This window comes from Streptomyces sp. TRM68367, from assembly GCF_014495685.1.
In the GTDB taxonomy this organism is placed as follows: Bacteria; Actinomycetota; Actinomycetes; order Streptomycetales; family Streptomycetaceae; genus Streptomyces.
This window is the reverse complement of sequence record NZ_JACTVI010000012.1, coordinates 57,672-114,710: the sequence shown is the minus strand read 5'-3', so window position 1 is coordinate 114,710 and position 57,039 is coordinate 57,672. Positions and strand designations below refer to the sequence as shown.

General features: G+C 71.1%; 47 protein-coding genes, 1 other RNA gene and 4 pseudogenes (2 of these 52 running past the window's edge). 13 read left to right on the top strand and 39 right to left on the bottom strand.

The window, feature by feature from the left end:
* Together H8R17_RS11610 and H8R17_RS11605 are read left to right on the top strand one after the other, a co-directional pair.
* Positions 1-85: the end of a nicotinate phosphoribosyltransferase gene (locus H8R17_RS11610; protein ID WP_187823069.1), read on the top strand. 1,262 nt of this gene lie to the left of the window's left edge; only the last 85 of its 1,347 coding nucleotides appear in the window; its start codon lies beyond the left edge, outside the window; it ends in the stop codon at positions 83-85.
* A 126-nt stretch (positions 86-211) separates the two neighbouring features.
* Positions 212-799 (top strand): isochorismatase family protein, encoded by a 588-nt coding sequence (locus H8R17_RS11605; RefSeq protein WP_187823068.1) that lies wholly within the window; start codon positions 212-214, stop codon positions 797-799.
* Between the two features lie 228 nt (positions 800-1,027).
* Here the strand turns inward: H8R17_RS11605 and H8R17_RS11600 are convergent, their stop codons facing one another.
* Together H8R17_RS11600 and H8R17_RS11595 are read right to left on the bottom strand one after the other, a co-directional pair.
* Positions 1,028-1,369: a hypothetical protein gene (locus H8R17_RS11600; protein WP_187823067.1), complete on the bottom strand. Its 342-nt coding sequence runs from the start codon at positions 1,367-1,369 to the stop codon at positions 1,028-1,030.
* A gap of 123 nt (positions 1,370-1,492) precedes the next feature.
* The gene (locus tag H8R17_RS11595) at positions 1,493-3,847 is read right to left on the bottom strand and encodes an immune inhibitor A domain-containing protein (RefSeq protein ID WP_187823066.1); all 2,355 of its coding nucleotides are present in this window, start codon (positions 3,845-3,847) and stop codon (positions 1,493-1,495) included.
* Positions 3,848-4,146: 299 nt separating this feature from the next.
* Between H8R17_RS11595 and H8R17_RS11590 the strand changes: the two genes are divergently transcribed.
* Complete coding sequence (locus tag H8R17_RS11590; RefSeq protein ID WP_187823065.1) at positions 4,147-4,428, top strand: hypothetical protein; 282 nt, start codon at positions 4,147-4,149, stop codon at positions 4,426-4,428.
* An 86-nt stretch (positions 4,429-4,514) separates the two neighbouring features.
* On the opposite strand, the gene H8R17_RS11585 is transcribed toward H8R17_RS11590, so the two are convergent.
* The 3 genes from H8R17_RS11585 to H8R17_RS11575 form a co-directional block, all read right to left on the bottom strand.
* The gene (locus H8R17_RS11585; RefSeq protein WP_187823064.1) at positions 4,515-5,138 is read right to left on the bottom strand and encodes an RDD family protein; all 624 of its coding nucleotides are present in this window, start codon (positions 5,136-5,138) and stop codon (positions 4,515-4,517) included.
* A 143-nt stretch (positions 5,139-5,281) separates the two neighbouring features.
* Positions 5,282-7,063, bottom strand: coding sequence for an RDD family protein (locus H8R17_RS11580; RefSeq protein WP_187823063.1), 1,782 nt, complete (start codon positions 7,061-7,063; stop codon positions 5,282-5,284).
* A 199-nt stretch (positions 7,064-7,262) separates the two neighbouring features.
* Positions 7,263-8,669, bottom strand: coding sequence for an FAD-binding oxidoreductase (locus tag H8R17_RS11575; RefSeq protein WP_187823062.1), 1,407 nt, complete (start codon positions 8,667-8,669; stop codon positions 7,263-7,265).
* Positions 8,670-8,761: 92 nt separating this feature from the next.
* Here H8R17_RS11575 and H8R17_RS11570 point away from each other — a divergent pair, with 92 nt between their 5' ends.
* On the top strand, positions 8,762-10,177 hold the full coding sequence (locus tag H8R17_RS11570) for a lipopolysaccharide assembly protein LapB (protein ID WP_187823061.1): 1,416 nt from the start codon (positions 8,762-8,764) through the stop codon (positions 10,175-10,177).
* 34 nt (positions 10,178-10,211) lie between these two features.
* Here H8R17_RS11570 and hppD read toward each other — a convergent pair whose 3' ends face one another.
* Positions 10,212-11,360, bottom strand: coding sequence for a 4-hydroxyphenylpyruvate dioxygenase (gene hppD / locus H8R17_RS11565; RefSeq protein ID WP_187823060.1), 1,149 nt, complete (start codon positions 11,358-11,360; stop codon positions 10,212-10,214).
* 138 nt (positions 11,361-11,498) lie between these two features.
* Between hppD and H8R17_RS11560 the strand changes: the two genes are divergently transcribed.
* The 3 genes from H8R17_RS11560 to H8R17_RS46605 are packed head-to-tail and all read left to right on the top strand — an operon-like array spanning position 11,499 to position 12,811.
* Entirely contained in the window at positions 11,499-11,975 is a 477-nt protein-coding gene (locus H8R17_RS11560; RefSeq protein WP_187823059.1) for an Lrp/AsnC family transcriptional regulator, read from the top strand.
* Between the two features lie 56 nt (positions 11,976-12,031).
* Positions 12,032-12,604: a helix-turn-helix domain-containing protein gene (locus H8R17_RS11555; protein WP_187823058.1), complete on the top strand. Its 573-nt coding sequence runs from the start codon at positions 12,032-12,034 to the stop codon at positions 12,602-12,604.
* A 12-nt stretch (positions 12,605-12,616) separates the two neighbouring features.
* Positions 12,617-12,811 carry a hypothetical protein gene (locus H8R17_RS46605; protein ID WP_262505194.1) on the top strand — a complete coding sequence of 65 codons (195 nt, stop codon included), beginning with the start codon at positions 12,617-12,619 and terminating at the stop codon, positions 12,809-12,811.
* Here H8R17_RS46605 and H8R17_RS11550 read toward each other — a convergent pair.
* The 12 genes and pseudogenes from H8R17_RS11550 to H8R17_RS11495 form a co-directional block, all read right to left on the bottom strand.
* Entirely contained in the window at positions 12,801-13,592 is a 792-nt protein-coding gene (locus tag H8R17_RS11550; protein WP_187823057.1) for a S16 family serine protease, read from the bottom strand. The two genes, H8R17_RS46605 and H8R17_RS11550, sit on opposite strands and share 11 nt — an antisense overlap.
* A 334-nt stretch (positions 13,593-13,926) precedes the next feature.
* Positions 13,927-14,568, bottom strand: a complete 642-nt coding sequence (locus H8R17_RS11545; protein WP_187823056.1) for an IclR family transcriptional regulator — start codon at positions 14,566-14,568, stop codon at positions 13,927-13,929.
* Between the two features lie 315 nt (positions 14,569-14,883).
* On the bottom strand, positions 14,884-16,692 hold the full coding sequence (locus H8R17_RS11540; RefSeq protein WP_187823055.1) for a DEAD/DEAH box helicase: 1,809 nt from the start codon (positions 16,690-16,692) through the stop codon (positions 14,884-14,886).
* 116 nt (positions 16,693-16,808) lie between these two features.
* A pseudogene (locus H8R17_RS11535) lies at positions 16,809-17,134 on the bottom strand (type II toxin-antitoxin system death-on-curing family toxin); the annotation flags it as partial.
* Positions 17,135-17,150: 16 nt separating this feature from the next.
* Complete coding sequence (locus H8R17_RS11530) at positions 17,151-18,620, bottom strand: MFS transporter (protein WP_187823054.1); 1,470 nt, start codon at positions 18,618-18,620, stop codon at positions 17,151-17,153.
* Positions 18,574-19,188: an SUKH-4 family immunity protein gene (locus tag H8R17_RS11525; protein WP_187823053.1), complete on the bottom strand. Its 615-nt coding sequence runs from the start codon at positions 19,186-19,188 to the stop codon at positions 18,574-18,576. The genes H8R17_RS11530 and H8R17_RS11525 overlap by 47 nt, the downstream gene beginning before the upstream one ends.
* A gap of 110 nt (positions 19,189-19,298) precedes the next feature.
* On the bottom strand, positions 19,299-19,436 hold the full coding sequence (locus H8R17_RS11520) for a hypothetical protein (RefSeq protein ID WP_187823052.1): 138 nt from the start codon (positions 19,434-19,436) through the stop codon (positions 19,299-19,301).
* The gene (locus H8R17_RS11515) at positions 19,433-21,742 is read right to left on the bottom strand and encodes a molybdopterin cofactor-binding domain-containing protein (RefSeq protein ID WP_187823051.1); all 2,310 of its coding nucleotides are present in this window, start codon (positions 21,740-21,742) and stop codon (positions 19,433-19,435) included. Before H8R17_RS11515 ends, H8R17_RS11520 begins: the two co-directional genes overlap by 4 nt.
* A complete protein-coding gene (locus tag H8R17_RS11510) occupies positions 21,739-24,243 on the bottom strand; it encodes a 2Fe-2S iron-sulfur cluster-binding protein (RefSeq protein ID WP_187823050.1) in 2,505 nt (834 codons plus the stop codon). The genes H8R17_RS11515 and H8R17_RS11510 overlap by 4 nt, the downstream gene beginning before the upstream one ends.
* On the bottom strand, positions 24,240-25,133 hold the full coding sequence (locus H8R17_RS11505; protein WP_187823049.1) for a xanthine dehydrogenase family protein subunit M: 894 nt from the start codon (positions 25,131-25,133) through the stop codon (positions 24,240-24,242). Before H8R17_RS11505 ends, H8R17_RS11510 begins: the two co-directional genes overlap by 4 nt.
* A 318-nt stretch (positions 25,134-25,451) precedes the next feature.
* Positions 25,452-26,470: pseudogene (locus H8R17_RS11500) on the bottom strand (family 20 glycosylhydrolase).
* A 33-nt stretch (positions 26,471-26,503) separates the two neighbouring features.
* Positions 26,504-26,751, bottom strand: a pseudogene (locus H8R17_RS11495) (carbohydrate ABC transporter permease); the annotation flags it as partial.
* A gap of 17 nt (positions 26,752-26,768) precedes the next feature.
* Here H8R17_RS11495 and H8R17_RS11490 point away from each other — a divergent pair.
* A complete protein-coding gene (locus H8R17_RS11490) occupies positions 26,769-27,278 on the top strand; it encodes a histidine phosphatase family protein (protein WP_187823048.1) in 510 nt (169 codons plus the stop codon).
* A gap of 130 nt (positions 27,279-27,408) precedes the next feature.
* Here the strand turns inward: H8R17_RS11490 and H8R17_RS11485 are convergent, their stop codons facing one another.
* Together H8R17_RS11485 and H8R17_RS11480 are read right to left on the bottom strand one after the other, a co-directional pair.
* Positions 27,409-27,690, bottom strand: a complete 282-nt coding sequence (locus H8R17_RS11485) for a DUF3039 domain-containing protein (RefSeq protein WP_187823047.1) — start codon at positions 27,688-27,690, stop codon at positions 27,409-27,411.
* 64 nt (positions 27,691-27,754) lie between these two features.
* Entirely contained in the window at positions 27,755-28,327 is a 573-nt protein-coding gene (locus tag H8R17_RS11480; RefSeq protein WP_187823046.1) for a YqgE/AlgH family protein, read from the bottom strand.
* A gap of 253 nt (positions 28,328-28,580) precedes the next feature.
* Here H8R17_RS11480 and murA point away from each other — a divergent pair, with 253 nt between their 5' ends.
* Positions 28,581-29,921 carry a UDP-N-acetylglucosamine 1-carboxyvinyltransferase gene (gene murA, locus H8R17_RS11475; RefSeq protein ID WP_187823045.1) on the top strand — a complete coding sequence of 447 codons (1,341 nt, stop codon included), beginning with the start codon at positions 28,581-28,583 and terminating at the stop codon, positions 29,919-29,921.
* A gap of 119 nt (positions 29,922-30,040) precedes the next feature.
* On the opposite strand, the gene H8R17_RS11470 is transcribed toward murA, so the two are convergent.
* The 9 genes from H8R17_RS11470 to H8R17_RS11430 all read right to left on the bottom strand — a co-directional run bounded on the left by H8R17_RS11470 (position 30,041) and on the right by H8R17_RS11430 (position 41,294).
* Positions 30,041-30,322 (bottom strand): HU family DNA-binding protein, encoded by a 282-nt coding sequence (locus H8R17_RS11470; protein ID WP_187823044.1) that lies wholly within the window; start codon positions 30,320-30,322, stop codon positions 30,041-30,043.
* 395 nt (positions 30,323-30,717) lie between these two features.
* A complete protein-coding gene (locus H8R17_RS11465) occupies positions 30,718-32,151 on the bottom strand; it encodes an NAD-dependent malic enzyme (protein WP_187823043.1) in 1,434 nt (477 codons plus the stop codon).
* 343 nt (positions 32,152-32,494) lie between these two features.
* The gene (locus H8R17_RS11460) at positions 32,495-34,855 is read right to left on the bottom strand and encodes a UvrD-helicase domain-containing protein (protein WP_187823042.1); all 2,361 of its coding nucleotides are present in this window, start codon (positions 34,853-34,855) and stop codon (positions 32,495-32,497) included.
* Positions 34,856-34,935: 80 nt separating this feature from the next.
* The gene (locus H8R17_RS11455; RefSeq protein ID WP_223124901.1) at positions 34,936-35,769 is read right to left on the bottom strand and encodes an anti-sigma factor; all 834 of its coding nucleotides are present in this window, start codon (positions 35,767-35,769) and stop codon (positions 34,936-34,938) included.
* Positions 35,769-36,290, bottom strand: coding sequence for a sigma-70 family RNA polymerase sigma factor (locus tag H8R17_RS11450; RefSeq protein ID WP_010039908.1), 522 nt, complete (start codon positions 36,288-36,290; stop codon positions 35,769-35,771). The genes H8R17_RS11455 and H8R17_RS11450 overlap by 1 nt, the downstream gene beginning before the upstream one ends.
* 337 nt (positions 36,291-36,627) lie before the next feature.
* Positions 36,628-37,221 (bottom strand): ABATE domain-containing protein, encoded by a 594-nt coding sequence (locus H8R17_RS11445; RefSeq protein ID WP_187823041.1) that lies wholly within the window; start codon positions 37,219-37,221, stop codon positions 36,628-36,630.
* Positions 37,222-37,418: 197 nt separating this feature from the next.
* Positions 37,419-38,570, bottom strand: coding sequence for a uroporphyrinogen-III synthase (locus H8R17_RS11440; protein ID WP_187823040.1), 1,152 nt, complete (start codon positions 38,568-38,570; stop codon positions 37,419-37,421).
* Between the two features lie 118 nt (positions 38,571-38,688).
* Positions 38,689-40,074 carry a NarK/NasA family nitrate transporter gene (locus H8R17_RS11435; RefSeq protein WP_187823039.1) on the bottom strand — a complete coding sequence of 462 codons (1,386 nt, stop codon included), beginning with the start codon at positions 40,072-40,074 and terminating at the stop codon, positions 38,689-38,691.
* A gap of 164 nt (positions 40,075-40,238) precedes the next feature.
* A complete protein-coding gene (locus tag H8R17_RS11430) occupies positions 40,239-41,294 on the bottom strand; it encodes a hypothetical protein (RefSeq protein WP_187823038.1) in 1,056 nt (351 codons plus the stop codon).
* Between the two features lie 244 nt (positions 41,295-41,538).
* Here H8R17_RS11430 and H8R17_RS11425 point away from each other — a divergent pair.
* Positions 41,539-41,703 (top strand): annotated as a pseudogene (locus H8R17_RS11425) (MFS transporter); the annotation flags it as partial.
* A gap of 60 nt (positions 41,704-41,763) precedes the next feature.
* Here H8R17_RS11425 and H8R17_RS11420 read toward each other — a convergent pair.
* Positions 41,764-43,143: a cytochrome P450 gene (locus tag H8R17_RS11420; RefSeq protein WP_187823037.1), complete on the bottom strand. Its 1,380-nt coding sequence runs from the start codon at positions 43,141-43,143 to the stop codon at positions 41,764-41,766.
* Positions 43,144-43,446: 303 nt separating this feature from the next.
* On the opposite strand from H8R17_RS11420, the gene yicI reads away from it, so the two are divergent.
* Together yicI and H8R17_RS11410 are read left to right on the top strand one after the other, a co-directional pair.
* Positions 43,447-45,696: an alpha-xylosidase gene (gene yicI, locus H8R17_RS11415; RefSeq protein ID WP_187823036.1), complete on the top strand. Its 2,250-nt coding sequence runs from the start codon at positions 43,447-43,449 to the stop codon at positions 45,694-45,696.
* Positions 45,696-46,706, top strand: coding sequence for a LacI family DNA-binding transcriptional regulator (locus H8R17_RS11410; protein ID WP_187823035.1), 1,011 nt, complete (start codon positions 45,696-45,698; stop codon positions 46,704-46,706). Before yicI ends, H8R17_RS11410 begins: the two co-directional genes overlap by 1 nt.
* Before the next feature lie 638 nt (positions 46,707-47,344).
* Here the strand turns inward: H8R17_RS11410 and ssrA are convergent.
* The 5 genes from ssrA to ftsE form a co-directional block, all read right to left on the bottom strand.
* Positions 47,345-47,743: a transfer-messenger RNA gene (ssrA, locus tag H8R17_RS11405) on the bottom strand.
* 98 nt (positions 47,744-47,841) lie between these two features.
* Positions 47,842-48,321, bottom strand: a complete 480-nt coding sequence (gene smpB / locus H8R17_RS11400) for an SsrA-binding protein SmpB (protein ID WP_187823034.1) — start codon at positions 48,319-48,321, stop codon at positions 47,842-47,844.
* A 63-nt stretch (positions 48,322-48,384) separates the two neighbouring features.
* Entirely contained in the window at positions 48,385-49,557 is a 1,173-nt protein-coding gene (locus H8R17_RS11395) for a S41 family peptidase (protein WP_187823033.1), read from the bottom strand.
* A gap of 68 nt (positions 49,558-49,625) precedes the next feature.
* Complete coding sequence (ftsX, locus tag H8R17_RS11390) at positions 49,626-50,543, bottom strand: permease-like cell division protein FtsX (RefSeq protein WP_187823032.1); 918 nt, start codon at positions 50,541-50,543, stop codon at positions 49,626-49,628.
* 38 nt (positions 50,544-50,581) lie between these two features.
* Positions 50,582-51,271, bottom strand: coding sequence for a cell division ATP-binding protein FtsE (gene ftsE / locus H8R17_RS11385; protein ID WP_187823031.1), 690 nt, complete (start codon positions 51,269-51,271; stop codon positions 50,582-50,584).
* 330 nt (positions 51,272-51,601) lie between these two features.
* Here ftsE and H8R17_RS11380 point away from each other — a divergent pair, with 330 nt between their 5' ends.
* The gene (locus H8R17_RS11380; RefSeq protein ID WP_187823030.1) at positions 51,602-51,793 is read left to right on the top strand and encodes a hypothetical protein; all 192 of its coding nucleotides are present in this window, start codon (positions 51,602-51,604) and stop codon (positions 51,791-51,793) included.
* Positions 51,794-51,917: 124 nt separating this feature from the next.
* Here the strand turns inward: H8R17_RS11380 and H8R17_RS11375 are convergent, their stop codons facing one another.
* From H8R17_RS11375 to H8R17_RS11360, 4 genes are all read right to left on the bottom strand, one after another.
* Complete coding sequence (locus H8R17_RS11375) at positions 51,918-52,784, bottom strand: hypothetical protein (protein ID WP_187823029.1); 867 nt, start codon at positions 52,782-52,784, stop codon at positions 51,918-51,920.
* Positions 52,785-53,063: 279 nt separating this feature from the next.
* Positions 53,064-54,170, bottom strand: coding sequence for a peptide chain release factor 2 (gene prfB / locus H8R17_RS11370; RefSeq protein ID WP_187823028.1), 1,107 nt, complete (start codon positions 54,168-54,170; stop codon positions 53,064-53,066).
* A 78-nt stretch (positions 54,171-54,248) separates the two neighbouring features.
* Positions 54,249-55,493 (bottom strand): serine/threonine-protein kinase, encoded by a 1,245-nt coding sequence (locus tag H8R17_RS11365; RefSeq protein ID WP_187823027.1) that lies wholly within the window; start codon positions 55,491-55,493, stop codon positions 54,249-54,251.
* A 155-nt stretch (positions 55,494-55,648) separates the two neighbouring features.
* On the bottom strand, positions 55,649-57,039 hold the 3' portion of the coding sequence (locus H8R17_RS11360) for a serine/threonine-protein kinase (RefSeq protein ID WP_187823026.1). Its footprint extends 283 nt past the window's final position; only the last 1,391 of its 1,674 coding nucleotides appear in the window; the start codon falls outside the window, past its right edge; the stop codon is at positions 55,649-55,651.

Below are 57,039 nucleotides of genomic sequence, written 5' to 3'. Positions count from 1 at the left end.
GAACCTGCCGCTGTCCGCTACGCAGCTCTCGCGCGGGGAACCCGTGATTCCAACGGAGTATGCCGTGGGGAGCTCGGGTAGCTAATGCGGGTGCCTTGTGTGATACAGCTCGCACCGACCACTCCCCCGGCGCTGCCGAAGTCAATAGGCTCGGAGGTTCACCGGCCGGGCCCCGCACCAACCCCGACCCCATAGCCGAAGGACACCGACCATGCGCCGCGCGTTGATCGTCGTAGATGTGCAGAACGACTTCTGCGAGGGGGGCAGCCTCGCGGTGGCCGGGGGTGCCGATGTGGCTGCCGCCATCACCGAACTGGTCGGCCAGGCGACCGCCGGGTATCGCCATGTGGTGGCCACGCGCGACCACCACATCGCGCCGGGCGGTCACTTCGCCGACAACCCCGACTACGTCCGCTCCTGGCCCGCGCACTGTGTCGCCGGCACGGAGGGCGTCGGCTTCCATCCGAACTTCGCCCCCGCCGTCGCCTCCGGGGCGATCGACGCCGTGTTCGACAAGGGGGCGTACGCGGCGGCGTACAGCGGGTTCGAGGGGGCTGACGAGAACGGGGTGAAGCTGGCGGACTGGCTGAAGGCGCGGGAGGTCGAGGAGGTGGACGTGGTGGGGATCGCCACGGACCACTGCGTGCGCGCGACCGCGCTGGACGCGGTGCAGGAGGGCTTCCGTACGCACGTCCTGCTGGACCTCACCGCCGGGGTGGCCCCGGAAACGACGGAGAAGGCGATCGAGCAACTCCGCGAGGCCGGGGTGGAGCTCTCGGGAAAGCCGGTCGTGCAGTGACGGGCTGAGCGCTGCGTCAGCGGGTATCGGCCGGTTCGGCACCGCCGGGCTACGCCGTCGTGGATGCTCGCCGATGCGGCGGGGCCTGGCGGGAGGAAGAAGGGCCTGGCCGGGGAGAAGATCCGCCTCGCCCCGGCCTGCAGAAGAGGCCCCTCGCCCAGGAGAGGCCCCCCGCCCAGGAGAGGCCCCGTGTGGGGAGCCCGGTGGGAAAGGCCCGGCTGCCTCCGGCTACGCCTGGGCTGCCGGGCGTCTGAGGAGGGCTCTGATGGGGTGCCAGAGTTCCTGGGCCAGTTCGGGGCCGCCCGCGACATTGTCGGGGGCCGTGCGCCATATCAGGCCGTCGGGATGGTGGAGGACGGCTGTGATCTCGTCGGGGGTCGGGGGGGCGGCGTTGCCCCGGAGGTAGACCGCGCGCAGGCCCAGGTTGCGGAGTCTGGTCAGGGCTCGGGCGCGGTTCTGGGCGTGGACGAGTACGCGGACGAGGCCGACGCCGTCGGCGGCGGGGCGGGGCAGGTTCAGCGCCACCACCACCGTGCCGTTCGGCAGCTTGCAGAAACCTCCTGCGGCCATGCGGTCACACCCCCGTGATCATCGGTGTCAATAAGAGAGCCACAGGACGCACCTAAACACGGATCGGCGGCAACCCGCCAGGGGGGTCACCGCCGATCACCTTCTGACCTGCGAAAACGTCGACTAGTTCACCGCAGGACCGACCTCGACCATGATCGTCGAACCGCTCCATGCCTCCTTGGCGATCTTGATCTTCGTGTTGGTGTCAGTGATCTTGACGCCGCCGAGCGGGTTCGAGGAGTCGTAGTACGTGCTCGTGTGGTCGTTGAACACCGGCACCCCCCTGGACGACTTGATCTTCGTCGCGACGTCCGCGTTGTGCAGCGTCATGCCGTCCGTGCGGTACAGGCTGAACGGAGAGTCGTAGGACTGGATGCGGTTGCGCATCAGCGTGCCGTCGGACCACCGCAGCGCGGTCGGGTGCGAGTCGACCGGCAGGAGCAGGCCCCTGCCCGGGTGCTCGCTGGTGTTGTTGTCCGGCTGCGAGGTGTCCCACTTCCAGATCAACAGGCCGTTCTGGTACGGGTAGTGCTCCACCCACGCCGGACGGGTCGTCGCGAAGCCGAAGTTGTACGGCCCGTTCTTCAGGGTCTTGTCGTACGACACGTACTGACGGTTCTCGGCGATGTAGTACTGCGCGTAGTCCTTGGTGAACGACGCGCCCACCCGGGAGAAGCCCCTGGCCGTCCAGGCGGCGTCCGCGCTCTCGGCGTTGTCGGAGAACAGCGGCGTGCCGTCGGCGGTCACGGTGATCCGGTCGGCCGCGAAGCCCTTCAACGCCACACCGCCGTCGGACTGATAGCGGAAGCGGAGGTCGAACTTCTTTCCGGCGTAGGCGTCGAGGGGGTACGACAGCTCCTTGTACGCGTCGGCCGAACCGGTCAGCGCCGGCTTGCCGCTGGCGTCGCGCGGGACCGGCTGGCCGTCCACCGTGCCGTCCAGGGCCGCCCAGTTGGCGCCGCCGTCGGTGGAGACCTCGGTGTAGAGGTAGTCGTAGCCGGACTCGATGTCGTACCAGCCGTCCAGGGTGAGGGCGGCCGACGCCTTGCCGGTGAGGTCGACGGAGCGGGTCAGCGTGTTCTTGAGGTCGTTGCCCTGGCCGCTCCACCACTGCCGGGTGCCCTCGGCCGGGGTGACGACCTCGGTGGTGACCGCCTTCTTCGGCAACTCGACGACGAGAGCCTGCTTGTTGCGGGTGTTGTACTCGGCGACTCCCAGCTTGTGCTTCGACTTGGTCGCCGCCTTGGCGGTGTCGTAGTCGAGCCAGCCGAGCTGGAGCTTGTCCCAGGCCGTCATGTCGCCGGGCAGGTCACCGATGGTGTCCTTGCCGGTGCCGAGCCAGGAACCGGAGGACATCAGCGTCCAGAAGCCGGTGGAGTTCTCGCCGGCGTTGGTGGTGTCGTAGTGGTCCGGCAGGCCCAGGTCGTGGCCGTACTCGTGGGCGAAGACGCCGAGTCCGCCGTTCTCCGGCTGGATGGTGTAGTCGCCGACCCAGACGCCCGTGTCGCCGATCTGCGCGCCGCCCATCTTGTTGTTCGCCGGACCGGTCGCGCCCGCGTCGGTGCCGAACGCGTACCAGCGGTGGGCCCAGATGGCGTCCTCGCCCTGGGCGCCGCCGCCCGCGGACTCGTCCTCGCCGGCGTGTACGACCTGGAAGTGGTCGATGTAGCCGTCGGCCTCGTTGAAGTCGCCGTCGCCGTCGAAGTCGCCTCGGTCCCACTGGTCGTACTCGGCGGCCTTGGCCTTGATCTCGGCCTCTGTCTTCCCGGCCGCCTTCTGCTGGGAGACCCACGCGTTGACGCCGTCGGCCACCGCGTTCCAGGCGCAGGTGTCGCACTTGTTGGAGCCGTAACGGGCCTCGTTGTAGGGGACCTTGACCCAGTCGGAGACCTCGCCCTCGATAGAGTAGCGGCCCGAGGACTGCTTCTCGTAGTACGTCTTCATCGAGGCGGTGCCGTCGCCGAAGTAGAGGTCCTGGTAGTGCGCGCGGTTGTAGTCCGCCTGCCAGGCCGTCGAGTTGTCCTTGGTGCGGTCCGGCTGGGCGATCTTGTTGTGCAGCGGGCCCGGGGTGCCGCCGTACCGGCTGTCGATCTGGTCGCCGAACTCGACGAGGATCGTGAAGATCTTGTCGGTCTTCTCCCGGCCGAGTTCGACGTACTTGCTGCCGCCCTTGCCGCTCCCCAGCTGGACGACGTTGGAGCCCTCGCGCTTCTGGACCGTGGCCTTGCCGGATATGACCTGGTTCAGCGCCTCCTGACGCTGCGCCTCCATGGTCTTGGTCATCGGACCGTCGAGGTCGTGGTCGTGCTCGTGGTGGCGCTCGGCCGGATCGCGGCGGTCCACGGCGGCGGACTTGGTGCCGGCCTTGGTGCCGGCGTCGGCGGCCTGAGCCACCGTGAGCGTGGAGACGGTGGCGGCGGCCGTGGCGAGCGCGACACTGATCGCGGTCGCTCTGAACATCCAGGGTCTACTGGTCACTTGAGTTCCTCCCCCGCACGCGTATGAGCAACCCGTGCAGTCAAGTGACGACATTTGACTAGAGGTTTGCGGAAAAAGACAGACCTTGACTTGAACAAGTCAAGTGCACTATGCGGAGACCACGTTCGCTTTACGGACACCGGCGGGCGCGTGGCGCCGTCCACTTACTGGACGGCATGACTCTGTGCGCCCCCCGTGCACCGGCCCTGTCGGTTAGGCCACGCTTACCGTCCGGTTCGCTCGGGCATGCAGGCGAAGAGGAAGTCGAGATCGCCCCCGCAACCGAGGACACGATTGCCATGCCTCGTCCGACCGTCGCACAGATCGCCTACGGCTCGTGCACCGTGATCTTCTCGACGCTCGCCATGCTGCTGCTGTCACAGACGACTTCCGGCCCGGGCATCGCGCTCATCACCGCATCGGCGCTGCTGCTCGGGCTGCTCGTCGCCATGACCCTGCCGTTGCCGAAGCCGGCGAAGGCCGTGGAGCAGCCTCCGGTCAAGGAACCCGTGGTGGCCTCGGTGGCACCGGCCACGGCACCGGCCACCGTCGAACCGGTGGGCGAGCGGGCGGCGTCCTGACGCCCACCCCGCACGTCGACGGCGGGTCCGCAGCACGCGGACCCGCCGAGTTCTGTGCCTCGTCTTCCTTCGCTCCTGTCCCGCCGTCAAGTGGTGCTGACCACCACCGTTTTGGCCGCCTTGTCGTGCAGGCCCTGTTTGTACGGCCGGTCGAAGTAGCTCCATCCGCCGGAGATCGCGGTCCAGATACAGGCGCAGCAGAAGGCGAACGGGATCCACAGCACCGCCGAGCGGGTCAGCGCGCTCTGCACGGACGGGGTGGCGCCGTTGTCGAGGTTGGCCACCCGCATGCCGAGCCACTTCTTGCCGAGGGTCTGCCCGGTCTTGGTGATCAGGTAGGTGTCGTAGGCCATGTAGAGGACGACGGCGACGAAGGACTGTCCGACGGTGTCGGCGTACTCGATCCGGTCGGTGTCCATGTCGTAGTCGTTGAACCCGAAGCCCCAGGAGAGCAGCCATACGACGGCGCCCACCAGGATCATGTCGATGATCCGGGCGAGCGTGCGTTTGCCGCTGTCGGCGAGCGGGGGCATGCCGGCGAGCGGATCGGTGGGGGACGAGCCGCCGCCGTAGGGGCCGCCCTGCGGGGTACCTCCGTACGGGCTGCCCTGGTACGGCGGGGGCTGGCCCTCGGCCGGCGGGGGCTGTTTCCTGAACGGGTCGTCTTCCGGTGGCTGCCGATCGGAGCCGGGGGGCGGTTCGCTGCTCATGGCCCGAGTCGACCGCGAACCCCGCGGCTCCGCATCCGGCGGAGGGCCGTCCGGAGTACGGAATCGGGTGGTGCGTTCACGGTGGGCGGCGGGCCGGCGTCGAACGTACCTCTGTCTGCGTCCGGTTCGCGGTCCGTCCGCGCTCAGCCCGCCACGAACGTGTGCGCGGCCTTGTCGTGCCAGCACTGGCGCCAGGGACGGTCGATCAGGCACCACAGGACGCCGATGACGCCGACGACGAGCAGGCCGGGCACGGTGTAGACCAGCCAGCGGCGCAGGGCGGCGCCGAGGGCCGGGGGCTCGTGGCCCTCGATGTCGCGCACGTCGAGACCGAGCAGCTTCTTGCCGAGGGTGCGGCCCCACTTGGCGGTGGGCAGCACCTCATAGACGCCGCCGGCCAGCAGCAGGACGGCCAGGATGATGCCGAGGTACACCGATGTCGTGCCGTCGAGCAGCCAGACGGTGACGGTCTCGCCGGAGAGCTTGGCGGCGTCGATCTTGTCGCTGACGTGGTCGAGCGCCTTCGTGCCGAGCGGCACGGCGGCCACGGCGGTGAGGCCGGCCACCACGACGGTGTCCAGCAGCCGGGCGGCGAGCCGCTTGCCGAGCGCCGCGGGGCGGGCCGCCGCCTGCTGCCGTGCGGCCGCCTGGAACACGTCCTCGACCGGCGGCTTCCAGGGTGCGACGGGCTGGCCGTCCCCGGCGCCCGCGAGGCGGTGCACCTGCTGGGCCCAGGAGGACTGGCCGCCGCCGGGGCCGCTGGTCAGGGGCGCGCCGGAGACGGCGGGAGGCGCGGCGGGGCCGGGTGCGGCGGGCGCGGACGCGGCGGGCTGGGGTGCGCCGGACTGCGAGCCGGGCTGCGGAGGGACGGTCGGGGACGCCTGCTGGGGGCCGGAGGGGGCGGTGGGGGTCGCCGGGGCGGTAGCCGCCTGGCCACCGCCGGGCTGCGCGGCGGCACGGGCGGCGGCGTCCTTTCCGGCGCCGAAGCCGGGGGTGCCGGAAGCGCCGGACGCGCCCGCGTTCTGGCCCTGCGGGCCCTTGCGCGGGGAGATGGCGCGGAAGGCCATGGTGCCCTCGTCGGCCGCGGGGACGCGGGAGGCCGGGACGCCGGGCGCAGCCGCAGGACCACCGGACGCCGGGACGCCGGGCGCAGCCGCACCCGCCGGACCGCCCGAGGCCCGGGCCCCGGGAACCCCCGCGCCCCCAGGACCGCCCGAAGTCCGGCCCCCGGGAACCCCCGCACCCCCAGGACCACCGGAAACCGGGGAGCCAGGAGCACCCGCGCCCGCGGACCCACCTGCGCCGGAACCGGACGTGCCGTGAGAGACGGACGGGTCGGCGCTCCTCGCAGCACCGCTCGCCGTACCGCCACCGGCCGCACCCGAACCCCCCGCTCCCCCCGCCCCGCCCGTCGGCCGGCGGAACACGAACGTGTTGTCGGCCTCGGGTGAGTCGGCGGGCGGGATGGTCGCCGTGCCGTCCGCATGGGAGGAGTCGCCGTCCGGCTGGGACGGGCCGTCGGCGGGGCGGGACGCGTGCGGGACCCTCGGGTCGGCGCCCTGGGCGGCGGCGCCCCAGGAGACCCGGCGGTCCTGGTCGTCGCCGAAGCCGGACTGCTGGGAGCGGTCGGCGCCCCAGGCCGACGCGGGCTCGGGGCGGCTGCCGTGCTGGGACGGCGGGGCGGATGCCGGCTCGTCGACCGGGTCCTCGTCGAAGAAGTGCGGGCCGGTCTCCTCGACGGAGGGCTGCGCCGGGCCCGCGCCGGGCGGCGGGGCGAGCGGCTCACCGTCCTGTGGCGCCGGGCGGCTGGTGCCCGGTACCCAGGCGGCACCGTTCCAGTACCGGACATATCCAGGAATGGACGGGTCCGGGTAATACCCTTCGCGGGGCCTGTCGTCACCGGGGGCCGGGGTTGGGGCGCTCATGTCCGTCGTCCGGTATCTGCTCGGGGGTGGTACGGGGGCCTCCACATCTATCAGACGAGCGCAAGCCCCACCGCCAGTCCCGCCGGACCCGCCCCTTTCCGGGCAACCCCGTGCACGCCTCTTCACCGCTTCGGAGAAATATTCTCCGAACCCGCGTAATGCTTCCGCCACTGAGCCGTGGTCGTACGCCGGGGACCGGTCAGAACAGCTTGCCGGGGTTGAGGATGCCCAGCGGGTCGAAGACCTGTTTGACGGCCCGCTGCATCTCCACGCCCACGGGACCGATCTCGCGCGCCAGCCACTCCTTCTTCAGGACGCCCACGCCGTGCTCACCGGTGATGGTGCCGCCGAGTTCCAGGCCGAGGGCCATGATCTCGTCGAAGGACTCGCGGGCGCGCCGGCGCTCGTCGGGGTCCTGTGCGTCGAAGCAGACCGTCGGGTGCGTGTTGCCGTCGCCTGCGTGGGCGACGACGCCGATGGTCAGGCCGTGCTTGTCCGCGATCTTCTGGACGCCGTCGAACAGGTCGCCGAGCCGGGAGCGCGGCACGCACACGTCGTCGATCATCGTCGTCCCCTTCACGGCCTCCAGCGCGACGAGGGACGACCGCCGGGCCTGGAGGAGCATCTCGGACTCGGCCGCGTCGTCGGCGGGGACGACCTCGGTGGCGCCGGCCGCCTCGCACAGGGCGCCGAGGGCGGCGAGATCCGCGGCGGGGTCCGTGGTGTCGAAGGCGGCGAGCAGGAGGCCTTCGGTGCTCTCCGGCAGGCCCATGTTGCCGAGGTCGTTGACGGCCTTGACGGTCGTACGGTCCATCAGTTCGAGGAGGGACGGGACGTGTCCGGCCGCCATGATCCGGCACACGGCGTCGCAGGCCGCCGCGGTGGACGCGAACTCGGCGGCCAGCACCAGCTGCTCGGGCGGTTTGGGCCTGAGGCCGAGGGTCGCCCGTACGACGATGCCGAGGGAGCCCTCGGAGCCGACGAACAGGCGGGTCAGGTCGTACCCGGCGACGCCCTTGGCGGTGCGGCGCCCGGTGGACATCAGCCGGCCGTCGGCGAGGACGACGTCCAGACCGAGGACGTACTCGGCCGTCACCCCGTACTTCACGCAGCACAGCCCGCCGGAGGCGGTGCCGATGTTGCCGCCGATCGTGCACATCTCCCAGCTGGAGGGGTCGGGCGGGTAGTACAGGCCGTGTTCGCCGACCGCGCGGGAGAGGGCGGCGTTGATGACGCCCGGTTCGACGACGGCGACGCGGTCGACCGGGTTGATCTCCAGGATCCGGTCCATCTTCGTCAGGGACAGCACGATGCAGCCGTCGGAGGCGTTGGCCGCGCCGGACAGGCCGGTGCGGGCGCCCTGCGGGACGACCGGGACGCGCAGGTCGGTGGCGGTGCGCATGATGTGCTGGACGTGTTCGACGGTGCGCGGCAGGACGACCACGGCGGGGGTGCCGGCCGGGCAGAAGCTCGCCATGTCGTTGGCATAGGAGGCCGTGACATCGGGGTCGGTGAGGACGGCGTCGGCGGGCAGGCCGCTGAGCAGGCGGTCGACGAGGTTCCCGGTCACTTCGTCGCGGGGCGCTTCGATACGGCTCATGATCACAGCGTGACACCGGGGGCCCATCGGTGTGAACCCCGTGTACGCAGGCGCCGTACGCCCGGGTGCGGTCGTCGTACTGACGCACAGTGAGCGCCATGGACAAGCAGAAGGAGGCCCCCGAACGCGGGTCGCGTGTGCGTCGGCGAGTGCTGCTCGGGTCAGCCGCGGGGTGTGCCGTGCTGGGCGGGGTGCTGATGCTGCTGCCGTGGGAGGAGACGGCGTCGCGGCCGTCGGCTCCGGCGCCGGGGGCGCGGGCTGCGGTGGCCGCGGGGGTGCCGGCCGCGCTGCCCGGTCTGGCGGCGCTCATCGGGGACCGGGAGGCGCATCTGCGGGACCATCCGCGCGATGCCCGGGCGTGGGCGGTGCTGGGGTCGGCGTATCTGGAGCAGGGCCGGCGGACGGCCGACGCCGGGTACTACCCGAAGGCCGAGAAGGCGCTGCGTACGTCCCTGAAGGTGCGGGCGAAGGGGAACGCGGCGGCGCTGGAGGGCATGGCCGCGCTGGCGAACGCGCGCCGGGACTTCCGCGCGGCGCGGTCCTGGGGGCAGGCCGCGCGGAAGGCGGCGCCGAAGCGGTGGACCACGTACGCCGTGCTGATCGACGCCCACACCGGGCTCGGCGACCACACGGCCGCCGACCGGGCCCTGGACCGGCTGACGAAGCTGCGCGACGGGCCGGCCGTCATGGCGCGGGCGGCCGCCGTGTTCCGGGACCAGGGCCGGCCGGAGGACTCGGCGGCCGCGCTGTCGGATGCGGCGGCGCGGGCCACGGCGCCGGCCGAGCGGGCGGCGTATCTGGAGCAGGGCGGGCAGCTGGCCTGGGAGCGCGGGGACCGCGAGGACGCGTTGCGGCACTTCCGGGCGGCGCTGCGGCTCGACCCCGACCAGCGGGCCGCGCAGGCCGGGCAGGGGCGGGCGCTGGCGGCGCTGGGCCGGACCACGGAGGCGCTGACCGCGTACCGGGCGGCGCTCGCCCGGCAGCCGCGCCCCGAGTACGCCCTGGAACTGGGCGAGTTGTACGAGTCGCTGGGGCTCGCGCAGGCGGCACATGAGCAGTACGACGAGGTGCGGGCGCGGGTCCGGAGCGCTGGCGCGGGCGGGGTCGACGAGGAGCTGGTGCTGGGCCGCTTCGAGGCGGACCACGGCGATGCGGGGGCCGCGGTACGGCGGCTGCGGGCCGAGTGGCGCCGGCAGCCGGGGGTCGCGGTGGCCGACGCACTGGGCTGGGCCCTGCACCGGGCCGGGCGGCACGAGGAGGCACTGCGGTTCGCGGTGCGGGCGACGGACGAGGAGCGCGGGGGCGGGGTGCGCAGTGCGCTGTACGCGTATCACCGGGGCATGACCGAGCGCGCGTTGGAACGGTACGGCCCCGCACGCCGGCATCTTCGGGAGGCGCTGCGGATCAATCCGCACTTCTCGCCGCTGGGGGCGCCGCAGGCTCGAGCGGCGTTGCGGGAGCTGGGCGAGCCGTCGGTGGCGGACGTACCGGAGTGGGACGCGGAGAGCGGGTGACGGACCGAGGTACAGGTACCTCGATCCCCGTGGTTCACAGGTTGCCGCGGCGCTCCTGTTCCCGTTCGATCGCCTCGAACAGGGCCTTGAAGTTGCCCTTGCCGAAGCCCATGGAGCCGTGGCGTTCGATGATCTCGAAGAAGACCGTCGGGCGGTCCTGGACCGGCTTGGTGAAGATCTGCAGCAGATAGCCGTCCTCGTCGCGGTCGGCGAGGATCTTCAGTTCGCGGAGGGTGTCGACGGGGACGCGGGTCTCGCCGACCCACTCCCCCAGCGTGTCGTAGTAGGAGTCGGGCGTTTCCAGGAACCGGACCCCGGCCGCGCGCATCGTACGGACGGTCTGCACGATGTCGTTGGTGTTCAGCGCGATGTGCTGGACGCCGGCGCCGCCGTAGAACTCCAGGTACTCGTCGATCTGGGACTTCTTCTTGGCGATGGCGGGCTCGTTGATCGGGAACTTGACCTTCAGCGTGCCGTCGGCCACGACCTTCGACATCAGCGCGCTGTACTCGGTGGCGATGTCGTCGCCCACGAACTCCTTCATGTTCGTGAAGCCCATGACCTTGTTGTAGAAGCCGACCCACTCGTTCATGCGGCCGAGTTCGACGTTGCCGACGCAGTGGTCGATGGCCTGGAAGTTCCGCTGGGCGGGCGGTTCGACGATCGGGTCGGCGGCGACGTAACCGGGGAGGTACGGGCCGTCGTAGCCCGCGCGTTCGACGAGCGTGTGGCGCGTCTCGCCGTACGTGGCGATCGCGGCCAGCACCACCGTGCCGTGCTCGTCCTTCATCTCGTACGGCTCGGCGACCGGGCGCGCGCCGTGTTCGACAGCGTAGGCGTACGCGCGGCGCGCGTCCGGGACCTCGATGGCGAGGTCGATGACGCCGTCGCCGTGCTCGGCCACGTGCTGGGCGAGGAAGTGGCCCCAGGTGGTGGCGGGCTTGATGGCGGACGTGAGGACGAAGCGGGCGGAGCCGTTCTCCAGGACGTAGCTCGCGGTCTCGCGGCTGCCGTTCTCCGGCCCGGAGTAGGCCACCAGGCGCATGCCGAAGGCGATGGAGTAGTAGTGCGCCGCCTGCTTGGCGTTGCCGACGGCGAAGACGACCGCGTCCATTCCCTTGACCGGGAAGGGGTCGTCCTGCCGGGCGGTCGTGTCGGGAGTGTGGTGTGTGGTCTGCGTCATACCGGCAGCGTGACCCCGCATCGGCAAGGTGCGCAATAGTTTGCGGTTTTGTTGGGCAATATGTTCAGCGGTACGGCCGTATCGGCGGCCCTTCTGTACAGGATGACTATCCCGGATCTGTTCCGGAGGGGGCTGGGCATGGCGATCGATCATCTGGACGGGCGGATCATCCTGCTGCTGGCGCGGGAGCCGCGGATCGGGGTGCTGGAGATGTCCCGGCGGCTGGGCGTCGCCCGGGGCACCGTGCAGGCGCGGCTGGACCGGCTTCAGTCGAACGGGGTCATCCGCGGCTTCGGGCCGCAGGTGGACCCGGCGGCGCTCGGCTACCCGGTCACCGCGTTCGCGACGCTGCAGATCCGGCAGGGCCAAGGGGCCGACGTACGAGCACACTTGGCGACCGTGCCGGAGGTGCTGGAACTGCACACCACGACCGGCAGCGGGGACATGCTGTGCCGTCTTGTGGCCCGCTCGAACGCCGATCTCCAGCGGGTGATCGACCGGGTCGTCGGTTTCGACGGCATCGTCCGGGCCTCGACCGCGATCGTGATGGAAAACCCCGTTCCGCTGCGGATCATCCCGCTGGTGGAGCAGGCGGCGGAGGATCGGGAGGACTGAGGGTTCGCTACAAAGAAGTCCTTGCAACGTTCCCTTTGCAAGGATAGCTTTGCATCATGCCCGAAGAACACTCCGTACACAAGCTCGACGCCCGTTCGCTGCGGGGGCTGGCTCATCCCCTGCGGATGCAGTTGCTGCGCACGCTGAAACACCACGGCCCGGCCACGGCGTCGATGCTCGCCGAGCGGCTGGGCGAGTCCAGCGGAGCGACCAGCTACCACCTGCGGCAACTCGCCGAATACGGCTTCGTCGAGGACGTGCCGGAGCGCGGCAAGGGGCGAGAACGCTGGTGGCAGGCAGCCGTCCAGGGGCTCACCTTCGACGAGAACCTGCTCCACGCGACCGACCCGGCCACCCGCGGTGCAGTGGACACCTACATGCACGAGGTCGCCACGAACCACGCCCGCGAGCTGTCTACCTGGGTGGCCACCCGTGAGGAGTGGTTGCCGGCGTGGTCCCACTCGACCGACCTGAGCGACTGGACGCTACGGCTGACCCCCGAGCGCGCGCTCGGCCTCATCGAGAAGATGCAGGCCCTGCTGGCGAGCTACCAGAACGAGCCGGACACGACCCCCGGAGCGGAGACCGTCCGCGTCCACACGCACCTCTTCCCCTTCGCGACGGACTGAGAGAGGCTCCCGATGCTCGACCCCAGGACGCACCTCGCCCTGCACCACATACGCGCCGCCGAACTCCGCGCCGCAGCGGCTGCGTACCGTCGGACCGCCGAGATCAGGCGCCCCCGCGAGCTGCGTGCCCGCCTCGGCTGGACGCTCGTGGAAGTGGGTTTACGCCTGGCCACGCCGAGGCGAGCCGCCCCGGCGCCTAGCAGCTAGGCACCGACCCCGTCCCCTTCTCCAGCGCAACCAGCGACTTGACCGCCCCCTTCAAAGTGGTGACCGGAATGAGCCGCAGCCCCTTCGGCAGCTCCGCCTTCGCGTCGCCGCACTCCGCCTTCGGTACGAGGAAGACGGTGGCGCCGTCGCGTCGGGCGGCCTGGGTCTTGAGGGGTACGCCGCCGACGGGGCCGACCGTGCCGTCGGCGGTGATCGTGCCCGTACCGGCGATGGTGCGGCCGCCCGTGAGGTCGCCGCCGCTGCCGTCGCCGTCCAGCTTGTCGATGATGCCGAGGGAGAACAGCAGGCCCGCGCTGGGGCCACCGACGTCGGCGAGCTTCAGGTCGACCTTGATGTCCTGGTCGCTGCGGTCGAGGTGGTTCAGGGCGGCGCGGGTCGCCGCGTCCTGGGACTGCCTCATCTGCTCCTTGTTGTACTGCTCGATCTCCTTGACGCTGTCACCGCTCGGGTAGACCGCGTCGCGCGGCATGACCGCCTGGTCGGTGCGGAACCAGCTGTCGAGCACGTCCGGGAGGGACACGTGCGCGTCCGGCGAGGTCGCCTCGATGGTCGTCATCCGCAGCTGCCCGCGCGTCTCCCGGGTCGCCGCGCCCGAGATCGTGATCACCGGTGTCCCCCGGTTCTCCCCCAGCACATTCGCCGTCATCCCCGGCTGCGCCACCGAGAACGGCAACGGCGCGAACACCGCGGTGGCCAGCAGACCGACAACGGGCAGAGCACAGACAGCAACGGCCTGGGGGCGCGTGAGGCGAGAGAGCACGCAATCAATCTAACGCGGGGGCACCATCCGGCCGGATCCCGGTCACCACGATGCCTCCACCCACGCGCCACCGCCCCCCGACGACGCCACACAAGGCACTCGCAAGCCGCAGGCCGCAGGCAGTCGCGCCGACGTAGCTGCGGGCAGTCGTGCCGCTGGGACGGCACGGGTGGGCGCAGCGGCACCCCGCAAGCGCGGGCAAGCGACACCCACCCCCGCCCAGCCACAACGCCGGCCACCTCGCAAACACCACCGCCCCCGGCCCACATCAGCCAACCGTCACCCAGCCAACGCCGGGCAACTCGTCAACACCGTACCCGCACCGCAGGTGCCGTCACCGCAACGCCTCCGCCACCTCCCGCGCCGCCTCCACCACCCGCGGCCCCACCCGCTCCGGCACCACATCCGCCAGCATCACCACCCCCACACTCCCCTCAACCCCCGTCACCCCGAGCAGCGGCGCAGCCGCCCCGCACGCCCCGGCCTCCAGCTCCCCATGCGTCAGGGTGTACCCGGGATCCACCATCGGAGACTGCCGCGCCGAGAGAATCGCCTTACCCGCGGCCCCCCGGTCCAGCCGATGCCGGAACCCGGCCCTGTACGCCACGTGATAGTCCGTCCACGTCGGCTCCACCACCGCAACGGCCAACGCCTCCGCCCCATCGACCAACGTCAGATGCGCCGTCGCCCCGATGTCCTCGGCCAACGACCTGAGCGCCGGCATCGCCGCCTCCCGCACCAGCGGATGCACCTGCCGCCCGAGCCGCAGCACCCCGAGCCCGACCCGGGCACGTCCGCCCAGGTCACGCCGTACCAGCGCATGCTGCTCCAGCGTGGCAAGCAACCGGTACACAACGGTCCGGTTCACGCCCAGTTTGTGGGAAAGCTCGGTGACGGTCAGCCCGTGGTCCGTGTCGGCCAGCAGCTTGAGGACACGCAGTCCCCTGTCGAGCGTCTGAGAGGTCTCCGCGGTCACGACGCCCACTCCTTAAGTGGTGAGGTCGGCGGCCCCCCTGGCTGCGGGTGCGTCACCGAGTCCCGTCAGTGACGCGCTGGAGAGGCCGCCGATCGGTCGGCGGCCCGGACTGTTCCCGGGCTCAGTCGCTTCACGGCTGCGCTCCGCGGCGGCGCTGCCACGGGGCGTTGCGTAGCGGGACAGTAGCGAAGCAGGTTCGCTCAGCGGAAGCCTCCGTCCAGAATCCGGGCAACCCAGCGTGGGCGCGACCAGCCACAAGCGAACCGCAGCCGACACACAACCCGGCGCAATACGGCCAAGGCACAGCGCCGAGCGTCACCGCATCCGCGTCGCCCACTCCTGCACCTTGGCGATCCGCTGCCGCAGCTGCCCCGCCGTCGCCTCTGCGCTCGGCGGCCCGCCGCACACCCGGCGCAGCTCGGTGTGGATGACCCCGTGCGGCTTGCCGCTCTGATGGACGTACGCGCCCACCAGGTTGTTGAGCTGCCGGCGCAGTTCCATCAGCTCCTTGTGGGTGACCACGGGCCGCCGCTCGGCGGGCATCTCGAGCAGGTCGGCCTCCTCGGCCGGCTTCTTGCGGCTGTGCGCGATCTGCCGGGCCTGCCGCTTCTGCAGCAGCAGTTGCACCTGGTCGGGTTCGAGGAGCCCCGGAATGCCGAGGTAGTCCTGCTCCTCCTCACTCCCCGGGTGGGCCTGCATGCCGAACTCGGCGCCGTTGTACATGACCCGGTCGAAGACGGCGTCGGACTCCAGCGCCTCGAAGGGCAGCATGTCCTGTTCGCCGGTGTCCTCGTCCTTCTGCTGCTCCGCCTCCTTGAGGAGTTTGTCCTCCTCGGCGTACGGGTCCTCCTCGCCGCCCTGCTTCGGCTTGTCGAGCACGTGATCGCGCTCGCGCTCCATCTCGTTGGCGAAGGAGAGCAGGTCGGGCACGGTGGGCAGGAAGACCGAGGCGGTCTCGCCGCGCCTGCGGGACCGTACGAAACGCCCGACGGCCTGCGCGAAGAACAGCGGCGTGGAGATGGTCGTGGCGTACACGCCGACCGCGAGCCGCGGCACGTCGACGCCCTCGGACACCATCCGCACCGCAACCATCCACCGGTCGGTGCTGCCGCTGAACTCGTCGATCCGCTCGGACGCCCCCGCGTCGTCGGACAGCACGAGGGTCGCCTTGTGACCGGTGATGTCCCGGATGAGCTTGGCGTACGCGCGCGCGGAGTCCTGGTCGGAGGCGATGACGAGCGCCCCCGCGTCCGGGACGGCCTTGCGGACCTCCGTCAGCCGCTGGTCGGCGGCGCGCAGCACGGCCGGCATCCACTCGCCGCGCGGATCCAGCGCCGTACGCCAGGCCTGGCTGATGGCGTCCTTCGTCATGGGCTCGCCGAGCCGGGCCTCGATCTCGTCACCGGCCTTGGTCCGCCAGCGCATGTTGCCGCTGTAGGAGAGAAAGATGACCGGCCGGACGACTCCGTCGGCCAGCGCGGACCCGTACCCGTACGTGTAGTCGGCGGCGGACCGCCGAATCCCGTCCGTCCCCTCCTCGTACGTCACGAAGGGGATGGGGTTGGTGTCGGACCGGAACGGCGTACCGGTGAGCGCGAGCCGGCGCGTGGCGGGCTCGAAGGCCTCCAGGCAGGCCTCGCCCCAGGACTTGGAGTCACCGGCGTGATGGATCTCGTCGAGGATGACGAGGGTCTTGCGCTGCTCGACCCGGTTGCGGTGCAGCATGGGCCGTACGCCGACACCGGCGTACGTGACTGCGACCCCGTGGTACTCCTTGCCGAGCGGCCCGGCGCTGTACTCGGGGTCCAGCCGGATCCCTGTCCGCGCGGCCGCCTCCGCCCACTGTTTCTTCAGGTGCTCGGTGGGCGCGACCACGGTCACCTGCTGCACGACGTGCTGGTGCAGCAGCCAGGAGGCCAGCGTCAGCGCGAAGGTCGTCTTGCCGGCGCCGGGCGTGGCGACCGCCAGGAAGTCACGCGGCTGCTCCTGGACGTACTTCTCCATCGCCCCTTCCTGCCAGGCGCGCAGCTTGCTGGCGGTACCCCAGGGGGCGCGACCGGGAAACGCGGGTGACAGGTGATGCGAGTGCGAGGCAGGACTGGGGCTGGCGGCGGTGGTAGTCACGGTCTCCGTGGGGTGGTTGGGCGGGTCTTCTACGTATGACAACCGGGCCACCCTACCGGCGGCCCGGTTCTGTCAACGGAGGAACCAGGCCGCGTCACCCGGGGATGGGACCGAGGTCACATCGCCTCGTGCAGCGCCCGCAGACGCCGGGCGATCATGCTCACATCCTCATGGCCGCCGGCTGCCACCTCGATGACGAGCTTGTACGCCTCGTCCTGGTCCATGTCAGCGTGTCCGTGCCGTTGAAATCGAGGAAGACGACGGTGCACATCCAGGCCATGCGCTTGTTGCCGTCCACCAAGGGGTGGTGCACGGCGAGCGAATGAAGCAGCGCCGCAGCCTTCTCGAAGAGGTCCGTGTACGCCTCGACGCCGAACATCTGCGACCGGGGGCGTTGGACAGCCGAGCTGAGCAGACCGAGGTCCCGTACGGCGACCTCCTGCCGGTACCGACGCCTGTCACCTGGCCCGTAGCCGCGTCGTCACCCACGCCCCCACCAGGGCCACCGCGGCCATCGGGAGGAACACGGCGGTGAAGGCGGCGGGGTGGGAGCCGGTCGCCTCGGCTGCCGTGTGGGTCACGGTGCCGCCGCCCAGGGCGGCGAAGGCGGCGCCGCCCGCGGCGAGGAGGAGGACGTTGGAGAGGCCGTCGGATATCTGGAGTGCGGCGGAGTTGGTGCCGGCCTCCTCGGGGGCGGAGAGGTGGAGCAGCAGGACGCTGGTGGAGGAGATCACCAGGCCCATGCCGAAGCAGCCGAACGCCCAGGCGACGGCCAGGGTCCAGGCAGGCACGGCGTCGATCAGCACGCTCGGCGCCGCGGCGATCGCGGCGGCGACCAGCAGCATCCCGACGGTCATCAGCCGCTCCCGGTACGGCTCGACGCGCGGCCGCGACTGCACCCACGAGCCCAGCGCCCACGTCCCGCCGCCCGCCGCGAGCGAGAACCCGGCCAGCGTCGGGCTGAGCCCGCGCTGGGTGACCAACATCAGCGGCACGAAGGACTCCGCGCCGATGAAGGAGCCCGCCGCGACCCCGCGCAGCAGCACGACCGACGGCAGCCCGCGCGCCGCCCGGTACGTGCCGCGCGGCAGCAGGCCGAGAACGGCGGGCGCCAGCAGCGCGGCGCCCGCCACACCGGGCAGCAACGAGAGCCAGCGCAGGTCCTGGGCGGCGTACTGCAACAGCCCGGCGCCCAGCGAGATCCCGAGGGCGAGCCGGATCCGCCGCCGCCCCAAGGACGCCCCCGCCCCGTCCCCGGCGGCGTTCCCGGCCGTCCCGTCCACCGGGCCGGCCGCCAGCCGCCGTATCTGCGGCAGGGCGAGCGCCAGCGGGAGGCTGACCAGGACCGGGATGCCGAGGAACACCCAGCGCCAGCCCAGGTGTTCGGTCACCGCGCCCGAGGCGAGCGGCCCGACGATCGACGGCACGACCCAACTCGCCGCGAACGCCGCCATGATCGCCGGCCGCAGCCGCTCCGGGTAGGCGCGGCCGACGACGACGTACAGCGCGACGACCACCAGCCCGCCGCCCAGCCCCTGCACGGCCCGCCCCAGGATGAACAGCCACATCGCACCGGCCGTCCCGGACAGCAGCAGCCCGGCCGCGAAGGACGCGATGCCCGTGGTCAGCGCACCCAGCGGGCCCCGCCGGTCCGACCACTGCCCGGCGAGCACCATCCCGAACAGGCTGGTCGTGAAGTACCCCGAGAACGCGAACGCGTACAGCGAGACCCCGGCCAGCTCCCGCGCCGCGACCGGCATCGCCGTACCGACCGCCGTCGCCTCGAAGGCGATCAGCAGCACGACCGACACGATCCCGATGCTCAGCGCCCGGTAAGGCCCGCTCAGCACGCTCTCGGCGAGCTCGGCCGCCGGAGGCAGTTCAGGTATATCTGCGGTGTCGGTGTCGCGCGGGTTCGGAGCGGTCATGACCGCCAGCGTAAGGGCCAAGGTCGGGGTTGGCTCCTGTCGGGAGATGGTCCCGGACCGGGACCTTGGTCGTACGACCACCCTTGTTCATGAACGCCGTCAGGTCACGGCCTCCAACTTCGCAGTGCACCAGCCAGAGCATGAAGGCCAGCGTCGAGATGTCCGTGGCCAGTGGGCGCAGGGTGGTCTCGAGCTCGTGCCAGGTCAGGACCGCGCCCGTCGTACCGTCCACGACGACGCCGTTGCCGTCGACGAGGTGGCCGAGGCGTATCAGGCGCTCGGGGCGGTCGGGGAGCCGGAGTTGGGCCGAGGGCTCGTCCGTGTAGTACTCGGCGAGGGTCTGGAGCGGGACGTCCATGTCCAGGTCGAAGACGGGGCTGTCCTCGGGCAGGCCCGACTCGCGCAGGAAGCGGCGCGTCGGGTCGTGCGTGAGGGTCGTGGGGAAGTCGACGTCCTCGAAGCGCATCACCCGGCCCCGGCCGAACTCCTGGTCCAGCAGGCGGGCCGGAAGGTTCAGTGACAAGCCGGCCGGGTCGGCCGGTGCCGTGTCCGCGTACGTAGTGCTCATCGTTCCCCCGTGCCTGCGTGTTCCGTCACCCACTGCTCAGAACACTACGCCCCACCACTGACAACGCCCTCGTATCAGAGAACGCGGAGGCCGCCGGGTGCGTTCCCGGCTCAGCCGAAGTACACCCCGCCGAGTACGACCACGGCCGCCGCGAAGACGAACAGCAGGATCCAGAGGACCAACCTGCCGACGCTGGGCGGGGGTTCGTAGCGCGGCAACTCGGGTGCTCCGGGGGCGGGCGTGCTCATCGGTCGGTCACCACCGCGGCCTGGGGGCGGATCGGGAGGCGGTTGACGGGGCGGCCCGTGGCGGCCCGTACGGCGGAGGCGACGGCCGCGGGAGAGGTGACCACCGGGACCGCGCTGACCGCCTTCGCGCCGAAGGGGGCGACAACGTCCCGTTCCTCGACGAGTTTGACGATCTGGATGTTGGGAGTGTCCAGGGCCGTCGGCAGCGCATAGCCGGTCAGGTCGGGGTGGCGGATCAGGCCTCGCGGCGTGCGGAGGTTCTCGGTGAGCGCGGCGCCCACACCCTGGGTGACGCCCGCCTCGATCCGGGCGGCGAGCTGGGCCGGGTTGAGGATGCGGCCCACGTCCTGCGCGACGGCCAGTTCCACGACCCGGACCGAGCCGAGCTCGATGTCGACGTCCACGACCGCGCGGATCGCGCAGAAGGACATGCCGACGAAGGCGTCGCCCTGGCCGGACCCGTTCAGCGGCTCGGTCGGGTGCGGGCGGCACTGGGCCGTGGCCCACAGTTCCTTGCCGTCCATCGCCTCCTTGACGGTCGTCGAGAGCACTCCGTCGTACGAGGTGATCTTGCCGTCCGTGATCTGCAGGAGCTCCGTGGACATGCCGAACTGGTGGGCCAGCGGCTGGAGCAGCTGCGTGCGGACCATCCTGGCCGCGCGTTCCACCGCGCCGCCGGACACCCACGTGTGTCTGCCGCGGCAGCCCGCGCCCGCCGAGGGCTGGTCGGTGTCGACCGGCGCCACGTGGACCTCTTCGATGCCGAGCGTCTCCTGGACGATCTGCCGGGCGAGTGTGCTGAAGCCCTGCCCGGTCTCCACCGCCGCGCACAGCACCGTCGCCACGCCGTCGTGGACCTTCACGGTCGCCGTGGAGACCTCGTCCGCGCCCTCCGCGCCCAGCATGTGCACCATGCCCAGGCCGTAGCCGACGCCCCGGCGCACCGCGCCCGGTTCGCCCGCGCCCTCGGGGCCGCCGGGCAGCAGCCACTCGTCCTCGGGTGTGTCCTTGGGCAGCGGCGGAAGGGGATGCTCCTGTACGGCCTGCAGCAGCTCGGCCACCGGTGCCGGGCACGTCACCGTCTGGCCGGTCGGCAGCACGTCGCCGGTCGCCATGGCGTTGCGCAGGCGCAGCTCCGCCGGGTCGACGCCGAGCTTCTTGGCCAGCTTGTCCATCTGCGCCTCGTACGCGGCGCACACCTGCATGGCGCCCTCGCCGCGCACATGGCCGGAGGGCGGGTTGTTGGTGCGTACGGCCCAGCCCTCGATGAACGCGTTCGGGACGACGTACGGACCGCAGGCGAACGCCACGGCGGCGGCGAGCGCGTCCGAGGACGTGTCGGCGTACGCGCCCGCGTCGAGCAGGATCTGCGCCTCGACCTTCACCAGCTTGCCCTCGGCGTCGGCGTGGTGCCGGTACCGCAGCAGCGTGGGATGCCGGTGGGTGTGGCCCAGGAAGGACTCCTCGCGCGTGGCCGTGAGCTTGACGGGGCAGCCGGTCTTCAGCGCCAGCAGGCCGAGCGGGAGCTGGAAGCTCTGGTCCTCGCGGTCGGCGGTGGCGCCGGGGACGCCGGTGACGACGACCTTGACGCGCTCGGGCTCCAGGCCGAACGCGGCGGCGGCGATGTCGCGGTCGCTGTGCGGGTCGGTGGAGGCCAGATACAGCTCCACGCCGCCGTCGGGGCGCGGCACGGCCAGGCCCGCCTCTGCGCCGATGGGGGCCGGGTCCTGGCGGCCGATGCGGTACAGGCCCTCGGCGACGACATCGCCGGCCGCGTCGGGGTCGCCGTGGCGCAGCGGGATGTGCCGGATCAGGTTGCCGTCGGGGTGCAGCGGCTCGGCCTCGAAGGCCTGCTCCGGGTCGATGACGGGGTCGAGCGCTTCGTACTCGACGATGACGGCGGCGGCGGCCATCCGCGCGGTGTCCGGGTGGTCGGCGGCGACGGCGGCGATGGGCTCGCCGTGGTGGCGTACGACCTCGGAGGCGAAGACCGGGCGGTCGGCCTTGCCGCGGCCGCACACCGGTGTGCCGGGGATGTCCTCGTGCGTGACGACGGCCCGTACGCCGGGCATCTCGCGCGCGTGGGAGGTGTCGATGGACACAATGCGCGCGTGCGGGTGCGGTGAGCGCAGCACGGCCGCCCACAGCAGGCCCTCGGCCCACAGGTCGGCGGCGTACGGGAAGGTGCCCTCCGTCTTGGCGCGGGCCTCGGCGGGCAGCAGGGAGGTGCCCAGTCCGTGCAGGTCCGGGTCGGGGGCGGCCTCCGCGGGCTGCGCGGCCTGCGCGGTGGCTGCTTCGTTGCTCACGCGTGGCCTCCGTCCTGGCCGTAGGGCTGGTCATGCGGTCCGTGCGTTCCCTGGCCCGCCGGAGATCCCGGGGATCCCGGCGATCCCAGTGACCCTGGTGATCCCGTTGATTCGAACACCGAGGGGTGGACGCCGCCCGCGCCCGGTCCCGCCTGGTGCGGGATGCGGGCCTCGTCGGCGTTCGCCTCGGGCGTGTCGGCCCCGGCGTGCGCCTCGCGTTCGGCGACGACCTCCTTGACGGCCTCCACGACGCCCCGGTAGCCGGAACAGCGGCACAGGTTGCCGCACAGGGCCTGGCGGGTCTCCAGCTCGGTCGGCGCCGGGTTGCCCTCCAGGAGGTCGTGCACGGTCATCGCCATGCCGGGCACGCAGAAGCCGCACTGCACCGCGCCGCACCGGGCGAGCGCCCGCTGCACGTCCGACGGCTGCCCGTCGGCGGCCAGGCCCTCGACCGTACGGACCTCGCTGCCGGCCGCGGTGACGGCGGGGACCAGGCAGGACGCGACGAGCCGCCCGTCGACCTGGACGTTGCAGGCCCCGCACTCGCCCTGCGAGCAGCCGTCCTTGGCACCGGCGAGCCCGAGCCGCTCCCGCAGCACGTACAGCAGCGACTCGCCGATCCACGCGTCGGTGACGGGCCGGTCGACGCCGTTGACGCGCAGGACGTAGGAGGCGAGGGGGTGCTCCTCCTGCGGGCGTGCGGGGGTCGACTCCTGCGAGGGGGCGCCCTCGTATGCGGGGTCGGAGGCGGGCCGCGCGGTGGGCTCGGTGCCCGGTTCCTGCGGCGCGGCGGCCGGGTCGTGCGCGGGCTCCGAAGTCGGCTGCGAGGACCGCGAGGTGGGCGACGCGTCGGCGGTTGGCGTGTCCTCGGCCCTGGAGGCGGCGGCCGTCACGGACTCCCGCGCGGCCTCTGGACCGGCTTCGGCGTCTCCGGCCCCGGCGTGTTCGGCGGGGTGCTCAGCGGCCTCCCGCGCGCCTCGGATGTCCTCGGCCGCCTCGAGGGCCTCAGCGGTCCCTGGAGCGGCCTGTGCGGCGGGCTGCCGGGCGAAGTGGATACGGGGGTTGGCGGGTGCGTCCGCAGCCGATTCCGGGGGTGCCTCCGCGTACCGGGCCGACTCCGGGGACGCCTCCGCGTACGGGCCGGCGGGCTGCTCCCGCGCGGGATCGGCCGGCCGCCGCTCGGACGCGTGCGGGTCCGGCCGCCCCGGTGCTCCGTGCGGGTGCCCGGAGGGGCCGTGCTCGCCGTATGTGCGCCCGGACGGCGCCTGATCGCTGTACGTCCGCTCGGAGGGACCCTGCTCGCCGTAACTCTGCTCCGACAGGCCGTGCTCGCCGTACGCCCGCTCGGACGAGTCCTGATCCCCCTGCGGGTGCCCGGACGCACCGTGCTCCCCGGGTGCCTGCGGGTTCATCCAGGGTTGATCCGGCAACTGCCCGGCGACCGGGGCCTGGTCCGGCGCTTGGCCCGCACCAGCCGACGGGTTCGTCGTGTGGCCCGCACCGGCCGGTCGTTCCTGTGGTTGTCCGGCACGCGTGTCGTGTTCGGGCGCGTGCCCCGCGCCGCCGGGCCGCCCCGGCTGCTGCGACTGCTGGCCCGCACCGGCCGGCTGCTGCGGTGTCTGCCCGGTGCCGGTCTGTTGTCCGGCACCTCCGCCCCCCGGCGTGCCCTCGCCCCACGGTGCACCGGCCGCCTGTGGCGCCCAGGGCGCGGGCGCGCCGCCCGGCAGGGTCGCGGGCGGTGTACCGCCCCACTGCTCGACCAGCGACGACGCGGTGAACTCGCCCGACTCGTCCGGAAGGTCCCCTCCGGCGACGGGGATGGACCACTGTCCGGTCACGTCGTGACCCGGCGCGGCGTCGGCCGGGTCCGGCTCCGACGCGGCGGCCTCCGGGAAGTTCCACTGCCCGGTCGCCCCGGAGTTGTACGTGAACCGGTCGCGCCCGGCGTGTCCTTCTTCCCCGGGGTGTCCGCCGTGCCTCTCGTGTCCGCCGTGTCCGCCGTGAGACGGGTCCCCCGCGCGCGGGTCGGCCTGCTGGGCCCCGGCGTGGGAGGCGTGCGGCGGCTGCGCCGCGCCGTGCGGGGCGTGCGGCTGACCGGTCCCGGCGCTCGCGGCATGCGGCTGCGCACCGGGGTTCGCGCCGTACGGCTCCCCCCCGGCGTTCGGACCCTGCTGATACGCCTCGGCGTTCGGCTCCTGCCGCACGCCCGGGCCGCCGCCCGTGCCGCCGGCCGGGTCGCCCCACTGCGCGCCCGGCATCGGCCAGGAGCCGGTGCCGGGGTCGGTTCCGGGGGGTGTGGTGGGCGACACCGTTATCTGCGGGGGCACATAGCCGTGGCCGGGCGCGGCGAGCGGACTGTCCGCGGAGGCCAGCAGGGCGTCGACGCCCCCTTCGGGGAGCTTCACGAAGGCGGTGGCGCCGTCGTCGTAGTCGCCCTGGGGCAGCGGGTCCCAGCGTCCCCCGCCCTGTGGCGTGCCCTCTCCGTGCTGGTCGTCGGTCACGACAGCGCCCTCCCCAGTGCTCGTCGGGCCAGCGCGGCGACGGTGCGCCGCAGGTGCAGTACGGCAGGCGGAAGCTGCTCTACTGAGCCGTCCTCGGCCGGGACGGGGTCGGGGATGCAGGCAGCGGCGACGTACTCGCCGAAGGCGCTCAGCGCCTCCGGCACGATCGCGCGGTTGTTGTCCCAGTCGATGAGCTGGGCCACCCACTGCTCGGCGTCCAGAGGCCGGAGCGCCATCGGCGCTATGGCACCGACCGCGCACCGCACGCCGCGGCGCGCCGGGTCGAGGACGAGCGCGACGGAGGCGACCGCACGCCCCGGGCCGGTGCGGCCGGTCGCCTTGAGGAAGACCTGTGGGGCGTGCAGCAGCGGCACGCGCACGAAACCGATGAGCTCGCCCGCGCGCAGCATTTCCATGCCGGCCAGCAGATGCGACACCGGGATCTCCCGGCGGACTCCGCCCGGGCCCGCGATGATCAGCGTCGCCTCCAGGGCGGCCAGCACGGGCAGCGCGTCCCCGTGGGGGGCGGCCGAGGCGATGTTGCCGCCGAGGGTGCCCGCGTTGCGGATGTGCGGCGGTCCCGCGGCGCGCGCGGCGGCGGCGAGCGCCGGGATGAGGGCGGCGAAGTCGGGGCGGCCCATACGCGCGTGGGTCAGACCCGCGCCGAGCAGGGCGTGGCCGTCCTGGTACTGCCAGCCGCGGATCTCGCTGATGCGGTTCAGACCCACCAGTGCGGCGGGCCTGAGCTGTCCGGAGTTGACGGCGGCCATCAGGTCGGTGCCGCCCGCGACGGGCACGGCGGCGGGCATGGCGGTGAGCGCCGCCACTGCCTCGTCCAGCGTCGTGGGCAGCGTCACGGCCTGCGCCGCCTGCGGTGCGCTCGTGGTCAAACCGGCTGCCCCTTCCCGCTGCCCCACCTGGTCCTACCTGTGCTGCCGTACGGTACGTGCTGACAGGGCGGACGTGGCAACTCTGGCACATCTTCGCAAGCGCCGAAGACGGGGGTCCGACAGGAGGCATTCGCCCACCTCACCCGCGAGATGGCCCGATTTCGCACGGCACCACCGGTGCGCACGAATTGGCACTCTTCGGTGACCCTTGCGCGGTTTTTCCAGTGCGTGTTCGGTCCACCGGAAGTGCCTGCGCCACCTGTTTGGACACCCGTGACACGGTTGGTCGGCCGTAGCCACCGTTCGGCGGGCAACCGGTTACCTGCGGGGCGGCGGCCCGTCGATCGGGCAGCCGAGTACGCCGGGCCGCCGTTGCCATGGCAACGGCCCCGTGGGCGGCCGGCAGGCGACGCCGAGGGCGTCAAGTCGCCGGTAGTGGACGCCATCCGGCGCTCGAACCCGGCGAAGTCCCGGTCCGCCGGGGCGGGCAGCCGGCTCCGGGCCCCCTCGGCGAAGGCCGCGAGCCGGGGGAAGGTCTGGTTGGTCCACGCGTGCGGGATCCTCCATCACCTCGGTCCACACGTCGGCCTGCGTACCGGGGATGTGCGCGGCCTCCTCGGGCGTCGACTCCGGTGGAACCGGCTCGAACCGATAGACGTCGTCCAGGCGCACGTAGCCGATGGACACCGGCTCGTCGGCGCCCGCGTCCTGCCGGTGGTCCGGGTACACCTGCTGCTCGGGACACATGACGACGTCGTGGCCCGCGCGAGCGCGGCGGCGACCCCGTCGGCGTACCCGCGCGAGCGTAGAAGCCGCCGTGTGGCTTGTCCCCCTCCCGCAGCGGCGAGGCGCAGTGGCCGAATTTCGTGCGGGAACGCCAGGAGCCGGCCTCGGTGAGCCGCGGGTACTTCCTGATCTGCACGCGCCATCCCTGGCCATCCGTCAAGTCGAAGTGGAAGACGTTGAGTTTGTGCGCGGCCATCAGGTCCAGGTAGCTCAGCACGCCGTCCTTGGGCATGACGTGCCGGGCCACGTCCAGCATGAGGCCGCGCCAGCGGAAGCGGGGGCGTCTGCGATCGTGACGTGCGGCACGGCCCAGGCTCGGTCGCGCTGAGCGGGGTCCTGCGGTACGCGTCGGGGCCGAGGAGCTGCCGCAGCGTCTGGGCGCCCCAGGAGACACCGGCCGCGCTGCCGCCTTCGACCAGGACGCCGGTCGAGTCGCTGACGAGGCGGTACTCCTCGGCGCCGAGCTCGGGGTCGAGTTGGAGACCGATGCCGTCGTCAACTGCGACGCCCTCCGTTGCGGTGCCGGCGTAGAGCTGGGAGTGCACCGACAGCCGCACCTCGCCGGAACCGGCGACGACACTGCGGGTGTTCAGCTGGCCGAAGTCCGTATGAGGAACAACAAGGGAATCGCGAGGGCCTCGACCGGCACCATCTGGGCCACCAGGAACATGATCAGCAAGGTGGTCCGGAAGCGGAACCGGAGTTGCGTCACGGCGGTCGCCGCGAGAAATGCGATCAGAGCCGAGGCGATCACGACGGCACCCGCCACGACAAGGCTGCTGAGGAAGTACCGGCCGAATTCCTGCTGTTCGAACACGGGCCGGAAAGTACTTCGCGATCTCGTGGTTGATGCCCTTCGCTCGCCGCGCTTCCTTTGGCGGTGACCGCCGCCGCGACGACGGCCTCACCACGGTTTTAACCTCCGACCTGCAGCGGGCCGTGGACACCGGGCGGATCGCGTTCGCGGACACCACGATGCCCATCCGCCAAGATCCCCGTCTGCGAGAGTGCAACTATGGCGACCTCAACGGCGGCCCGGCCGTGGCCGTGGCATCGCGGCGGGCCTGCCACATCGATGATCCCTTCCCTGGCGGGCAGAGCTACCAGGACGTCATCACCGCCACGGCCGACTTCCTGCACGACCTGGCCACCACCCATGTGGACGGGAGCCGCGTCCTCCTGATCGCCCACGCCGCCAATCGGTGGGCACTTGACTGCCTACTCCACGGCGCCAGCCTGCAAGATCTCCTCGATGCACCGTTCCACTGGCAGCCCGGATGGGAGTACGCCCTCCCGCCACTGACAGATACGCAGTCGTTTCGGTCGCGGCGCCAGAGGTTGGATAAACAGCCACAATAGGTCTCAACCACTCTGTGACCGGCGGACGCATCCCGTGCAACGTGCAGACAGCACAAACGCCCCCAGGGCACGCAAAACGCACCCTGGGAGCATAAGCCTGAGGACGAGCCGGGGGACGAGCCGGGGGGGGTTACTTCCCGCCGCCGCCCTTGTCGTCGCCGCCGGCGCCCATGGAGTCGTAGATCTCCTTGCACATGGGGCACACGGGGTACTTCTTCGGGTCACGGCCCGGCACCCAGACCTTGCCGCACAGCGCCACGACGGGGGTGCCGTCGAGGGCGCTCGCCATGATCTTGTCCTTCTGGACGTAGTGGGCGAAGCGCTCGTGGTCACCGTCACCGTGGGAGGTCTGCGGCGTCGGCTCTACGAGGGTCCCCGTCCCAGTCCCGCGCTCGGGCTCAAGAGTGCTCATATCGCCAAGAGTACTGAAGCCCGGCAGTGAAGCTCACACGCATCAGCAACGACGCCCGTCCGCATCAGTTGAGCGAGGGGTCGTCGGGGTACGTCGCGACCATCGCCAGCTCGCTGCGCTGGCGGCGCAGCACCTCGCGCCACAGGCGCTCCGGGAGCGGGGAGGAGACGTCGCCGGGCTCCGACTCGACGACGTACCAGGCGCCTTCCACCAGCTCGTCCTCCAGTTGGCCGGGGCCCCAGCCGGCATAGCCGGCGAAGATTCTCAACGACCCGAGGGCCGAGGCCAGCAGCTCCGGCGGGGCCTCCAGATCGACCAGACCGATCGCGCCGTGCACCCGGCGCCAGCCCAGCGGGGCCGCCTCCCCCGCGGCTCCGCCGGGGACCACCGCGACCCCCAGGGCCGAGTCCAGCGACACCGGGCCGCCCTGGAAGACGACGCCGGGCTCGCCGGCCAGCTCCGCCCAGCCCTCCAGGATGTCGCCCACGTCCACCGGCGTGGGGCGGTTGAGGACGACACCGAGCGAGCCCTCCTCGTCGTGGTCGAGGAGAAGCACCACCGCGCGGTCGAAGTTCGGGTCCGCCAGGGCGGGCGTGGCCACGAGCAACCGTCCTGTGAGCGAGGACACCTCGGTCATGCCAGACATGATCCCGCATCTTCCCGCGCCGTGGGGAGGCAATGCGCGGTACCGGAGTGAACGCAGCTCAGCGCCGCACTCGCGCGCCCCGCGTGCACCACCGTGACCGTGACCCCATGTGCCCATCACAGAACGGTTCGTGTTGTGACAGTGCTATGACGCGGTTGGGCCGTCCGCGGGCTTACTTCAGGGGGGTCCGCGGCCATTACTCTGTCTCTCCGGCCCCTGCCCCACTCCACGGAACGCGAGATTCATGACCGTCAACGACGATGTCCTGCTTGTCCACGGCGGAACCCCGCTGGAGGGCGAGATCCGTGTCCGCGGTGCGAAGAACCTCGTGCCGAAGGCCATGGTCGCCGCCCTGCTCGGCAGCGCGCCGAGCCGTCTGCGCAATGTTCCGGACATCCGTGACGTACGGGTCGTACGCGGTCTGCTGCAACTGCACGGCGTGACGGTCCGTCCGGGGGACGAACCGGGCGAACTGGTGCTGGATCCCACGTATGTGGAGAGCGCCAACGTCGCTGACATCGATGCCCACGCGGGTTCGAGCCGTATCCCGATCCTGTTCTGCGGCCCTCTTCTGCACCGCCTCGGGCACGCGTTCATCCCGGGGCTCGGCGGCTGCGACATCGGCGGGCGGCCGATCGACTTCCACTTCGAGGTGCTGCGGCAGTTCGGCGCGAAGATCGAGAAGCGGGCGGACGGGCAGATCCTGGAGGCGCCGCGGCGGCTACGCGGCACGAAGATCCGGCTGCCGTACCCGTCCGTCGGCGCGACCGAGCAGGTGCTGCTGACCGCGGTGCTCGCCGAGGGGGTCACCGAGCTCTCCAACGCGGCCGTGGAGCCGGAGATCGAGGACCTGATCTGCGTGCTGCAGAAGATGGGCGCCATCATCGCGATGGACACCGACCGCACCATTCGCATCACCGGTGTGGACAAGCTCGGCGGCTACACCCACCGCGCCCTGCCGGACCGCCTGGAGGCCGCCTCCTGGGCGTCCGCGGCACTCGCGACCGAGGGCAACATCTACGTCCGCGGCGCCCAGCAGCGCTCGATGATGACGTTCCTGAACACCTACCGGAAGGTGGGCGGCGCCTTCCAGATCGAGGACGAGGGCATCCGCTTCTGGCACCCCGGCGGCCAGCTGAAGTCCATCGCGCTGGAGACGGACGTCCACCCCGGCTTCCAGACCGACTGGCAGCAGCCGCTGGTGGTCGCCCTGACGCAGGCCACGGGCCTGTCCATCATCCACGAGACCGTGTACGAGTCGCGGCTCGGCTTCACCTCCGCCCTGAACCAGATGGGCGCCCACATCCAGCTCTACCGCGAGTGCCTCGGCGGCTCCGACTGCCGCTTCGGCCAGCGCAACTTCCTCCACTCGGCCGTCGTGTCGGGCCCGACCAAGCTCCAGGGCGCCGACCTGGTCATCCCCGACCTCCGCGGCGGCTTCTCCTACCTCATCGCGGCCCTGGCGGCCCAGGGCACGTCCCGCGTCCACGGCATCGGGCTCATCAACCGGGGTTACGAGAACTTCATGGAGAAGCTCGTGGAGCTGGGAGCCAAGGTGGAGCTGCCGGGGAAGGCCCTCGGGTAACAGCGGCAGGCATACGTACGCCAATGGGGCGGCCCCCCGTGACGGGGGGCCGCCCCATTGGCGTTACTGCGCGCCCTTGAGCGCCTCGTACGCCGTCCCGTGGCGTACGAACGGCAAGATCACTTGCCCTTGGCGGCTTCCTTGAGCTTGGAGCCCGCGGCGACCTTCACGCTGTAGCCGGCCGGGATCTGGATGGGCTCACCGGTCTGCGGGTTGCGCGCGGTGCGAGCGGCACGGTGGGTGCGCTCGAAGGTCAGGAAGCCGGGGATGGTGACCTTCTCGTCGCCCTTGGAGACGACGTCGCCGACGACGTCGGCGAACGCGGCCAGCACGGCGTCGGCGTCCTTGCGGGTCACCTCGGCGCGGTCGGCCAGCGCGGCCACCAGCTCACTGCGGTTCATGTTCTTACTCCCGTGTTCATCTTGCCGTTGAGGCGTGCCACGCGGCGGAGGCCGCATAGTGGGCACGGCGCAGCGAATGCTGCCAGGGTCGTCGGTGAGTCCCCGGACCCGGGTCCGTCGTCAGGCCCGCGCGCCCAGGGAGGCATCCTGCCTCTACCTGCGGCGCGAAAGCCAATCCGGCACCCGCAGGAGTCGTGAGAACACCCGTGGGAGTCACACGAAAAGAGGGCCTGAGCCTGGCCGACACGATAAGGGGCTGCGCCGACAGGGGGTTCCTCGACGCGCCGTGCCCCTTCAGCGTGGTAATCGTCACAGGCTCACAGGTGCCGTTTCCGCAGGTGCCGCCCGGGGGCTGCCGCCCCCGGATCCCTGCCTGCCGGCCTTCGGCCTCGTCCTCAAACGCCGGACGGGCTGTGTGCGCTCGCGCCCACCGCCTTGGCCGCGTCCCGCACCGCCCCGGCCACCGCGCCCGCGACCTTGTCGTTGAACACGCTCGGGACGATGTAGTTCGGGTTCAGCTCGTCCTCGGTCACCACGTCGGCCAGGGCCTTTGCCGCGGCGATCATCATCTCCGTGTTCACCGTGCGGGACTGGGCGTCCAGCAGGCCGCGGAAGACGCCCGGGAAGACCAGGACGTTGTTGATCTGGTTGGGGAAGTCGGAGCGGCCCGTGGCCACAACGGCCGCCGTCTGGCGAGCGATTGCGGGGTCGACCTCGGGGTCGGGGTTCGCGAGCGCGAACACCACGGCGCCGTCGGCCATGGCGGCCACGTCGTCGCCGTCGAGGACGTTCGGGGCCGAGACGCCGACGAAGACGTCGGCGCCGCGCACGGCCTCCTTGAGCGTGCCGACCAGGCCCTCGGGGTTGGTGTTGTCGGCGATCCAGCGCAGCGGCGAGTCGGCGGCCGCGTCCACCAGGTCCTCGCGGCCGGCGTGCACGACGCCGTGGATGTCGGCGACGACGGCGTTCTTCACGCCCGCGGCGGTCAGCAGCTTCAGGATCGCCGTACCGGCCGCGCCCGCACCGGACATGACCACGCGCACGTCCTCAATTGCCTTGCCCACCACGCGAAGTGCGTTCGTCAGGGCGGCGAGGACGACGATCGCGGTGCCGTGCTGGTCGTCGTGGAAGACAGGGATGTCGAGGGCCTCGTGCAGGCGCGCCTCGATCTCGAAGCAGCGCGGGGCGGAGATGTCCTCGAGGTTGATGCCGGCGAAGCCGGGGGCGATCGCCTTGACGATCTCGACGATCGCGTCGGTGTCCTGGGTGTCGAGGCAGATCGGCCAGGCGTCGATGCCGGCGAAGCGTTTGAAGAGGGCCGCCTTGCCCTCCATGACGGGAAGCGCGGCCTTCGGGCCGATGTTGCCCAGACCCAGCACGGCGGAGCCGTCCGTCACGACCGCAACGGAGTTGCGCTTGATGGTCAGGCGGCGGGCGTCCTCGGGGTTCTCCGCGATCGCCATGCACACGCGGGCCACGCCCGGGGTGTAGACCATGGACAGGTCGTCACGGTTGCGGATGGGGTGCTTCGACGCCATCTCGATCTTGCCGCCGAGGTGCATGAGGAACGTACGGTCCGAGACCTTGCCCAGCGTGACGCCCTCGATGCCGCGGAGCTTCTCCACGATCTCGTCGGCGTGCGCGGTCGAGGTGGCCGCGATCGTGACGTCGATACGGAGCTTCTCGTGACCGGAGGCGGTGACGTCGAGGCCGGTCACCGAGCCTCCGGAGGACTCCACGGCCGTGGTGAGCTGCGAGACGGCGGTTCCGCTCGCGGGCACCTCCAGCCTGACCGTCATCGAGTAGGAGACGCTGGGCGCCGTTGCCATGGCCGACTTCCTCTGCTTTCACCGTGTCGCCGCGTGCCGCGGCGTGTCTCAGCGTTGTGCCGTCCGATCGTCGCACCTACCGCTGAGTAGTTGGTAGCCGCCTCCCATTGCGAACGTTTTGTTCGCGACACAGACCGGCAAAACGCGACACAGACCGGCAAAAAGAGACCCACGTCACGTGGTGACGTGGGTCCCGGAACGTTAGTGACACCGACCCGCCATGCTCGCCTCGCGGCAAGTGGTCGCTCGTAGCGACGAAGGTTGGGCCCGGGGGCTTGGATCGGGCCGGTGCCACATCCAGGCTAACAAACGGATCTCAGCACGCCATTCCCGTCTCGGGAATTCAGTCCCGGAGCAGGTCGGGCACTCCGGCCGCGTCCGGCTCGTCCCGCTCCCCCGACACGACCGTCAGCTGCTGGGTCGCCCGGGTCAGCGCGACGTACAGCACGCGCAGGCCGGCCGGCGACTCGTCGGCGATCTCGGCCGGGGACACGACGACCGTCGCGTCGTACTCCAGGCCCTTGGCCTCCAGGCTGCCGAGCGCCACCACCCGGTCGCCGAGCCCGGCGAGCCAGCGCCTGGCCTCCTCGCGGCGCTGCATGGCAACGACCACGCCGACCGTGCCGTCGACGCGATCCAGCAGCCGGGCGGCCTCCTCGCGGACGGTCTGCGCGAGTGCGTCCCGTACGACGCTGAAGCGCGGCTCGATGCCGGTGGAGCGCACGGCCGCGGGTGACTCGGCGCCCGGCATGGCGAGGGCGAGCACCTTGGACGCCAGCTCGGCGATCTCGGCCGGGTTGCGGTAGTTCACCGTGAGCTGGAAGCGGCGGCCACGAGAGGGGCGGCCCGAAGGGCCCTCCTTGGAAGGGTGGTGGTGGGAGACGGGCGGGCGGATGCCGAGGGCCTCGTCGCGGGCCTGGGCCGCCTCGTCGGGGTCGGACCAGGAGGACTGGGCGGGGTCGCCGACGATCGTCCAGGTGGCGTGCCGGCCGCGGCGGCCGACCATGCGCCACTGCATCGGAGTGAGGTCCTGGGCTTCGTCGACGATGACGTGGGCGTATTCGGTGCGCTCGGCCGCCAGCCGCTCGGCACGCTCGCGCTGCGACTCCTCGCGCACCGGCATCAGTTCCTCCAGGCCGGTGAGCTGGTCGAGCGGGTCCAGCTCGCGCTTCTTCCTGGGGCGGGCCGGAGTGCCGAGGATCGCCTGCAGTTCGTCGAGCATGGCGATGTCGTGGACGGTGTGGCCGTCGCGCCTGAGGGAGCGGGCGACCCGGCGGACCTCGCCGGGGTTCAGGACGCGGCGGGACCAGCGGGCCAGGCGCTTCTCGTCCGCCATGGCGTCGAGGACGGCCTGCGGGGTCAGCTCGGGCCACCAGGCGTCGAGGAACTCCAGGAAGGAGTCCTCCGCGCTCACGTCCTCGTCGAACGACCCCCGCAGCTCGGCGGCCAGCTCGGGGTCGGTCTGGCGGGCGGCGGCGCCCGACTTGTCCCACAGGGCGTCCAGGAGGAGCTTGCGGGCCCGGGGGCGCAGCAGGTTCACGGGAGCCGTGCCGCCCAGGGCGCTGCGGCGGATCCGCTCCAGCTCCTCGCCCTCCAGTTCGAGCCGCCGCCCGAAGGCGACCACGCGCAGCCGGGCCGGTGAATCGTTCAGCTCCAGGGCGCCGCGCGCGGCCTTCCGCAGCACCTTGAGCATGCGGTACGAGCCCTTGGCGCGGGCCGTGGCAGGGGAGTCGTACAGCGTGGCCTCGGCGCCCACCGCGTCCACGGCGAGTGAGCCGATGGCGCGAATGGCGACCTGGCCCTCCTCGCCGAGGGAGGGCAGCACGCCCTCGGTGTAGGCGACCAGGAGGGGGGTCGGCGAGACGATCAGGATGCCGCCGGCGTACCGGCGCCGGTCCTGGTAGAGAAGGTAGGCGGCCCGGTGCAGGGCGACGGCGGTCTTGCCGGTGCCGGGGCCGCCCTCGACGTACGTCACGGAGGCGGCAGGGGCGCGGATGACAAGGTCCTGCTCTGCCTGGATGGAGGCGACGATGTCCCGCATGGTGTGGCTGCGGGCCTGCCCGAGGGCCGCCATCAGGGCGCCGTCACCGATGACGGGCAGTTCACGGCCGTCGAGGTGGGCCGTCAGCTCGGGGCGCATCAGGTCGTCCTCGACGCCGAGGACCCGGCGGCCCTTGGAGCGGATGACGCGCCGGCGCACGACCCGGCCGGGGTCGACCGGGGTGGAGCGGTAGAAGGGGGCGGCGGCCGGGGCCCGCCAGTCGATGACGAGCGGGGCGTAGTCCTGGTCGAGGACGCCGATGCGGCCGATGTGCAGGGTCTCGGCGATGTCGGCCGTGTTGTCCTCGCGGACCGCGCCCTCGGCCGGCTCCACGGCGGTGTACGCGCCGTCGGGTCCCTTCTTGCCGTCCTTGCCGCGCAGCAGGTCGATGCGGCCGAAGAGGAAGTCCTCGAACTCGTTGTTGAGCCGGTTGAGGTGTATGCCCGCCCGGAAGACCTGGGCGTCGCGCTCGGCGAGGGCGCCGGGCGTGCCGACCTGGCCGCGCTTGGCCGCGTCGTTCATCAGGAACTCGGCCTCGTGGATCTTCTCCTCCAGCCGCCGGTACACGCGGTCCAGGTGTTCCTGTTCGACGCTGATCTCTCGGTCGCGCACGGAGTCGTGATCCGAGCTGAGCGCGGTTTCCTGCTGTGCCTGAGCGGCCACCGGGCCCCCTTCTGACGTGCTGGGCAGCCGTCAACCGTACGCGAAGGGAACCCTGTGCGGGAAGCGCCGGGCGGTGGACGCTACGCGTCCAGCTCGACCAGCAGCTTCCCGTCGGTGGTCATGACCTCGTATTTATCGATCTCGTTGGGCTGGAAGGACCCGCCGCCCTGGATGTACAGGGGCTTCTTGGCCTGGTCCGTCTTGGCGTTCGGGATGCCGTAGCCCCACTTCGGGACGGCCCAGGTGACGTAGGTCTCCCGTTCGCCGTTCTTGCCGACACCGATGAGCGAGCACTTCAGCGGGCCCTTGACGTTCTTGAGCTCCAGGACCGCGTTGCTGCCGTGCGGGTTGGGCTCCACCGCCACGGTCGCGGAGACGCCGCTGTTCGGGTCGGTGGCGCTGACCTTCTCGGTCATCAGGTTGAAGGCTTCTTGGGCGGGGTTCGCCGCGACCGTCCGGTTGCCACCGGTGCCACCGCCGCCGCTGTCGGCGCCGTTGGTGGCCACCGCGACGAACGGGCCGCCGACGATCAGCGCGCCGGCCGCGGCCACCATGTAGAAGCTGCGGCGGCGTTTCTTCGCGCGGCGCTCCGCGAGGTCGTCGACCAGCTTCTCCACCAGGCGCGGACTGGGCTTGGCGGACAGCGACTCGCCGATCGCGGGTGTCCCGGCGCCGGGCAGGTCCGCGAGGGCGGCCATCATCGGCTCCATCCCGGCGAGCTCGTCGAGCTGCTGGGCGCACCACTCGCAGGTCGCGAGATGCGCTTCGAAAGCGGTCGCTTCGGCGTCGTCGAGGATGCCGAGGGCGTAGGCGCCGACGGTCTCGTGTTCGTTCGGCACCGGAGAGCCCTGTATGGGGCCAGACATACCCGAACCGCCTGTTCCGGATCCCTGAAATCCCCGGTACCCACTCATCACGCCGTCACCCCCCGCTCCTCCAGGGCCAGCTTCATCGAACGCAGGGCATAGAACACCCGCGAGCGGACGGTACCGCTGGGTATGCCCAGCGTTTCTGCCGCCTCGTTGACCGTACGCCCCTTGAAATACGTCTCGACGAGCACCTCCCGGTGGGCCGGGGTCAGGTCGTCGAGCGCATCCGACAACGTCATCAGCCACAGCGCCTTGTCGATCTCGTCCTCCGCGGGGATGACCTCCAGCGGCGACGGATCGACCTCCTGCGGCCGGGCCTGCCGGCTGCGGTGGCCGTCGATGACGATGCGCCGGGCGACCGTCACCAGCCAGGGGCGTACCGATCCGGTCGCACGATTGAGCTGACCGGCGTTTTTCCAGGCACGGATGAGCGTCTCCTGCACGACGTCCTCGGCACGCTGCCGGTCTCCGGCGACCAGGCGCAGCACATAGGCGAGCAGGGGGCCGGCATGCTCTCGATACAGCGCACGCATCAGCTCCTCGTCAGGTTCCGAGGGCTGGGACATGCGATGTCGGGCCCTCGACGTACGTTCATTGGCCACGACGGAATCGTTGCGCACGCCCACCTCCGGTGTCCGGGGGTTCCCCCAGTCGGTCGCTCCTCCACGGATACGGAAGCGGAGCGGCGGATGTTCAAAGTGGGATGACGTTTTTCTGGGTGACGTGACGAGCGGGACATGGGCCCACATTCCCACCCCGTGATCTTTACGTTTCCGCCACATCGACAAGATCCAGCCATCGCTTCCCTACTGCACCGCAGGTAAACGAGGTGTAATCGAAATCACTTCGACGACCCGTTCACAGAAGCCGCAACTGGGGCGCCCCGACTGGCTGTAGGGCCAACTAGGCGCGGGCGAGAGCCGCACGGCGGCGGTGCCGGGCCACCCGTTCGCGGTTCCCGCAGATCTCACTGGAGCACCAGCGCCTCCGGCGTCCCCGGGAGGTGTCGAGGTACACGATCGGGCAGTTGTCGCCCTCGCACTGGCGCAGGCCCGCGCGTGCGACGGGGTCGGTGAGGAGCTCGACGGCGTCCCGGGCGACGGCCGCGAGCAGCGCGGCGCACGGCGGCGGCCCGGCCAACTGCCGTACGAGCAAGCCGTCTTCGCGGCGTACGGCGCGGGGCGCCGGGGGTGCGGGGCGGGCGAGGTCGTTGACGCGGGCGAGCGCGAGGTCGTACGGCCGTACGCCGGGCGCGAGCGAGCCGCGCACCAACTGGCCGACGTGGCCACGCAGTTCGCGGAAGCCGGTCAGCCAGGAGGCGTCGGCGTGCGTCAGCTGCGTGTCGGCCGGGACGAGCCCGGAGCCGGTGATCCAGGCGCGCAGCACGTCCACGGTGTCGAGCCGTTCGGTGGGGTGGGTGGTGGCGAGGAGGTCCAGGCAGATCCGCCCGGCGTCGAACCGCAGCTCGTACGGGGCCGTGGCCGTACCCAGTGCCATGTGCCTGTCACCGCCTATGGGTCACCCCCGGTCGCGAGGCGCCGGTGAGTTGCCGGTGTTCGGGGGCTGGGAAGCGTTTACCTCTCTCACAGTGCCTGCCCGCTCACGTGTGCGGAACCCCTCGTACCGGGGAGGCTGCGCGGCGGGAGTGGGCCATCAGGTGCCCGGCAAACGCGGCTCGTCCCCACCGCCGCCACCTACACGTCGGCGTACTTCGCGTCCGCCGCCGGATCCAGCGCCAACCGATACCCCCGCTTCACAACCGTCTGGATCAGCTTCGGCGCTCCGAGAGCCGTGCGCAGGCGGGCCATCGCCGTCTCCACGGCGTGCTCGTCACGGCCGGCACCCGGCAACGCGCGCAGCAGTTCCGCGCGCCCCACGACCCACCCGGGCCGCCGGGACAAGGCCCGCAGCAGGGACATCCCGGCAGGCGGCACAGGCTTCAGGTCACCGTCGACCAGCACCGCGTGCCCACGGATCTCCACCCGGTGCCCGGCGATCGGCAACGACCGTGCACGGGCGGGCAGTTCCTGGCACAGGAGCTGCACAAGCGGCCCGAGCCGGAAGCGTTCGGGCTGGACCGTGTCGATGCCACGCGCCTGCAACGGCAGCGCGGTGACCGGCCCGACACAGGCCGGCAGCACATCGTGGTGGAGCGCGGCGAGCACCTCGGGCAGCAGCTCCCGCTCCTCGGCCCGCGACAACAGCGACGCCGCGGCGGGCGCACTGGTGAACGTCAGCGCGTCCAGCCCGCGCGAGACTGTGGCGTCCAGCAACCGGTCCACCGGCCCGATGTCCTCCGGCGGCATCCACCGGTACACCGGCACGCCCACCACCTCGGCCCCGCCCTCCCGCAGCGCCTCGACGAATCCGGGCAGCGGCTCACCGTGCAGCTGGATGGCGATACGACTGCCCTCGACACCCTCCTCCAGCATCCGGTCGAGCACCTCGGCCATGGACTCCGACGACGGCGACCACTCCTCCGTCAGCCCGGCGGCCCGGATCGCACCCTTCACCTTCGGCCCGCGCGCCAGGATCCGCACCCCGCCCAGCCTGGACAGCAGATCCTCACCGAGCCCCCAGCCGTCGGCGGCCTCCACCCACCCCCGGAACCCGATCGCGGTCGTGGCGACCACGATGTCCGGCACCTGGTGGATGATCTCCTTCGTCGCCGCCAGCAGCTCCCCGTCGTCCGCGAGCGGCACGATCCGCAGGGCGGGGGCGTGCAGGACGGCGGCGCCCCGCCGCTGGAGCAGGGCTCCCAGCTCGTCGGCCCGGCGCGCGGCAGTCACCCCTACGGTGAACCCCGCGAGCGGCCCGTGTTCCGGTCGCTGTTCTTCCTCGTACATGGCTCTCGTCCCGCACTTGAGTCGTCGTACTACATGGGTACGGACGTACCTGCATGCCGAACGAGCCTGTCAACGGCTCGTGACAGGCCCGGTTCGGCTTCATGTCCGCGGTGTTACGTCACACCTCTGCGTAGCTGAGCTGCGGCTTTGCCTCCGACGTGGCGGTCGTGGACGGTGTCCTGGCCACCGTACGACGAAGGTATACGGCCCAGCAGACCACGAAGCAGACGCCGTAGAAGGCGAGGAAGGCGACGAATGCGCCGGTGCCGGAGCCGTAGGAGAGGAAGGACTGGCGGAAGGCGAGGTTGATGCCGACGCCGCCGAGCGCGCCCACCGCGCCGATCAGGCCCATGGAGGCACCGGACAGGCGCCGGCCGTGGCTCGCGGCCTCCTCGCCCCGGAGCCCCTTGGCGAGGGCCTTGGTCTGGAAGATGCCGGGGATCATCTTGTACGTCGAGCCGTTGCCGACGCCGGTCAGCACGAACAGCACCACGAATGCGACCGTGAACAGCACCAGCGACTTCTCCATGGAGGCGGCGATCAGGACCGCGGTCGCGACGCCCATGGCGACGAAGTTGTAGAGGGTGATCTTCGCACCGCCGTAGCGGTCGGCGAGCCAGCCGCCGACGGGGCGGATCAGCGAGCCGAGCAGCGGGCCGATGAAGGTGACGTACGCGGCCTGGAGCGGGGTGCGGCCGAACTGGTTGGTCAGCACCTGTCCGAACGCGAAGCTGTAGCCGATGAAGGAACCGAAGGTGCCGACGTAGAGGAAGGACATGATCCAGGTGTGCGCGTCCTTCGCGGCGTCCTTGGCGGCACCGGTGTCGTTCTTCACGTTCTCGATGTTGTCCATGTACAGCGTGGCGAGGACGGCGGCGACGAGGATGAGCGGGATGTAGATCCCGAGCAGGACGCGCGGCCCGCCGCTCGCGCCGATGATCGCGAGGGCGACCAGTTGGATCACGGGCACGCCGATGTTGCCGCCGCCCGCGTTGAGGCCGAGGGCCCAGCCCTTCTGGCGCAGCGGGAAGAAGGCGTTGATGTTGGTCATGGAGGAGGCGAAGTTGCCGCCGCCGACGCCGGCCAGCAGGCCGACCAGGAGGAAGGTGGAGAAGGAGGTACCCGGCTCCATCACCATGAACGCGCAGACCGTCGGGACCAGCAGCATGGTCGCGGAGATGATCGTCCAGTTCCGGCCGCCGAAGATGGCGACGGCGAAGGTGTAGGGGACGCGGACGACCGCGCCGACGAGCGTGACCATCGAGGTCAGCATGAACTTGTCGGCCGGAGTCAGGCCGTACTCCGGGCCCATGAAGAGCACCAGCACGGACCACAGGGTCCAGATCGAGAACCCGATGTGCTCGGAGAGGACGGAGAAGAAGAGGTTCCGGCGGGCGATCTTCTCACCGGTCTCGTTCCAGAAGGTCTCGTCCTCGGGATCCCAGTGCTGGATCCACCGGCCGCCCCTGCTCTGGGGGGCGGGGGGTGTGCTCGGGCCTGTCATGACGCCTCCACTGTGCTCCGGGGCTGCGAGTAACTGTTCCCGAAGGTAGGGAGGGCGCGTTTCGGGGCTGTGGCACCGAGTGACCGGAAAGGAACTTTGCTCTCACCCCTCACGGGGGTGGGATGAGAGGTTTCCGTCGCGGGTGCGGGAGGGTTTGTGAGGCGTCAGTGCTGCGGAGGTTGCCATTGGGGGTTCTGCTGGGGGTACGGGGCCTGGGGGTTCTGTGGCGGCTGGTGAGGCTGGAGCGGGGACTGGGGCTGCGGCGGGTATGGCTGCTGCGGCTGCTGGGCCTGGGGGTACGGCTGCGGCGGCGGGGCGTACGGGCCGGGGGCTTGGGGAGTGCCGTACGGGCCGGGGGGCGGTGCGGGCTGGGCGGCGTACGGCCCGGGGGCCGCAGGCTGAGGTGCGTACGGACCCGGTGCCGAGGGCTGGGCGGACTGAGGTGCGTACGGCGCGGGTCCCTGCGCCGGCTGGCCGTAGCCGTAACCGCCGGGTGCCTGGGCGGCCGCGGCACCGGGTGCACCGGGCGTGGGCTGGGTGCCGTACGCCCCGGCGGCCTGCGCACCGTACGGCCCCGCGGCCTGCCCGCCATACGCCCCGGCGAACGGGTTCCCGTGCCCGGGGAACTGCCCGCCGGGCGGCAGATAGCGCAGGCGGCCGGTCTCGTCGGTGACCGGGGCGAAGCCGGCGGCCTGGAGGCGGGCGGCGAACTTGGCGTTGCGCTTGCGCGTGACGAAGAGGCCGAGGCCGAAGATGCCCATGAACACCGCCCACACCACGGCCGCGATGACGAACGCGTCCGCGTCTGCGCCGCCTCGCACGCCGAGCACCACGCACCCGAGGGTGATGCCGACGGCCGCCCACAGCATCCGCTTCTCGGCGTTCCGGCCCGTGAGGTCGAAGTTGATGCGGGCCTTGAGGAGCTCGAACGCGTCGGGCACGACGGGCGGCAGGGAGACCCCGTCACCGGCGTTCGGATACTGCGCCCAGTTCTGCGCGGCCCGCGCCCGCGCCTGCGGGCCGGGGTCGGGCACGATCAGCATGATCAGCGCGCCGTTGCGGCCGGAACTCTGCCGGACGTCCGCGTACTCGTACCCGAACTGCTGGGCGACGAAGGCGAGCCGGGCGAGCTTCTTCACCGACGCCATGGGGCTGGTGAGCTCGACGGGCTCCCCGCTCGCCATCAGCCGCAGCATCTTCTGCACTTGCCGCTTACTCATCAGCACCTGCTCCCCACCGGGCCACCCCGTTCACGTCCGCAACCGGGGCAGTCTCGCACGGGTGTACACCGGCGCGGAACCGCGGGCGGCTTGATTGACCGCGCCTTGACCGGACGTGACGGGTCGGGGCGCTGAGATTCCCGGTCAGCTGTCAGCCGCCGCTCTCCGCATCCCCCGTCGATGCAGTCCGTTGGGGGGAAGCAGGCGTGGGTGCCCATCAGAGGTCGGGGGAGATGACCGGGCCGGCATGCTGCTGTTCACCGCGCAGCGGTCGACCGAGCCGCCGCCGCATCCGCGTACGGCGGGGTCGCGGTCGCCGGTCCGCGCGCCCGGCATGCCGTCGTCGCTGGCCGTGTGCCTCGTCATGGGTGCGGTGTTCGGGGCCATGGAGGTCGTGACGATCGCGTTCTGATCTCCGCTCAGCCCGCTGACCTCCACCGCGGCCGGCTGATCTCCCGCACGGCCACCGTCAGAACCGAGCCGTGATCCGGCACCGCGCAGGCCCCTTCGCCATCAGCGTGATCCCCGAGCCCAGCGGCACCTGCTCCCCCACCGCCTCGAACTCGAACGCCCGGAGCAGCACGGCGAGCCCCAGCACCGACTCCAGCATCGACAGGTGCTGCCCTATGCACGCACGCGGACCGCCGCCGAACGGGAGCCAGGCATAGCGGGGGCGGCCCGCCTCCGCCTCGGGCGTGAAGCGCTCGGGGTCGAAGCGGTCCGGGTCCGGCCAGTAGTCGGGGTGGCGGTGGGTGACCCACGGGATGACGAGGATGTCGGCGCCGGCCGGGATACGGACGCCGTCGATCTCCGCGTCCGCGACCGAGCGCCGGCCGACGACAGGCGCGGAGGGATACAGCCGCATCGCCTCCTTCAGCACCATCGTCAGATACGACAGCTCCGCCATGTCCGCCGCAGTCGGTGCCCGCCCGCCGGGACCACCGGGACCACCGAGCACCCGGTCCACCTCCTCCCGCACCCGCCCCTGCTCCTCGGGATGCCGGGCGAGCAGATCCAGCGCGAAGGCCAGCGCGGTCGCCGTGGTCTCGTGACCGGCGAGCAGAAAGATCAGCACCTGTTCGCGCAGTTCGCCGGCGTCCAGGCTGCCGTCCTCCGCGTTCTCGGCGCGGACGAGGAGGCTGACGAGGTCGTCGGCGGTGCTGTCCGCGCGGCGGCTCTCGATGATCCCGTCGCAGAGCGCGAACAGCTCATCCTGGAGGCGCCCGGCGCGGCGGTTGGCGGGGGTGGGCCAGGTGCGCGGCGCCTTGACCGGGGAGAAACCGCGCTTCAGCGAGTACTCCTGGAGCGGTGGCAGGGTGCGCTCGACCACCGTGAACGCCTTCTCCACGTCCGTCCCGAACAGGATCCGGCCGACCATGCGCAGCGCGAACCGGCGCATCTCACCGATCAGTTCCACAGTCCCGCCGGGTGCCTCACGCCACACGGTGACCAGCGCCGCGGCCTCCTCGGCGACCTGCCGGGCATAGCCGTTCACCCGGCGGCGGGTGAACAGCGGCTGGATGAGGCGGCGCTGGCGCAGATAGGTGTCGTCCTGGCTGGTGAGCAGCCCGTTGCCGACGGACTGCCGGACCTCCTCGTAGAAGACGTTGTCCTTGCGGAAGTTGGCGGCCTGCGTGGCCAGCACCTGTTGGGCGCCCTCGGCCGAGAACACCGCGTGGAGGTCCCTGCGCAGCCCCGGCGGCCCGGCCCGGAACCGCACCACGTCCCCGTGCTCGCGTCGTGCCCGCAGATACGCCGCGAGCGGATCGTTCAGCAGGTCGTTCATCGAGCCGAGCAGCGGTGATCCCGCCACGATCGGCGCCTCGACGCGCGGGGCCGTCACCGTCATCGCCCGCCACCCTCCCGGGAGTTGTGGGTCGGTCGTACGCGTGCTCGAACCACCCCACCATAGCCATGCGCGGCGACACCAGGACCAGAAGCGCGCAGGTGCCGCCCGCGGTTCGACTCGTCGAACCGTTTCAACGATTCGCACGCAACCCATTGACGGCCCAAGAGCCCGCCTCTAGTTTCGCTCGTCGAAGCGCTTCGACAGTGCGTCGAACCAATTCAACGCACCGATCCAGCAACGCTGTTGGAGGGCCTCTCTCCTCCCGGAGGGAATTTCCGGCCGGACGACTCCAGGAGGCGGCAAGTGAAGTTCAGCGACGGTTACTGGTTGCTGCGCGAGGGCGTCACCGCGGCCTACCCGGTCGAAGTGCTCGACGTCACCGCGCAGGACGGCGCCCTGGAGATCCACGCGCCGACCCAGCCCATCCGCCACCGCGGCGACCTGCTGAAGGGACCGGTCGTGACGATCAGCGCGCACGCGCCGATGCCGGACGTCATCGGCGTCACCTTCACCCACTTCGAGGGCGAGCAGCCGCGCGGTCCCGAGTTCGAGGTGCGCCAGGAAGAGGCCGCACCGCAGGTGGCGTACGACGACGAGACCGCGACGCTGACCTCCGGCGCGCTGTCGGTGCGAGTGGCCCGCACCGGGCCCTGGCACGTCGACTTCCTCGCGCACGGACGCTCGCTGACGAGCAGCGCCACCAAGGGCATGGGCATCATGCGGGAAGCCGACGGGGCACACTACCTGCGCGAGCAGCTGGGTCTCGGGGTGGGCACGTCCGTCTACGGCCTCGGCGAGCGGTTCGGGCCGCTGGTCAAGAACGGCCAGGTCGTCGACATCTGGAACGCCGACGGCGGCACGTCGACGGAGCAGGCCTACAAGAACGTCCCCTTCTATCTGACGGACGCGGGCTACGGCGTCTTCGTCGACCATCCGGGCAAGGTGTCCTTCGAGGTCGGCTCGGAGGTCGTCTCGCGGGTGCAGTTCAGCGCGGAGACGCAGGAGTTGACGTACTACGTCATCTACGGGCCGTCGCCGAAGGAGATCCTGCGCAAGTACACGGCCCTGACCGGCCGTCCGGCCCTCCCGCCGCCGTGGTCCTTCGGCCTGTGGCTGTCCACCTCCTTCACCACCTCGTACGACGAGGAGACGGTGACCTCCTTCATCGAGGGCATGCGGGAGCGCGAACTGCCGCTGTCCGTCTTCCACTTCGACTGCTTCTGGATGCGCGAGTTCAACTGGTGCGACTTCCGGTGGGACCCGCGGGTGTTCCCGGATCCGGAGGACATGCTGGCGCGGCTGCACGCGCGGGGCCTGCGGGTGTCCGTGTGGATCAATCCGTACATCGCGCAGCGCTCCCCGCTGTTCGCCGAGGGGAAGGCGCTCGGGCATCTGCTGGAGCGGCCGGACGGGAGCGTCTGGCAGTGGGATCTGTGGCAGCCGGGCATGGCGCTGGTCGACTTCACCAGCCCGGCGGCCCGCGACTGGTACGCGTCGAAGCTGGAGGCGCTGCTCGCGCAGGGCGTCGACTGCTTCAAGACCGACTTCGGCGAGCGGGTGCCGGTCGACGTGGCGTGGGCGGACGGCTCGGACCCGGAGCGCATGCACAACTACTACACGTACCTCTACAACCGCACGGTCTTCGACGTGCTGCGCAAGCACCGCGGCGAGGAGGAGGCCGTCGTGTTCGCGCGGTCGGCGACGACGGGGAGCCAGCAGTTCCCGGTGCACTGGGGCGGCGACTGCGAGGCGACGTACGAGTCGATGGCCGAGTCGCTGCGCGGCGGGCTGTCCCTCGGGCTGTCCGGCTTCGGCTACTGGAGCCACGACATCGGCGGCTTCGAGGGCACACCGAGCCCGGCCCTTTTCAAACGGTGGATCGCCTTCGGCCTGCTCTCCTCGCACAGCCGACTACACGGCAGCTCCTCCTACCGGGTCCCGTGGCTGTTCGACGAGGAGTCCGTGGACGTGCTGCGCCTGTTCACCAGGCTGAAGCTCCGGCTCATGCCCTACCTGTACGAGGCCGCCCGCACCGCCCACGCCGAGGGCGTGCCGGTGATGCGGGCGATGGTGCTGGAGTTCCCGGACGATCCCGGCTGCGCGCATCTGGAGCGGCAGTACATGCTCGGCCCGGACCTGCTGGTGGCGCCGGTGTTCAGCGACGAGGGCGACGTGACGTACCACGTACCCGAGGGCACCTGGACCCACTTCCTGACCGGCGAGACGGTGACCGGGCCGCGCTGGGTGCGCGAGAAGCACGGCTTCGTGAGCGTGCCGCTGCTGGTCAGGCCGGGCGCCGTGATCCCGGTGGGCGCGGTGGACGACCGTCCCGACTACGACTACGACTACGGGGTGACCCTGCGGGCGTACGGGCTCAGGCGGGGCGACCAGGTGACGGTGCCGGCCGGGGACGTGACCTTCACCGTCGTACGCGAGGGGGACACGCTGCGGGCCTCGTGCAGTGACCCGGTGGCGCCGTGGGGGCTGTCGACCGGTGAGCGCGAGGTGCGGGCGCAGGCCGGGACCGGTTTTCTGACGGTGGAGCTGTGCTGATGGTGAAGATCACGGATGTGGCGCGGCGCGCCGGGGTCTCCCCCAGCACGGTGTCGTACGCCCTGAGCGGTAAGCGCCCTATCTCGGACGAGACCCGGCGGCGCGTCGAGGCGGCCATTCGCGAGCTCGGCTACCGGCCACACGCCGGCGCCCGTGCCCTGGCCAGCAGCAAGTCGAACGTACTGGCGCTGGTGATCCCGCTGCGCGCCGGGATCCATGTGCCGGTGGTGATGCAGTTCGCGGTGTCGGTGGTGACCGAGGCCCGCCGCCACGACCACGACGTACTGCTCCTCACCCAGGAGGAGAGCGAGGAGGGACTGCGCCGCGTCGCGGACACGGCCCTGGTGGACGCGCTGATCGTGATGGACGTCCAGCTCCACGACCCACGGCTGCCGCTGCTGCGCATCCTGGACCGGCCGTCGGTGTTGATCGGCTTCCCGCTCAGTCCCGACGGGCTGACCTGTATCGACCTGGACTTCAGGGCGGCGGGCGAGGCGTGCGTGGAACACCTGGCGCGGCTCGGGCACCGCTCGGTGGCCCTGGTCGGCTCGCCGCCCGAGGTGTACGTACGGCAGACCGCCTTCGCCCAGCGCGTCGTCCAGGGCTTCACGGCCGCCGCCGACCGGCACGGTCTGTCCTCCGCCGTGCACCCCTGCGAGTCCGGTCCGGGCGCCGCCCGCCGCGTCGCCGAGCAACTCCTGCGCGAGCAGCCCGCCCTGACCGGCGTGGTCGTCCACAACGAACCCCTGCTGGAGCCCCTGATCGACGCCTTCGAGCAACTGGGTCTGCGCGTCCCCGGCGACCTGTCGGTCACCGCCATCTGCCCCGACGAACTCGCCGCGTCGGCCCGCATCCCGGTCTCCTCGGTCGCGTTGCCGTCCGCGGAGGTGGGCACGCGGGCGGTGGAGCTGCTGATGCGGAAGCTGGACGAGAAGGCCGTACCGGAGGCGACGCTGCTGCCGCCGAGGATGACGGAGCGGGCGAGTACGGGGCGGCGCACGATCGCGTGAACTGGCGTTGATCGGTGGTGCGGTGCGGGGGCCGGGTGTGCTGTACTTGGATGCCGAGGCCGCCGTCTGGGGCCGTGATGCTTTAGTCAGGCGGAGGCCCGAGTTCACCAGGAGCGTGTCGGATGTCCCCAGCTCCGTGGGGGATATCCGGCTAGCTGCTAGGCCACCAGAGCAGGTGGGCCCCGCCCGGAGCGCTAACTCCGAGCGGGGCCTGGCTCAACAGGAGCCTGTCGGATATCCCCAGGGACCCGGGGGATATCCGGCTACCTGCTCAGCCACCGGAGCAGCCACCTCCTCGCGTGCTTAGCCGCACGCTCCGGCAGAAGCCGGATCAGCCGCATGACGAGAGTCAGTTTCTGCTCCTCGTGACAACCCATGTGGGGGCGTCCTCCCCTCGACGTGAGGCAGCCAGTCACGGTCCCGGGATGCTCTCGTCGGGCCGGGCCCCGAGGGGACGGGGCCCCGGTGTGAAGGGAGGACGCACCCAAAGGGCGCGTCACGGGGCAAAGCCTACCGGATCCAACTCACTTGCTGTGCAGCGCTCTTCACGCGCTGTACAGGCCGTGCCCGGGCACGGCAAAGGCCCCGCCGCTCGAAAGCGACGGGGCCTTGCCCACATGGGGTACCCCCGGAGGGGTTGGTGGAGATGGCGGGAATCGAACCCGCGTCCAACGGTGCGGAACCAGGGCTTCTCCGTGCGCAGTCCGCTGTGCTTTTCTCGGCCCCGGAGATCACGCGGACAAGTCTCCGACGGGCTCAGTCACTGTTGGGTTTCCCTCTTCACCCCGTGACCGGGATCGAGGTTTAGTTCCCTAGCTGATGCCAGGATCCGGGTCGGGAACAGCCCCGGGCTGACACTCCCTCTAGTAGAGGAGCTGCTCTAGCCGCTTATCAGGCAGCGAGAGCGAGCGTGCTCTGGGAGATATCGCGCTTGGAATTGGCGATTATTTTTTTCGGCCTGTGGTTTACGAGATCATGGCCGCTTCCTCGACACGCTTCCCCTGCTTCGACAGCCGCTGTCGAAACCGATCATCCCCATGTTCATTTCTCAAGGTAGGCACCGGCTGGGCGGTGCAGATGCCATCGTACGTGACCAACGCAGGTCGGTGCCAGCCTATTCCCACCCGCCGGGGGTCTACGCCCGCTGCCGCCGCCGCACCGCCGAGATCACCCGCTCCGCCTCGCGCCGGTCCTGCTTCTCGCGCAGCGTCTGGCGCTTGTCGTACTCCTTCTTGCCCTTCGCCAGTGCGATCTCGATCTTGGCGCGGCCGTCCTTGAAGTACAGGGCGAGGGGCACGATCGTGTGACCCGTCTCCTGGGACTTGGCCTCCAGCTTGTCGATCTCCTCGCGGTGCAGCAGCAGCTTCCGCTTGCGCCGGGCGCTGTGGTTGGTCCAGGTGCCCTGGCTGTACTCCGGCACATGCACGTTGTACAGCCACGCCTCGTGCCCGTCGAGCTGCACGAAGCCGTCGACCAGCGACGCCCGTCCCTGGCGCAACGACTTCACCTCGGTCCCCATGAGCACCAGACCGGCCTCGTAGGTGTCCAGGATGTGGTAGTCGTGCCGCGCCTTCTTGTTCTGCGCGATCAGCTTGCGCCCTTTTTCCTTAGCCATAGTGCCGACCATTTTCGCACTACGGAGGCGGTCCGCGGAAAGCCGATTACGTCAGAGCGGCGGCTACGACGCGGTGCCCAGGCCGCTGAGGACCGTCTCCGCCCGCTTCAGGGCCTGTTCGTCGGCCGCCAGGTCCGGCGTGATGCCGTGCCCGTCGACGCCGCGGCCGGAGGGGGTGCGGTAGTGCCCGACGGTCAGCTCCGCGACAGAGCCGTCGGGCAGCCGGCTCGGCATCTGCACCGAGCCCTTGCCGAAGGTGCGGGAGCCCACGACGACCGCACGGCCGCGGTCCTTCAGGGCGCCGGTCAGGAGTTCGGCCGCGCTCATCGTCCCGCCGTCGACGAGCGCGACCAGGGGTCTGGAGGTGTCCCCGCCCTGCTGGGCGTGGAGCACGCGCTGCTCGCCGTCCATGTCGTACGTCGCGACGAGACCGCCGTCGAGGAAGGCGGACGCGGCGGTGGTGGCCTCGGTGACCAGGCCGCCGGAGTTGCCGCGCAGGTCGAGGACGATCCCGGCGCCCGCCGGGGCCTGCCGTACGGCGGTGCGCACCTGCTCGCCGGAGCCCTTGGCGAACGCGGTGACCCTGATGACGGTGACACCGCCGGCGATCCTGCGCACGGTCACCGAGTCGGTGGACAGGCTGGCCCGTCGCAGGGTGAGGCTCCACGCGCGCGTGCCGCGCTCCAGAACGAGGGCGACCGCGGTCCCGGCGGGCGCGTCCATGGCGTCGCCGCGCAGTAGGGAGACGACCTCGGTGACCGGCCGCCCGTCGACCTTGTGCCCGTCGACGCTGCGCAGCCGGTCGCCCCGGCGGATCCCGGCCTCGGCGGCCGGGGAGCCGGCCCCCACCTTCGTCACTTCGATCCGGCCGTCCGGCTCGCGCCGCGCCCACAGGCCGACGCCGGTGTAGCGGCCGTCGAGGGACTCCTCGAACTCCTCGTACTCGCCCGGGGAATAGACGGCGCCCCAGCGGTCCCCGCTGCGGCTGACCTCGCGCTGCGCGGCCTCCATGGGGGACACGCCGTCGGTCATGGCCTCCCGGGCCGCCCTGGCGACGTCCTCGCGCGAACCGGTGAGCGCTGCCGAACGGGCAGCGTCCGGCGGCGTCCTAAGGCTGGTCTCGGGCAGGGAGCCCGTCGCCGCACCGGCGACGAGGACACTCGCGAACACCAATGTCAGGGCGGCCCCGCGGCGAAGGCGGCGGGGCTGACAAGACGGCAGCTCTTGGCCTGACATGGCGGTGAGTCTAGGACAACGCAAGAGGGCCGTACGGCCGGTTGACCGTACGACCCTCTTGGCATGCGTCACACCTTCAGGTACTTGCGCAGCGCGAAGAACGCCGCCAACGCCGGCATCAGCAGGCTCGTCGCGAGGATGAGCGGCAACTTTGTGAGGACGGCGTCCCAGCCGATGAAGTTGATCAGATTCAGTTTCTCGGACAGGGCCAGGCCGTGGTCGATGAGGAAGTACCGGGCGACGAGCAGGAATCCGCACGCGAGCGTGCCGCCGATCAGCCCGGCGACCGCGGCCTCCATGATGAACGGCGCTTGGATGTAGAAGCCCGAGGCACCGACCAGGCGCATGATCCCGGTCTCGCGCCGGCGGCTGAACGCCGAAACCCGCACCGTGTTGACGATCAGCATCAGCGCCACGGCCAGCATCAGCGCCATCACCGCGCGCGCGGCCCAGTTCATGCCGTTCAGCAGCCCGAAGAGGTTGTCCAGAATGCCCTTCTGGTCCTGCACCGACTGCACCCCGTCACGCCCGTCGAAGGCGGTCGCGATGACCTGGTACTTCTCCGGGTCCTTCAGCTTGATCCGGTACGACTCCTGCATCTGGTCCGGTGTGAGCGAGCTGGCCAGCGGGGAGTCGCCGAACTGCTCCTTGTAGTGCTTGTACGCCTGGTCCTGCGACTCGTACGTGACCTTCTGGACCACCGACATCTTGTCGAGGTCGGATTTGATCTGCTTCTTCTGGTCGTCGGTCACCGCGCCCTTGGCGCAGTTGGGGTCGGACTCGGCGTCGCTCTTGTTGCAGAAGAAGATCGAGACGTTGACCTTGTCGTACCAGTAGCCCTTCATCGTGCTGACCTGATCGCTCATCAGCAGCGAACCGCCGAAGAGCGCGAGCGACAGGGCGACGGAGACGATGACCGCGAAGGTCATGGTCAGGTTGCGGCGGAGACCGACACCGATCTCGGAGAGAACGAACTGGGCGCGCATGGCGTCTGGTTAAGCCTTTCCGTGGAGCCTGTCGGTCGTCAGTGCTGGTAGCCGTAGACGCCGCGTGCCTGGTCGCGGACGAGACGACCCGTCTCCAGCTCGATGACGCGCTTGCGCATCTGGTCCACGATGTTCTGGTCGTGCGTGGCCATCACCACGGTCGTACCGGTCCGGTTGATCCGGTCGAGCAGCTTCATGATGCCGACGGAGGTCTGCGGGTCGAGGTTGCCGGTGGGCTCGTCGCAGATGAGCAGCTTGGGCCGGTTGACGAAGGCCCGCGCGATGGCGACGCGCTGCTGCTCACCGCCGGACAACTCACCCGGCATCCGGTCCTCCTTCCCGCCGAGCCCGACGAGATCGAGCACCTGCGGCACGGACTTGCGGATCTCGCCGCGCGACTTGCCGATCACCTCCTGCGCGAAGGCGACGTTCTCGCCGACCGTCTTGTTCGGCAGAAGCCGGAAGTCCTGGAACACCGTCCCCAGCTGGCGGCGCATCTGCGGCACCTTCCAGTTGGAGAGGCGCGCGAGGTCCTTGCCCAGAACGTGCACCTGCCCGTGGCTGGCCCGCTCCTCGCGGAGGACCAACCGCAGGAAAGTGGACTTTCCGGAGCCGGAGGACCCCACAAGGAACACGAACTCGCCCTTGTCCACTTCCAGGGACACATCCCTGAGAGCGGGGCGGGTCTGCTTGGGGTAGACCTTGGAGACGTTGTCGAATCGGATCACGGATGCACCACGGGTCGCCGGGGGTAGATGAGCGTGACCATACGCGAACCGGGTATGAGACTGCAGTCACCGGTGGCGGTTGCGTAAGACTTGTGCGCATTTGTGCAGGGAAAAGTGTGCCGGCCTCAGGGGCGCGGGGCCGTGTCGATATGCGGCTCCGTCGCGTGGGCGCGCCAAGCCACAACGCACCCGCAGCCGCGAAACTCACCGAACCGCCCCTTTGAAGGCCGCCCGCGCAACCTCCGGAGGAACCTGGCACAGTGGAGTAGGGAACGTTCGCACCCCCACGAACGTTGAACACTGTGGAACCGGCGCAAGGAGGGCGAGCGCATGACGTACGACCGGCTGGTGTGCGCGAACTGCGCAGCCCCCGTGAACGAGGGCCGGTGTCCGGTGTGCCGTGCGAACCGCGAGCGGCTGCAGCAGGAGAACTTCTTCGCGGGCCTGAACCCGATGGCGCTGATCGCCCTGCTGGTGGTCCTGATCGCCGCGGTGGCCCTGCTGGCCCATCAGACCATCTGACCGGCGGCGGGGGAACACAAGGCGTACGAGCCGTAACCAAGACGTACGAGGGGCCCGGAGCGGATGTCCGCTCCGGGCCCCTCGGCATGCGCTGTACGTACGGTGCGTACGCGAACCGCTACCCTCAGGCAGTACCGCCGCGGCCGCTCACCAGACGCGGCAGCACGCGGAAGCCGATGCCACCGGCGATCATCGTGGCGGCGCCGATCAGCAGGAACGTGGTCTGCGAGGCACCGGTCTCGGCCAGCTCGGGACCGGTGCCCTGGGCCTGCGCGGAGCCGGCCGGGGCAGCGGTCTCCTGCGAGCCGGTGTCGGTGATCGCCGAGGAGCCCTGCTCCTGGGTGGAGGCGTCGCTGCCGCCACCGTCGGGCGTAGTGCCGGTGTTGCCACCAGTGGAGCCGGAACCGCCGCCGGTGTTGCCACCATTGGAACCGGAACCGCCGCCGGTGTTGCCACCATTGGAACCGGAACCGCCGCCGGTGTTACCGCCCGTGTTGCCACCAGTGTCGTTGCCGCCGGTGTTGCCACCAGTGTCGTTGCCGCCGGTGTTGCCACCAGTGTCGTTGCCGCCGGTGTTGCTGCCGCCGGTGTTGGCACCGCTGGCACCGCCGTCGGTGGCACCACCGTTCGCGCCACCGTCCGTGGTGCCGCCGTCGGTCGTGCCACCGTCATTGCCGCCGATGACGCCGCCGATGACGCCACCGTCGGTGGAACCACCGTCGGTCGTGCCGCCGCCCGTCGTGCCACCGTCGGTGGTACCGCCGTCCGTGGTGCCGCCCGTTTCGCACTCAGGGTTGACGACGATGTCGCACGCACCGCCGCCGCCCGTGCCACCGTCGGTGTTGCCCGTACCGCCGTCATTGCCGCTGACGGACACGCCGAGGTTGAGGTCGAGTGCCGAGGCGGCGCCCGCGGCGGTCAGCGAGGCACCGGCCGCGATCACGGCACCGGCCGCGAGGCGCGCGACACGGATCCGCGTCTTCTTGGTCATGTGATTGCTACCCCCAGTAGCTGATCGTCGGTGAGGCGGCGCTCGGGGCGGTGATCGACGGAGACAGCTGAGTGTGAATAGCCCCCCGGTTCACATGCGCCCCAGAGATACGCATGCCGCGCTTTACCATTCCCACTTTTCACAACAACGTCAAGGGCGTTGCGCACGGAATGTCCAAGCTTGGGGGGATTGCCATGAGTTGCGGTCTGTGATTGTGATGTAAAACCCAGACAAACGATAACTGCCGCCCCTGGGGCGGCAGTTATCATGTCGACAAAGTTACTTCTCTTGCTGCTTGCGCCAGCGAATACCCGCCTCCAGGAAGCCGTCGATCTCGCCGTTGAAGACGGCTTCGGGGTTGCCGACTTCGTGCTCGGTGCGCAGGTCCTTGACCATCTGGTAGGGGTGCAGCACGTACGAACGCATCTGGTTGCCCCAGGAGTTGCCGCCGTCGCCCTTGAGGGCGTCCATCTTGGCCTGCTCCTCCTGGCGGCGCCGCTCCAGCAGCTTGGCCTGGAGGACGTTCATCGCGGTGGCCTTGTTCTGGATCTGCGACCGCTCGTTCTGGCAGGAGACGACGATGCCGGTGGGGATGTGGGTGATCCGCACCGCCGAGTCGGTCGTGTTCACGCCCTGGCCGCCGGGCCCGGAGGACCGGTAGACATCGACGCGCAGGTCGGACTCGTCGATGTCGATGTGATCGGACTTTTCGACGACAGGAAGGACTTCCACACCCGCGAAGGAGGTCTGGCGCCGCCCCTGGTTGTCGAAGGGCGAGATCCGCACGAGGCGGTGCGTGCCCTGCTCGACGGAGAGGGTGCCGTAGGCGTAGGGCGCCTGCACGGCGAAGGTGGTCGACTTGATGCCGGCCTCTTCGGCGTACGACGTCTCGTACACCTCGGTCTTGTAACCGCGCTGCTCGGCCCAGCGCAAGTACATGCGCTGGAGCCGCTCGGCGAAGTCGGCCGCGTCCACGCCGCCGGCCTCGGCGCGGATGTTGACGAGCGCCTCGCGGGCGTCGTACTCGCCGGAGAGGAGCGTGCGCACTTCCATCTCGTCGAGGGCCTTGCGCACCTCGGCGAGCTCGGCCTCGGCCTCGGCGCGGGTGTCCGGGTCGTCCTCCTCCTCGGCCATCTCGAACAGCACGGCGAGATCGTCGATCCGTCCGCGCAGTGCCTCGGCCTTCCTGACCTCGGTTTGGAGGTGGGACAACTTGCTGGTGATCTTCTGCGCCTCGTCCGGGTTGTCCCACAGGGACGGCGCGGCCGCCTGCTCCTCAAGCACGGCGATGTCTGCCCTCATCCGGTCGAGGTCCAGAACGGCCTCGATCGACTCCATGGTCGAGGAGAGGGACTTGAGCTCTTCGGATACATCGACGACTGCCACGCCTCCCAGCCTAACGGCTCCGCCAAGCGGGCAGCGCCGGTGTGCGGGCCTCGCCGGGGGCTCCGCCCCCTGGTTCGTTCACGGCGACGCCGGCGCCGAATTCTTGGTGTCGGTCGGCGCACCACCGGCGTCGTCCGATACCGACACCCACGTACCGATGCCCACCGCAGCCACCAGCACCGCCGCCCCCACCCCGAGCATGACCCGACGCCGCCGTACCGCAGCGCGATTCCGCGCCGACCCGGGCCGCGGCGCCCCCGAGGCCCGCGGCGCCCGCGCCGTCCCCCGCGCACCCCCGGCCAGCTCGTCCGGCGCCGGCACCCGCATCGACGTATGCGTGTCCCGGTTGGAGTCGGCCGGCTTCGCCCCCGGCACCAGCGGCACCGCCCCACGCCGCCGCACCTGCTCACCGGCGGGCGGCGCCGGCGCCCCCGCGGCCTCGTCCTCCGGCACCTCCGCGGCCTCCGTGTCCGGCTCGTCCACCTCCAGCGGCGGCATCCCGGCCAGCAACGGCAGCAGCTCCCGCAGCCGCGCGCCCAACTCGGACGCGCGCAGCCGCGAGGCCGGGGCCTTGGCCAGGCACTGCACGAGCAGCTGCCACAGTTCGTCGGGGATGCCGGGGAGCGGCACGACCGTCTCGGTCACATGGCGGCGCAGCACCGCGCCCGGGTGTCCGCCGCCGAACGGCGTGAACCCGGCCAGCAGCTCGTACAGGACCGTGGCCAGGGCGTAGATGTCGACCGACGCGCGCGGCGGCAGTCCCTCGACGATCTCCGGCGCGAGGTAGTCCGGCGTCCCGATGATCTTCGTCGCGCGGGTCCGGCGCGGGGTGTCGATGAGCTTCGCCACACCGAAGTCCGTCAGGAGGGCGCGGTGGGAGCCGCCGGGTCCCAGCGGGCCCTGCATGTCCAGCAGGACGTTCTCCGGCTTCACGTCCCGGTGCACGACCCCGGTGGCGTGCGCGGCGGCCAGCCCGTCCGCGACGTCGGCCACGATCGCGACGGCCGCCTCAGGCGCCAGTCGGCGCTCCCGCTCCAGCCGCGTGCGCAGGTCCGTACCCCGGACGAGGTCCATGACCAGCGCCAGGTCGTTGCCGTCCACCACCAGGTCGCGCACGGACACGACGTTCGGGTGCTCGAGGCCGAGCAGGGCGGTCCGCTCCTGTACGAAGCGTCCGACGAGCTCCTGGTCGGACGCGAGATCCTCGCGCAGCAGCTTGATGGCGACGGGACCGTCCGGCCCCTCCCCAAGCCACACCGTGCCGGCGCTGCCCCGGCCCAGGATCTGGTGGGTGGCGTAACGGCTGCCGATCTTCCGTGCCAAGACTGCTCCAACCGACCGCGTGTAGTCGCTGAAACGACGCGTGCAGTCGCTAAAACTACGCGCCCGTCGAACCAACCTTCACTGCGAAGACGGAAATCACCCGTCAGATGTCGACAAATCCCCAACCCGACCGTCAGTTGCGGTGGCGGCAGCGGTCAGTTGCCGCTGGAGCCGCCCAGGCTCTCGATCCACCCGGTCACGGTGGAGAACCAGTCGGTGAGCTGGTCCCAGTAGCCCTTGCCGGTGCCGATCCAGTCCTGCAGCGGGCTCAGCTCCCAGATCAGCCACCCGGCGACGAACAGGATGACGATCGTGAACAGGCACCCCTTCAGGCAGCCCAGGCCGGGGATGCGCATCGGGTTGGCGCTGCGCTGCCGCGGCTGCCGGGGCTCGGGGGCGGGCCGCTGCGGCTCCGGCCGGGCGGGCGGGGCGTACCGCTGGGGCTGCGGCTGCTGCGGCGCGTACCGCTGCGGGGGCTGCTGCTGCGGCGCGTAACCGGGGCCCGGTCCCTGCTGCGGGCGCCGCTGCGGCGGCTGCTGCTGCTGCGGCCGGGCGACGTGCCGCTGGGGGCGGCGGCGCAGCGGGTCCTGGCCGGGGTCGAGGTACTGCTGGACCTGCGTCTGCTCGTTGCGGTCCCGGGCCGCCCGCAGCTGGTTCTGCCAGGGGTGCGGGTCCTCGGGGCCGGGCTGTCCCGGCTGGCCGGGCGGCACCGGCGGCATCATGGCCGTCGGGTCGGCACCACCGCGGCCGCCCGGACCGCCCGTGTTCGGGAGTACGGCGGTGGGGTCGGCGGCGCCGGCCGGGCCGCCGGTGTGCGGCATGACGCTGGTCGCGGCATTCGGGTCGTACGAGCCGGCGCCGTGCGGCAGGACCTGCGTCGGGTCGGCCGCACCGGGCGATCCCGGCACCGGGGCCGGGGCTGGGTCGGGCAGGAGGAGCGCGCCGACGCCCTCGGCGGCGGCGATCTGCGCGGAGTTCGCGTGCACGCCGGTGCCCTCGGCGACGACGCGCAGGCCGCGCGCGAGGTTCTCGGCGCTGGGGCGGTCGTCCGGGTTCTTGCGCAGACAGCGCTCGATGACCGTCCAGAGGGGGTCGGGGACCGTCGACGGACGGCGCGCCTCGGCGCTCAGGTGCTGGTGCAGCACCTCGAGGGAGGAGCCCCCGGAGAACGGCGGGCGGCCGGTGACCAGCTCGTACAGCAGGATGCCGGCGCCGTAGACGTCGACGGCGGAGGTCTGCGGGCGGCCCTCGGCGCCCTCGGGCGCGACGTAGGCGGGTGTGCCGACGAACTCGCTGGTCCGGGTCAGGCCCGGGGAGTCGGCGAGACGGGCGATGCCGAAGTCGGTGAGCATCGGGTGCAGCTGGTCGCCGTCCTGCCTGAGCAGGACGTTCGCCGGCTTCAGGTCGCGGTGGACGACGCCGTCGGCGTGGCTGGCGGCGAGCGCGTCGGCGATCTGCGCGGTGAGCAGGGCCGCGGCGACGGGCGTGAAGGGGCCGTTCTCGCGCAGGTAGCGGTGCAGGTCGGGGCCCTCGACGAGGTCCATGA

Excerpts from the sequence above, each read along its gene's own strand:
- H8R17_RS11605 (WP_187823068.1), top strand. The coding sequence starts at position 212 with ATGCGCCGCGCGTTGATCGTCGTAGATGTGCAGAACGACTTCTGCGAG.
- H8R17_RS11600 (WP_187823067.1), bottom strand. The coding sequence starts at position 1,369 with ATGGCCGCAGGAGGTTTCTGCAAGCTGCCGAACGGCACGGTGGTGGTG.
- H8R17_RS11590 (WP_187823065.1), top strand. The coding sequence starts at position 4,147 with ATGCCTCGTCCGACCGTCGCACAGATCGCCTACGGCTCGTGCACCGTG.
- H8R17_RS11585 (WP_187823064.1), bottom strand. The coding sequence starts at position 5,138 with ATGAGCAGCGAACCGCCCCCCGGCTCCGATCGGCAGCCACCGGAAGAC.
- H8R17_RS11580 (WP_187823063.1), bottom strand. The coding sequence starts at position 7,063 with ATGAGCGCCCCAACCCCGGCCCCCGGTGACGACAGGCCCCGCGAAGGG.
- H8R17_RS11570 (WP_187823061.1), top strand. The coding sequence starts at position 8,762 with ATGGACAAGCAGAAGGAGGCCCCCGAACGCGGGTCGCGTGTGCGTCGG.
- hppD (WP_187823060.1), bottom strand. The coding sequence starts at position 11,360 with ATGACGCAGACCACACACCACACTCCCGACACGACCGCCCGGCAGGAC.
- H8R17_RS11560 (WP_187823059.1), top strand. The coding sequence starts at position 11,499 with ATGGCGATCGATCATCTGGACGGGCGGATCATCCTGCTGCTGGCGCGG.
- H8R17_RS11555 (WP_187823058.1), top strand. The coding sequence starts at position 12,032 with ATGCCCGAAGAACACTCCGTACACAAGCTCGACGCCCGTTCGCTGCGG.
- H8R17_RS46605 (WP_262505194.1), top strand. The coding sequence starts at position 12,617 with ATGCTCGACCCCAGGACGCACCTCGCCCTGCACCACATACGCGCCGCC.
- H8R17_RS11530 (WP_187823054.1), bottom strand. The coding sequence starts at position 18,620 with ATGACCGCTCCGAACCCGCGCGACACCGACACCGCAGATATACCTGAA.
- H8R17_RS11525 (WP_187823053.1), bottom strand. The coding sequence starts at position 19,188 with ATGAGCACTACGTACGCGGACACGGCACCGGCCGACCCGGCCGGCTTG.
- H8R17_RS11520 (WP_187823052.1), bottom strand. The coding sequence starts at position 19,436 with ATGAGCACGCCCGCCCCCGGAGCACCCGAGTTGCCGCGCTACGAACCC.
- H8R17_RS11490 (WP_187823048.1), top strand. The coding sequence starts at position 26,769 with ATGCCCTTCGCTCGCCGCGCTTCCTTTGGCGGTGACCGCCGCCGCGAC.
- H8R17_RS11485 (WP_187823047.1), bottom strand. The coding sequence starts at position 27,690 with ATGAGCACTCTTGAGCCCGAGCGCGGGACTGGGACGGGGACCCTCGTA.
- H8R17_RS11480 (WP_187823046.1), bottom strand. The coding sequence starts at position 28,327 with ATGACCGAGGTGTCCTCGCTCACAGGACGGTTGCTCGTGGCCACGCCC.
- murA (WP_187823045.1), top strand. The coding sequence starts at position 28,581 with ATGACCGTCAACGACGATGTCCTGCTTGTCCACGGCGGAACCCCGCTG.
- H8R17_RS11470 (WP_187823044.1), bottom strand. The coding sequence starts at position 30,322 with ATGAACCGCAGTGAGCTGGTGGCCGCGCTGGCCGACCGCGCCGAGGTG.
- H8R17_RS11465 (WP_187823043.1), bottom strand. The coding sequence starts at position 32,151 with ATGGCAACGGCGCCCAGCGTCTCCTACTCGATGACGGTCAGGCTGGAG.
- H8R17_RS11455 (WP_223124901.1), bottom strand. The coding sequence starts at position 35,769 with ATGAGTGGGTACCGGGGATTTCAGGGATCCGGAACAGGCGGTTCGGGT.
- H8R17_RS11450 (WP_010039908.1), bottom strand. The coding sequence starts at position 36,290 with ATGTCCCAGCCCTCGGAACCTGACGAGGAGCTGATGCGTGCGCTGTAT.
- H8R17_RS11445 (WP_187823041.1), bottom strand. The coding sequence starts at position 37,221 with ATGGCACTGGGTACGGCCACGGCCCCGTACGAGCTGCGGTTCGACGCC.
- H8R17_RS11440 (WP_187823040.1), bottom strand. The coding sequence starts at position 38,570 with ATGTACGAGGAAGAACAGCGACCGGAACACGGGCCGCTCGCGGGGTTC.
- H8R17_RS11435 (WP_187823039.1), bottom strand. The coding sequence starts at position 40,074 with ATGACAGGCCCGAGCACACCCCCCGCCCCCCAGAGCAGGGGCGGCCGG.
- H8R17_RS11430 (WP_187823038.1), bottom strand. The coding sequence starts at position 41,294 with ATGAGTAAGCGGCAAGTGCAGAAGATGCTGCGGCTGATGGCGAGCGGG.
- H8R17_RS11420 (WP_187823037.1), bottom strand. The coding sequence starts at position 43,143 with ATGACGGTGACGGCCCCGCGCGTCGAGGCGCCGATCGTGGCGGGATCA.
- H8R17_RS11410 (WP_187823035.1), top strand. The coding sequence starts at position 45,696 with ATGGTGAAGATCACGGATGTGGCGCGGCGCGCCGGGGTCTCCCCCAGC.
- smpB (WP_187823034.1), bottom strand. The coding sequence starts at position 48,321 with ATGGCTAAGGAAAAAGGGCGCAAGCTGATCGCGCAGAACAAGAAGGCG.
- H8R17_RS11395 (WP_187823033.1), bottom strand. The coding sequence starts at position 49,557 with ATGTCAGGCCAAGAGCTGCCGTCTTGTCAGCCCCGCCGCCTTCGCCGC.
- ftsX (WP_187823032.1), bottom strand. The coding sequence starts at position 50,543 with ATGCGCGCCCAGTTCGTTCTCTCCGAGATCGGTGTCGGTCTCCGCCGC.
- H8R17_RS11380 (WP_187823030.1), top strand. The coding sequence starts at position 51,602 with ATGACGTACGACCGGCTGGTGTGCGCGAACTGCGCAGCCCCCGTGAAC.
- H8R17_RS11375 (WP_187823029.1), bottom strand. The coding sequence starts at position 52,784 with ATGACCAAGAAGACGCGGATCCGTGTCGCGCGCCTCGCGGCCGGTGCC.